Annotated in this window: 47 protein-coding genes and 1 pseudogene (1 of these 48 running past the window's edge); 26 read left to right on the plus strand and 22 right to left on the minus strand. The window is 41.9% G+C overall.

Going from position 1 to position 57,671, the window contains the following annotated elements; translation table 11 throughout:
- The 3 genes and pseudogenes from LKX84_RS17445 to trhA form a co-directional block, all read left to right on the plus strand.
- Positions 1-241: pseudogene (locus LKX84_RS17445) on the plus strand (hypothetical protein); the annotation flags it as partial.
- A gap of 14 nt (positions 242-255) precedes the next feature.
- Entirely contained in the window at positions 256-1,368 is a 1,113-nt protein-coding gene (locus LKX84_RS17450; RefSeq protein WP_228238953.1) for an amidohydrolase family protein, read from the plus strand.
- An 8-nt stretch (positions 1,369-1,376) separates the two neighbouring features.
- Positions 1,377-2,009, plus strand: a complete 633-nt coding sequence (gene trhA, locus LKX84_RS17455) for a PAQR family membrane homeostasis protein TrhA (RefSeq protein ID WP_228238954.1) — start codon at positions 1,377-1,379, stop codon at positions 2,007-2,009.
- On the opposite strand, the gene LKX84_RS17460 is transcribed toward trhA, so the two are convergent.
- Together LKX84_RS17460 and LKX84_RS17465 are read right to left on the minus strand one after the other, a co-directional pair.
- The gene (locus LKX84_RS17460) at positions 1,998-4,238 is read right to left on the minus strand and encodes an Ig-like domain-containing protein (protein WP_317206486.1); all 2,241 of its coding nucleotides are present in this window, start codon (positions 4,236-4,238) and stop codon (positions 1,998-2,000) included. The two genes, trhA and LKX84_RS17460, sit on opposite strands and share 12 nt — an antisense overlap.
- A gap of 94 nt (positions 4,239-4,332) precedes the next feature.
- Positions 4,333-5,019: a ZIP family metal transporter gene (locus tag LKX84_RS17465; protein WP_228238958.1), complete on the minus strand. Its 687-nt coding sequence runs from the start codon at positions 5,017-5,019 to the stop codon at positions 4,333-4,335.
- A 56-nt stretch (positions 5,020-5,075) separates the two neighbouring features.
- Here LKX84_RS17465 and LKX84_RS17470 point away from each other — a divergent pair, with 56 nt between their 5' ends.
- Positions 5,076-6,242, plus strand: a complete 1,167-nt coding sequence (locus LKX84_RS17470) for a class I SAM-dependent RNA methyltransferase (RefSeq protein WP_228238959.1) — start codon at positions 5,076-5,078, stop codon at positions 6,240-6,242.
- A 130-nt stretch (positions 6,243-6,372) separates the two neighbouring features.
- Here the strand turns inward: LKX84_RS17470 and LKX84_RS17475 are convergent, their stop codons facing one another.
- Genes LKX84_RS17475 through rlmD form a run of 4 tightly spaced genes read right to left on the minus strand, consistent with a single transcriptional unit; the run spans position 6,373 to position 9,404 of the window.
- Positions 6,373-6,714 carry a VOC family protein gene (locus tag LKX84_RS17475; protein WP_228238960.1) on the minus strand — a complete coding sequence of 114 codons (342 nt, stop codon included), beginning with the start codon at positions 6,712-6,714 and terminating at the stop codon, positions 6,373-6,375.
- A 1-nt stretch (position 6,715) separates the two neighbouring features.
- The gene (locus LKX84_RS17480; RefSeq protein ID WP_228238962.1) at positions 6,716-7,471 is read right to left on the minus strand and encodes a DUF6048 family protein; all 756 of its coding nucleotides are present in this window, start codon (positions 7,469-7,471) and stop codon (positions 6,716-6,718) included.
- Positions 7,452-7,964, minus strand: a complete 513-nt coding sequence (locus tag LKX84_RS17485) for a DUF6452 family protein (RefSeq protein ID WP_228238964.1) — start codon at positions 7,962-7,964, stop codon at positions 7,452-7,454. The genes LKX84_RS17480 and LKX84_RS17485 overlap by 20 nt, the downstream gene beginning before the upstream one ends.
- A gap of 21 nt (positions 7,965-7,985) precedes the next feature.
- The gene (gene rlmD / locus LKX84_RS17490; RefSeq protein ID WP_228238966.1) at positions 7,986-9,404 is read right to left on the minus strand and encodes a 23S rRNA (uracil(1939)-C(5))-methyltransferase RlmD; all 1,419 of its coding nucleotides are present in this window, start codon (positions 9,402-9,404) and stop codon (positions 7,986-7,988) included.
- A gap of 236 nt (positions 9,405-9,640) precedes the next feature.
- On the opposite strand from rlmD, the gene rocD reads away from it, so the two are divergent.
- Positions 9,641-10,885, plus strand: coding sequence for an ornithine--oxo-acid transaminase (gene rocD / locus LKX84_RS17495; RefSeq protein WP_228238968.1), 1,245 nt, complete (start codon positions 9,641-9,643; stop codon positions 10,883-10,885).
- A gap of 75 nt (positions 10,886-10,960) precedes the next feature.
- Here the strand turns inward: rocD and LKX84_RS17500 are convergent, their stop codons facing one another.
- From LKX84_RS17500 to LKX84_RS17515, 4 genes are all read right to left on the minus strand, one after another.
- Positions 10,961-11,476 (minus strand): porin family protein, encoded by a 516-nt coding sequence (locus tag LKX84_RS17500; protein WP_228238969.1) that lies wholly within the window; start codon positions 11,474-11,476, stop codon positions 10,961-10,963.
- Between the two features lie 145 nt (positions 11,477-11,621).
- On the minus strand, positions 11,622-12,674 hold the full coding sequence (locus LKX84_RS17505) for an LD-carboxypeptidase (protein ID WP_228238970.1): 1,053 nt from the start codon (positions 12,672-12,674) through the stop codon (positions 11,622-11,624).
- 77 nt (positions 12,675-12,751) lie between these two features.
- Positions 12,752-14,068: a carboxypeptidase-like regulatory domain-containing protein gene (locus tag LKX84_RS17510; RefSeq protein ID WP_228238972.1), complete on the minus strand. Its 1,317-nt coding sequence runs from the start codon at positions 14,066-14,068 to the stop codon at positions 12,752-12,754.
- Between the two features lie 98 nt (positions 14,069-14,166).
- Positions 14,167-16,614 carry a M14 family metallopeptidase gene (locus LKX84_RS17515; RefSeq protein WP_228238973.1) on the minus strand — a complete coding sequence of 816 codons (2,448 nt, stop codon included), beginning with the start codon at positions 16,612-16,614 and terminating at the stop codon, positions 14,167-14,169.
- A gap of 161 nt (positions 16,615-16,775) precedes the next feature.
- Here LKX84_RS17515 and bshC point away from each other — a divergent pair, with 161 nt between their 5' ends.
- Positions 16,776-18,377, plus strand: a complete 1,602-nt coding sequence (gene bshC / locus LKX84_RS17520; protein ID WP_228238974.1) for a bacillithiol biosynthesis cysteine-adding enzyme BshC — start codon at positions 16,776-16,778, stop codon at positions 18,375-18,377.
- Between the two features lie 222 nt (positions 18,378-18,599).
- Here the strand turns inward: bshC and LKX84_RS17525 are convergent, their stop codons facing one another.
- From LKX84_RS17525 to pgmB, 3 genes are all read right to left on the minus strand, one after another.
- Positions 18,600-20,255: a hypothetical protein gene (locus LKX84_RS17525; RefSeq protein ID WP_228238976.1), complete on the minus strand. Its 1,656-nt coding sequence runs from the start codon at positions 20,253-20,255 to the stop codon at positions 18,600-18,602.
- Positions 20,256-20,477: 222 nt separating this feature from the next.
- A complete protein-coding gene (locus tag LKX84_RS17530; protein WP_228238978.1) occupies positions 20,478-22,328 on the minus strand; it encodes a tetratricopeptide repeat protein in 1,851 nt (616 codons plus the stop codon).
- Positions 22,329-22,413: 85 nt separating this feature from the next.
- Positions 22,414-23,073 (minus strand): beta-phosphoglucomutase, encoded by a 660-nt coding sequence (pgmB, locus tag LKX84_RS17535; protein WP_228238979.1) that lies wholly within the window; start codon positions 23,071-23,073, stop codon positions 22,414-22,416.
- 203 nt (positions 23,074-23,276) lie between these two features.
- On the opposite strand from pgmB, the gene guaA reads away from it, so the two are divergent.
- Genes guaA through LKX84_RS17560 form a run of 5 tightly spaced genes read left to right on the plus strand, consistent with a single transcriptional unit; the run spans position 23,277 to position 28,959 of the window.
- Positions 23,277-24,809: a glutamine-hydrolyzing GMP synthase gene (gene guaA / locus LKX84_RS17540; RefSeq protein ID WP_228238981.1), complete on the plus strand. Its 1,533-nt coding sequence runs from the start codon at positions 23,277-23,279 to the stop codon at positions 24,807-24,809.
- Positions 24,806-26,947 (plus strand): LysM peptidoglycan-binding domain-containing protein, encoded by a 2,142-nt coding sequence (locus LKX84_RS17545; protein ID WP_228238983.1) that lies wholly within the window; start codon positions 24,806-24,808, stop codon positions 26,945-26,947. The genes guaA and LKX84_RS17545 overlap by 4 nt, the downstream gene beginning before the upstream one ends.
- Entirely contained in the window at positions 26,925-27,329 is a 405-nt protein-coding gene (locus LKX84_RS17550; protein ID WP_228238985.1) for an OsmC family protein, read from the plus strand. Before LKX84_RS17545 ends, LKX84_RS17550 begins: the two co-directional genes overlap by 23 nt.
- Positions 27,317-27,856 (plus strand): DUF922 domain-containing protein, encoded by a 540-nt coding sequence (locus LKX84_RS17555; RefSeq protein WP_228238987.1) that lies wholly within the window; start codon positions 27,317-27,319, stop codon positions 27,854-27,856. Before LKX84_RS17550 ends, LKX84_RS17555 begins: the two co-directional genes overlap by 13 nt.
- A 44-nt stretch (positions 27,857-27,900) precedes the next feature.
- Positions 27,901-28,959 carry a family 20 glycosylhydrolase gene (locus tag LKX84_RS17560; RefSeq protein WP_228238989.1) on the plus strand — a complete coding sequence of 353 codons (1,059 nt, stop codon included), beginning with the start codon at positions 27,901-27,903 and terminating at the stop codon, positions 28,957-28,959.
- A 12-nt stretch (positions 28,960-28,971) separates the two neighbouring features.
- Here the strand turns inward: LKX84_RS17560 and LKX84_RS17565 are convergent, their stop codons facing one another.
- Complete coding sequence (locus LKX84_RS17565) at positions 28,972-29,931, minus strand: sugar phosphate isomerase/epimerase family protein (RefSeq protein WP_228238990.1); 960 nt, start codon at positions 29,929-29,931, stop codon at positions 28,972-28,974.
- 29 nt (positions 29,932-29,960) lie between these two features.
- A complete protein-coding gene (locus LKX84_RS17570; protein WP_228238991.1) occupies positions 29,961-30,824 on the minus strand; it encodes a hydroxypyruvate isomerase family protein in 864 nt (287 codons plus the stop codon).
- 43 nt (positions 30,825-30,867) lie between these two features.
- Here LKX84_RS17570 and LKX84_RS17575 point away from each other — a divergent pair, with 43 nt between their 5' ends.
- The 4 genes from LKX84_RS17575 (at position 30,868) to LKX84_RS17590 (ending at position 35,366) form a co-directional block, all read left to right on the plus strand.
- Entirely contained in the window at positions 30,868-31,110 is a 243-nt protein-coding gene (locus tag LKX84_RS17575; protein WP_228238995.1) for a DUF3820 family protein, read from the plus strand.
- Positions 31,111-31,159: 49 nt separating this feature from the next.
- Positions 31,160-32,794, plus strand: coding sequence for a CTP synthase (locus tag LKX84_RS17580; RefSeq protein WP_228238997.1), 1,635 nt, complete (start codon positions 31,160-31,162; stop codon positions 32,792-32,794).
- Between the two features lie 65 nt (positions 32,795-32,859).
- Positions 32,860-34,740 carry a membrane protein insertase YidC gene (gene yidC, locus LKX84_RS17585; protein WP_228238999.1) on the plus strand — a complete coding sequence of 627 codons (1,881 nt, stop codon included), beginning with the start codon at positions 32,860-32,862 and terminating at the stop codon, positions 34,738-34,740.
- Positions 34,741-34,820: 80 nt separating this feature from the next.
- Positions 34,821-35,366, plus strand: coding sequence for a DUF6515 family protein (locus LKX84_RS17590; RefSeq protein WP_228239000.1), 546 nt, complete (start codon positions 34,821-34,823; stop codon positions 35,364-35,366).
- A 283-nt stretch (positions 35,367-35,649) separates the two neighbouring features.
- Here the strand turns inward: LKX84_RS17590 and LKX84_RS17595 are convergent, their stop codons facing one another.
- Positions 35,650-37,515 (minus strand): fasciclin domain-containing protein, encoded by a 1,866-nt coding sequence (locus LKX84_RS17595; RefSeq protein ID WP_228239005.1) that lies wholly within the window; start codon positions 37,513-37,515, stop codon positions 35,650-35,652.
- Between the two features lie 204 nt (positions 37,516-37,719).
- Between LKX84_RS17595 and mnmA the strand changes: the two genes are divergently transcribed.
- The 3 genes from mnmA (at position 37,720) to LKX84_RS17610 (ending at position 40,488) form a co-directional block, all read left to right on the plus strand.
- A complete protein-coding gene (gene mnmA, locus LKX84_RS17600; RefSeq protein ID WP_228239008.1) occupies positions 37,720-38,910 on the plus strand; it encodes a tRNA 2-thiouridine(34) synthase MnmA in 1,191 nt (396 codons plus the stop codon).
- A 116-nt stretch (positions 38,911-39,026) separates the two neighbouring features.
- Positions 39,027-39,968, plus strand: coding sequence for an NAD(P)H-dependent flavin oxidoreductase (locus LKX84_RS17605; RefSeq protein ID WP_228239010.1), 942 nt, complete (start codon positions 39,027-39,029; stop codon positions 39,966-39,968).
- 49 nt (positions 39,969-40,017) lie between these two features.
- Positions 40,018-40,488 carry a hypothetical protein gene (locus tag LKX84_RS17610; RefSeq protein WP_228239012.1) on the plus strand — a complete coding sequence of 157 codons (471 nt, stop codon included), beginning with the start codon at positions 40,018-40,020 and terminating at the stop codon, positions 40,486-40,488.
- Here the strand turns inward: LKX84_RS17610 and LKX84_RS17615 are convergent.
- From LKX84_RS17615 to LKX84_RS17640, 6 genes are read right to left on the minus strand one after another with little or no spacing between them, the layout of a single operon-like run.
- Positions 40,485-41,819 carry a DUF58 domain-containing protein gene (locus LKX84_RS17615; RefSeq protein ID WP_228239013.1) on the minus strand — a complete coding sequence of 445 codons (1,335 nt, stop codon included), beginning with the start codon at positions 41,817-41,819 and terminating at the stop codon, positions 40,485-40,487. The genes LKX84_RS17610 and LKX84_RS17615 overlap by 4 nt on opposite strands.
- Before the next feature lie 6 nt (positions 41,820-41,825).
- Positions 41,826-42,824 (minus strand): AAA family ATPase, encoded by a 999-nt coding sequence (locus LKX84_RS17620; RefSeq protein ID WP_228239014.1) that lies wholly within the window; start codon positions 42,822-42,824, stop codon positions 41,826-41,828.
- Between the two features lie 3 nt (positions 42,825-42,827).
- Positions 42,828-44,012 carry a DUF4350 domain-containing protein gene (locus LKX84_RS17625; RefSeq protein ID WP_228239015.1) on the minus strand — a complete coding sequence of 395 codons (1,185 nt, stop codon included), beginning with the start codon at positions 44,010-44,012 and terminating at the stop codon, positions 42,828-42,830.
- A gap of 29 nt (positions 44,013-44,041) precedes the next feature.
- Positions 44,042-44,761 (minus strand): hypothetical protein, encoded by a 720-nt coding sequence (locus LKX84_RS17630; RefSeq protein ID WP_228239016.1) that lies wholly within the window; start codon positions 44,759-44,761, stop codon positions 44,042-44,044.
- A complete protein-coding gene (locus LKX84_RS17635) occupies positions 44,758-45,699 on the minus strand; it encodes a hypothetical protein (protein ID WP_228239018.1) in 942 nt (313 codons plus the stop codon). Before LKX84_RS17635 ends, LKX84_RS17630 begins: the two co-directional genes overlap by 4 nt.
- A complete protein-coding gene (locus LKX84_RS17640; protein ID WP_228239020.1) occupies positions 45,680-46,651 on the minus strand; it encodes a stage II sporulation protein M in 972 nt (323 codons plus the stop codon). Before LKX84_RS17640 ends, LKX84_RS17635 begins: the two co-directional genes overlap by 20 nt.
- 35 nt (positions 46,652-46,686) lie before the next feature.
- Here LKX84_RS17640 and LKX84_RS17645 point away from each other — a divergent pair, with 35 nt between their 5' ends.
- From LKX84_RS17645 to LKX84_RS17680, 8 genes are all read left to right on the plus strand, one after another.
- Entirely contained in the window at positions 46,687-47,412 is a 726-nt protein-coding gene (locus tag LKX84_RS17645) for an RDD family protein (RefSeq protein WP_228239022.1), read from the plus strand.
- A 2-nt stretch (positions 47,413-47,414) separates the two neighbouring features.
- Entirely contained in the window at positions 47,415-48,026 is a 612-nt protein-coding gene (locus LKX84_RS17650; protein ID WP_228239024.1) for a trimeric intracellular cation channel family protein, read from the plus strand.
- 186 nt (positions 48,027-48,212) lie between these two features.
- On the plus strand, positions 48,213-49,361 hold the full coding sequence (locus tag LKX84_RS17655) for a hypothetical protein (RefSeq protein WP_228239026.1): 1,149 nt from the start codon (positions 48,213-48,215) through the stop codon (positions 49,359-49,361).
- A 122-nt stretch (positions 49,362-49,483) separates the two neighbouring features.
- The gene (locus LKX84_RS17660) at positions 49,484-52,096 is read left to right on the plus strand and encodes a TonB-dependent receptor (protein WP_228239027.1); all 2,613 of its coding nucleotides are present in this window, start codon (positions 49,484-49,486) and stop codon (positions 52,094-52,096) included.
- A 9-nt stretch (positions 52,097-52,105) separates the two neighbouring features.
- Positions 52,106-52,645, plus strand: a complete 540-nt coding sequence (locus LKX84_RS17665) for a DoxX family protein (RefSeq protein WP_228239028.1) — start codon at positions 52,106-52,108, stop codon at positions 52,643-52,645.
- A 323-nt stretch (positions 52,646-52,968) separates the two neighbouring features.
- Positions 52,969-53,541, plus strand: a complete 573-nt coding sequence (locus tag LKX84_RS17670) for an RNA polymerase sigma factor (RefSeq protein ID WP_228239029.1) — start codon at positions 52,969-52,971, stop codon at positions 53,539-53,541.
- Between the two features lie 210 nt (positions 53,542-53,751).
- On the plus strand, positions 53,752-54,897 hold the full coding sequence (locus tag LKX84_RS17675) for a FecR family protein (RefSeq protein ID WP_228239031.1): 1,146 nt from the start codon (positions 53,752-53,754) through the stop codon (positions 54,895-54,897).
- A gap of 161 nt (positions 54,898-55,058) precedes the next feature.
- Positions 55,059-57,671, plus strand: partial view of a TonB-dependent receptor gene (locus LKX84_RS17680; RefSeq protein WP_228239034.1) — the 5' portion only. It continues 702 nt past the right edge of the window; 2,613 of the gene's 3,315 nt are visible here — the first part of the coding sequence; the start codon lies at positions 55,059-55,061; its stop codon lies beyond the right edge, outside the window.

Here is a 57,671-nt window from a genome sequence, read left to right on the forward strand (position 1 = left end):
ATGCATTATCTTTAGCAAAAATCACCGGGAAATGCTTAAACTTCAACTCTTCATTTGCTTTCTTTTGACCAATGTATTAATGTTCTCCCAACAAAATCAGCTAAAAGCACTTGTAGGTGGAACTTTAATTGATGGATTTGGTTCAAATCCGATTAAAAACAGTGTAATCCTAATTGATGGTGAGCGAATTACAGCTGTAGGTACCGTGGAGACCCTTCCTGTTCTGATCATGCTGAAGTAATATCCACTGAAGGTATGAGTATACTTCCAGGATTATGGGATATGCATGTGCATACCATGATCAATGGGCATGCGGATTATGCCTATTGGGACAAGACATATCCTCCATTGCTCAAAGATGTAATCATGCCTGCATCGGCCTACCAATTATTAATGGCAGGTGTTACTAGTGCCCGAGATCTTGGTGCCCCTTTGGAAGAAAGTATCGCCGTACGCGATGCAATCAATTCTGGTAAAATTCCAGGATCAACTTTATATGTTTCCGGACCATTTATTCAACACGAACCGTACCCTGGTACCGAAGATTTTAGATGGGGCGTTTCCAATGCTGAAGATGGTAGAAAAAAAATTAGGAAATTGGCAAATGCAGGTGTGGATGTCATCAAGCTGATAGATCATGATCAAATGACCATGGATGAATTGCGGGCAGTGGTTGATGAAGCACATAAACATAATTTAAAGGTTGTAGCACATGGTCATCGACCCGAAGAAATTCGTAGAGGTTTAGAGGTAGGTGTCGATTGTTTTGAACATACTGGATTGTCGTCCGCTCCTAGCTATCCTGACGATATCATAAAAATGATAGTTGAACGTACGGCCCAAATGAACAAAGGACCACTTTTTTGGTGCCCAACCGTAGAAGGTCTTTATAATTATGAGTACGTAAGGGATAATCAAGAGGTGCTGGATGATACCTCGTGGCACCTAGGACTACCGGATAGTGTGATAACCGATATCAAGAATAGTTTTAAGCACCCAGATAGACTTCCATATTTTCAACTAACACCCTCTAGAAAGCCCACCCTTCAGACTAAAATGAAACAGTTGTTAGATGCAGGTGTTGTACTGATGATCGGGACTGATAGTGGGATTCCGATGAAGTTCCATAGCCAATCCACTTGGAACGAACTAGATGTTTGGGTGAACGAGTTTGGTATTGACCCTATGTACGCCATACGTGCTGCCACCTATTGGCCAGCCCTTTGGATGGGTGTAGCAGATGATGTTGGCACGGTTACTCCTGGAAAGTATGCGGATATTATAGCGGTAAAAGGTGATGTTATGCGGTACATCAGTTTACTGCAAGATGTAGATATGGTCATTAAACATGGTAAACGCTATAAATAACCAACTATTTGACGCCTAAAACCAATCCTACCCTTCTTGAGGAACGGTGGAATGCCTATTCCCATGCCCTTGGAATTGCATTGGCTTTATTAGGAAGCTTTTTGCTTTTTCAAAATGAAGCAGTCCAACCCTATCTAAAAGGAAGTCTTTTAGTATATTCGATTTCCTTGGTATTGTTGTTCTCAACATCCACAGTTTACCACTCTGTTCAAAATCCAAAAGTGAAAAGGAAGCTTAGGATACTCGATCATATCAGCATCTATTATTTGATAGCCGGAACGTATACCCCTGTTTGCTTGACCGTATTATTGCCATCAAAAGGTTGGTTGTTATTTTTTATGGTTTGGGGTATTGCTTTGTTCGGAACTATTCTTAAACTTTTTTTTACGGGTAAGCTGGAAGCTTTCTCCCTGGTCCTATATGGTGTAATGGGATGGTTGATCGTTATCGATCTGCCCTATTTATTGGAACATATGTCTACAAAAGGCTTGTTATATCTTTCCTTGGGAGGTGCATTTTATACCATTGGCATTCTGTTTTATGCCATAAAAAAAATACCATATAATCATCTTATATGGCATTTTTTTGTCTTGGGAGGTGCGATAAGCCATTGGTGGCTTATCTATAAATTAATCCAATAGAAAATTGGGTGCACGGTAATAATATCCCTGGGAAGTAGATTTAAACTTCGATTCCATTTTAGGTGAAATCGTATATGGGAACTTGTTATCCTTTATTACACCATTCAAAAAGCTATCAAAATCAAGGATGCCTTCAAATCCCTTTAACTCTACTTGTTGTACTTTAAATCCGCTATTCTCGTAAATGGGGTAAAAGCCCCAGGTTTGTATTTCTTCCGGAATTTGAGGTAATATTACTTGATCCATCTTCTGGCTATCAAATGCAATGTTCCATCTATATGAGATATTCAATCCGTTGATGATCTCTGGGGTATCGGAATCAATAAATATTTTGCCCATCGTATGACCAGAACCAGATTTGGTCAAGTTAATTTGGTTGTTCAAATAGGTGTAATCTATGGTCCAATCCACCGGGCTAAAACTTAATTCTGGTTCACCCGTCCTTTCCGTAAAGTAGTCATTTATCCTAACTGTGTATTTGTAATTTGAAAAAGCATTGTTAAAGAAGTAAGGGACACCATTTGGTGGAATATATCCATAACCATAATTATGAATCAAATGTGAAACATTGTTGTTGAAATCTTCCTGGCTCAGATAACCTTGAAGCTCAATGGTTGTGCTTTCAAACGCTTGCCCGTTCATGACAGGTTCATAAAATCTTTGTTCAACACCTTGGGTGGAAAACATATCTGCCGAAACGACCAGGTTGGAAAGTGAACTTGGATCCAAAAGGGCATAGGAATAATTGTTCAAGGTGTTATTGTATAGTGCTAGATAAATAGCAGATGACTTCAAGGAACTGTTGACATTGTATTTTTGGGTAACAGAAATTTCTTCTGTTGGCCCATTTTCAGCTTGATGGAAATAACCATAGTAATCAAAGCCTTGTCCTATTAGATTCAATTCATCATTAAAATCGAAATTTTCCGTCGGGATTATATAGGAATCCACTTGGCTGGAAAATCTGTAATAGGTACTTAAATTGATTTGCGGAAGCAATGATGGTGAAATATTCTGCACCGTCGTGAATTCACTAGAATTACCTAGGGACCCACTTATATACTCTCCAAAAGTCAGCATATATTCAAATTCACCTCCGATTTCATTTAAAGTATGTAGTCTTATGATTTCCGAATCACTATAAATTCTTTCAACATCCAACAATTGACCGTCCATTCCAGAGGCAAAGACAAACAATCTTGCCGTGTTGGTGCCATAAAAATTGGCGGGAATGGCAATGGTTATCAATCTTCTCAAAATTTCAATAGGGTATTCTTCCATGCTTTCATTTCCCAGGGCGTCCAAAGCTTTGATATAAACACTAATTGCCCCAGTGGCAAAAGCAGCAGGGTCTAATTCCCACTCATAGTTGGGTGCGCTTTCAATAAGGAGTTGAGAGGATTCCCCTAATAGAAACTCGACTGAGGTAATATCCGAGTATTCATCCGTAACATTAGGATTAAAAAGTGTTGGTTCATCAATGATTTGATTGGCCTCTAGTGATTCCAAAGCAATTGTCGGTCCTGTGTTATCGGCAATAAAGGTTACATCAAAGGTTGCTGTATTTTGAGCAAGATCAACGGCTTCGATTTTGAAAGCGTTATTACCATCATTCAAATCCAACGTGTTGATGTTGATTTCAAATACCCCATCGGTAATTTCTTGAAGTAGTTCATTGTTTAAAAATGTTTTAACCGATGTAAGACCTTCGTTGTCAGTCACCTCAAAGGTAACAGCATTTACGTCTCCATTAATGATACTTGAATTTAATAAGGAAACATTGACAATTGAAGGCAACTCATTGTCTATATGTATGATTTGCTCTGAAACCCCTTCGTTTCCAGAGGTGTCCGTGGCCACAATTTTTAAAATATAATCCTGAAACTTTCCAGTACTTGGAATTTTCGAGGAGTAACCAGATAGGTCAATCGTGAGTTGAAAAGGTGCACTGCTGTCCTCGCCTACTTTTTGATCATTGATAAATGCCTCCACTTTGGCAACTCCACCAGCATCCTGTGCACTGATATTAATGGTAATTTGATTGCTGAAAACTGGTGGCTCGCCAGTAGAATTGTTGGTTGATCCTGCTATTTGAACACCGACAGTTGGTGCAGTGACATCCGGTTCTGGTGTTGGATCTTCAGAATCTGAGGAGCAGGAAATAACAAAAAGAAAAAAAATAAGATTTGGAATGGTAAGTATTTTTTCATGCGCAAGGTTGAGTTTAATTTTTTAAATCTAACCCAAATTGTCAATACCACAAAAATAGTATCAAAAAATGTCGGAATATTCGACAAAGGGTGTGATAGGACAAAACTATTGCTTATACCAAATAGGCAATCCCAACTCCCAGAATAATGACCAACAATTTCCTCAAATTGAAGGCATGCCCTTGGGAGCTTTCAAATAGGATAATGGTAGAGATATGGAAGAACACCCCAATGGCCAAAGCGGTCAAAAATTGGCCATAATTGGCAATCCAAGGAGAGGTGGACAAGTAACTGCCTAGTGGGGTCATCAAGGAAAAGGCAGTAACAAACAATAAAATGGAACCCATCTTCATCTTGGAGTTGATGAAAAAGATACTTAAAATGATGGCAATCGGAATTTTATGGATCACGATACCGTATAAAATGGCATTATTACCGTGAATGGGAACGCCTTCGACAAGCGCGTGAATGGAGAGGCTCAAGAACAACAAAGTCGGAAATTTATTTTCCTTCAAATGGATGTGCATATGTCCATGTTCCGCTCCCTTGGAAAAGAATTCCAAAAAGATCTGTAATAAAATTCCACCCAAAATAAACAGGGCAACAGTCTTTGGATTGTTATCTTCATAAACTTCAGGCAATAGTTCAAAAAAGGTGAGGGACAATAAAAAGGCACCGCTAAAGGCCAATAGAAGCTTAATGTTCCCGGTGTTTTGTGGCTTGATGAACCAAACAAAGGCAAACCCGATCCAAACGGCCAACATGGGGATGATATAAACGAAAAGTGAAGGAAAATCCATAGGCAGACTTGATGGTGTAAAAATAGCCTATTTTTGCGGAAAGATGTATTGAAGGTATGGCGGGAAATTTTAAAATGATGGCGAAGACCCTGTATGGTTTCGAGCCTATTTTGGCAAAGGAACTTCGGGATTTGGGTGCCGGACAGGTGGTAGAGGGCGTAAGGAACGTAACCTTTGAAGGGGACACAGGCTTTATGTACAAGGCCAATTTGTGCTTACGAACCGCTTTAAAGGTGTATAAGCCCATAAAAACGTTTCAGGTTTTTAATGAAAAAGATCTCTATAACCATATCTATTCCTTGGATTGGCCCTCTCTCTTCGATGTTGAGAAAAACTTCGCCATTGATTCAATTGTAACTTCGGATGTGTTCAACAACTCCATGTTTGTGTCCTTGAAGGCGAAGGATGCCATTGTGGATAAATTCCGGGCGGTGGTGAGGCAACGTCCCAATGTAAGCACACAAGATCCCGATGTTAGAATCAATATCCATATCTTCAAAAATACGTGTACCGTTTCCTTGGATAGCTCTGGGAGTTCCCTGCATCAACGTGGGTATCGTATCCTGACCAATATTGCACCTATAAACGAAGTTTTGGCGGCAGGATTACTATTGATGAGTGGTTGGGACGGACAATCGGATTTTTTGGATCCCATGTGTGGTAGTGGTACTTTTTTGATCGAAGCGGCCATGATCGCTTGTAATATTCCGGCCAACATCAACAGGGAATCCTATGCCTTTATGCATTGGAAGGATTATGACCCTGAATTGCACCAAAAAATTGTGGATGCCAGTTTGAAGAAAACTAGGGAATTCCATCACAAGATCTTAGGGTACGACAAAGCTCCATCGGCAGTTAGAAAATCTCAGGAAAATGCTGAAAACGCCAATTTAGCTGAATACATCACAGTGGAACGTAAGGATTTCTTTTATACCGAAAAACCAGTTGATGGGCCGTTGCACATAGTGTTCAATCCTCCGTATGGGGAACGTTTGCCCATTGATGTGGAGGAATTTTACGCCAAAATAGGGGATACGTTAAAGCAGAGTTACCCTGGAACAAAAGCTTGGTTGATCACATCCAACCTAGAAGCGTTAAAACATGTTGGCCTTAGACCATCCCAAAAAATAAAGGCGTTCAATGGAAAATTGGAATCCAAATTTGTGCAGTATGAAATGTATGAAGGAAGCCGAAAAGCCAAACCTCATAACAATCCGAGTTGAGAATGTAACAATGGGTTAAAAAATTTGGATAAGTGAATTAATTGATTAGCTTTGGTAAGTTTTTAAAAGCAAAAACTAACTAACTCAATCTAATTGCAAAGAAAAAGAGCCTGATTGATCAGGCTCTTTTTTATTTGTCGGACCAAATGGCCAGTTCATTGCCCGAAGGGTCCGTAAAATGGAACCTTCTGCCTCCTGGGAACGAAAAGATTTCCTGAACAATGGTGCCACCTGATCGTACTACTTTTTCTTGGATTTCCTCTAAATTATCATGGTAAAGGACCACCAATGCCCCGTTGGTTATGGTTTCGTTAGATTGGGCAAAACCACCTTCAAGACCACTATTGGAAAAGGCAATATATTCAGGACCGTAATCGGTAAAAGTCCAACCAAATGTCAGGCCATAAAATTCTTTGATCTTACCAAGATCTTTGCCCTTAAATTCGATGTAGTTAATCTTGTTGTTTTCCATCTTATTGTGGATTTGGTTCTTTTTTCTTCTTCGATTTTTTGTAAAAAGGAATCAGATAGGTGATGGAATAATTGTAGTTCACTCCAAAATTGCTGCCATCAGTGACCTTGTTGAATCCAGGGATCCAGAGATTGGGAAAATTTTCATCTTCCTTGTTGGTGATCAAAAAACCAAGTCGGGCACTCATGCCCACATAAATATTGGCAAAAAGTTCCGCTTTGATTCCGACCACCAACTCCAGCCAAGAAGCCGTCAATCCTGTAAATTCACGTCCTGGCTCGGCCCCTGCCAAGAATTCTTGATTGTAATATTGATTGCTGTCAAAAATGGAGTAATCGTTTAGGGTTTGGCTAAAGCTTGCTACCGCATACCGTCCGCCAAGAATGATGGAATTGTTCATCCCGAACCAGTTCTCGTAGGTGTTCATATCCACACCAGCCTTTATGTAACTTCCTGTTGTTTCAAAATTATACAAAAGAGTCTGGGACAGGTTTTCGGATTGGGTTTTGGTTTCGTTCCCTATTTCGGCGGCCAAATACAATTTATGGGTAAGGCGATAGTCCCCGACCAACTCAAGCCCCGTATAATCTTCATCAACAAAAGAAAGGACCAGTTTGCTGATGTCCGCGCCCACTCGAAGGCCGTATTGCTCCTTGTACTCCACCGTATCCTTTTTCTGAAGGTCAATGGGTTCACTTTGCCCCAATAAATTAAGGGGCAAAAGGATTAAGGTGAGACTAATAATATATTTTGACATGTACATTATCGGAGTTTTCTACAGATTCTTGAACCACTTTAATATCCTGGATCCAGTTATTGGCGCTTGCAGGCAGTGAAACACTTAGGTTGTCAAAGTTCATCACAAAACCGCAGGCACTTGAAATAAAAGCTTCTCTTGTGGTATAGGTAAAAGTAAGGGTATCAATGTTTCCAGTTTCCTCACCGGTATCCGCATCGTCCGCAGAATTGGTGATAAAGGCAAAAGATGTGGTAGTGGCATCAGAACGGATCGGAATTCCTATGGAATCCAAATTGCTTGAACGGTCGGTGAAGGTATTCACGGCACTGTTCAGAATGACTTCCTTAATCCGTAATGAGGGTACATCTTTACTTGCCGTGGTATCGGCAATATCATAAAATCTGACAATCAGTAACGGAGTATCTCCGTTTACACAGATATCATCCTTTTCACAGGAGGAAACATAAATGACCATGGAGATGATAAGTAGGAAGGGGATTATTTTCTTCATTCCGGTTTACTGTCCTTTTAATTAAAGATTGGCCCGTTTTTCCAAAAGTACAACATTTTCAACGTGATGGGTCTGTGGAAACATATCAACGGGTTGTACTTTGGTGACTTCGTACAATTCCTTCATAAGAGCCAAATCCCTCGCTTGGGTTGCGCTATTGCAGCTTACATAAACAATTTTAGGTGGGGCCACTTGTAATAATTGCTCCACCACATTTTTGTGCATGCCATCCCGTGGGGGATCGGTGATGATCACAGCAGGTTGCCCATGTTGGGCAATGAATTGATCGTTGAAGACATTTTTCATATCCCCAACAAAAAATTCAACATTGGTAATATTGTTATGACTAGCATTGGCCTTGGCATCTTCAATGGCTTCGGGAACCGATTCCACCCCAATAACCTTTTTGGCCTTTTTTGAAACGAATTGTGCAATGGTCCCGGTTCCGGTATAAAGATCATAAACCAGTTCATCACCGGTAAGTCCTGCAAAATTCCGGGTCACTTTGTAAAGTTCATATGCCTGTTCCGAATTGGTCTGGTAGAACGATTTGGCGTTGATCTTGAATTGCAGCCCTTCCATTTCCTCAAAAATATGATCACGTCCTGAAAAGCAGATCACTTCTTGATCGTAAATGGTGTCATTTTGTTTGGAATTGATGACGTAGAGCAAAGAGGTGATTTCAGGAAAAGTTTGAGCCAAATGGTTCAAAAGCAGCTCCCGCTGTTCTTTTTTATCTTCAAAAAATTGAACGAGCAACATGATTTCCCCTGTGGAAGCGGTGCGTATCATCATGGTGCGCAAAAGCCCCTCTTGTTTTCGGGGATCAAAAAAGGATAATCCATTTTTGATGGCAAATAGTTTGGTTTCCAATCTAATGGCGTTGGAGGGGTCTTGTTGTAAGTGACATTTTTTTATGTCCAGAATCTTGTCCCACATCCCTGGAATATGAAATCCCAAAGCCCTGCGATCTTCAATGTCCTTCTCGGAATTGATTTCTGATTCCGTTAACCACCGACTGCTGGAAAAGGAGAATTCCATTTTGTTCCTGTAGAAATATTGCTTCTTGGAACCTAAAATGGGGCTGATTTCTGGAAGTTCCAGATGGCCGATGCGTTTTAGATTGTTCTCCACTTCATTTTGTTTGAAATGAAGTTGGTGTTCATAGGCCATGTTTTGCCATTTACAACCTCCGCAAACGCCAAAATGCTGGCACTCGGGCTGGGTCCTTTTATCGGAAAGGATATGGAAACGTGTGGCAACACCTTCAAAATAGGCGCTTCTCTTTTTGGTGGTCATTACATCCACCACATCGCCAGGAACGGCATTGGACAAAAAGACCACCCTGCCATCCGGCGCCTTACCTACTGATTTTCCCTTGGCCCCGGCATCAACTACCGTTACGTTTTCAAAAGTTTGTCGCTTGTTCTTACTACGCATGGCGCAAAAGTAACTTCTTTTTGGTATTTGGAGGCTCCAAGCTTCTTAAATCGAACCTAAACTTTACAGCTAAATTGCAGTAGAATCAAGCATGACAAGGCCTTGCTATTGAACAATAATTTGTAATTTGCGGGCACTTCTAGGGATGATTTCTCTCCCACGCTGCTTTTTCGAGTCCTCGAAAGAATAAAGGTATTGTAGGAATGGTTGTTTTATGAATTTTAAAAATTATTGAAATGGCTGTTTTAGAGCATTTAACATCGCAGCAAGCGATTGATCTGGAAAACAAGTACGGTGCCCATAATTATCACCCATTGCCCGTTGTATTGAGTAGGGGTGAAGGTGTTTATGTTTGGGATGTGGAAGGTAAGAGGTATTACGATTTTTTATCTGCCTACTCAGCTGTAAACCAAGGGCATTGCCATCCCAAGATTGTGGGAGCAATGGTGCAACAGGCCCAAACCCTTACCTTGACTTCAAGGGCTTTTTACAACGATATGTTGGGGAAATACGAACAATATGCCACGGCAACTTTTGGGTTCGATAAATTGTTGCCCATGAATACAGGGGCCGAAGCTGTAGAGACCGCTTTGAAGATTTGTAGACGATGGGCATACCAAAAGAAGGGAATTCCTGAGAACCAGGCTCAAGTGATTGTGTGCGAGAATAATTTTCACGGAAGAACCACCACCATCATTTCCTTTTCCAATGATCCAGTGGCAAGGACAAATTATGGACCTTTTACCGAAGGATTTATCAAAATTGCATATGATAATCTGGATGCCTTGGAACAAACTTTGCAAAGCAACCCCAATGTTGCCGGTTTCTTGGTGGAACCCATCCAAGGGGAAGCAGGAGTGTACGTTCCTAGTGAAGGGTATTTGGCAAAAGCGAAGGCACTTTGTGAAAAATACAATGTGCTGTTCATTGCCGATGAAGTACAGACGGGTATTGCAAGAACAGGAAAAATGCTTGCAGTGGACCACGAAAATGTACAACCCGATATCCTGATTCTAGGCAAGGCCCTTTCAGGAGGCGTTTATCCCGTTTCGGCGGTTTTGGCCAATAATGAGATCATGGAGGTGATTACCCCAGGAAGTCATGGCAGTACCTTTGGAGGAAATCCAGTGGCCGCGGCTGTGGCCATTGCAGCTTTGGAAGTCATCAAAGAGGAACAGTTGGCCGAAAATGCCATGGAGTTGGGTGAAGTGTTCCGCGAAGAACTGAACAAGTTTATCCCCACTTGCGATTTAGTTTCTCAGGTTAGGGGCAAGGGATTGTTGAATGCCATTGTGATCAATGATACCGAGGACAGTTCTACGGCTTGGGATATTTGTATGGCACTGAAGGAGAATGGCCTTTTGGCCAAGCCTACCCACGGGAACATCATTCGGTTTGCGCCTCCTTTGGTGATGAACCATGAACAGTTATTGGACTGTGTGGATATTATCATCAAAACGTTGAAAGCGTTTTCCAAATAGACCATTTGGATTTTCAATAAAACAAAAAGGGGCAGTTTTTTAACTGCCCCTTTAATTTTGGAATTAGTGTATGGATTATAAGAATTTATAACCAACTCCAATAGTTAGGTAGTTTCCCCTAACCTTTACATCTTCACTACCGGTGTAAGAGTTATTTATCTGAAAGGTATACCTAGCTTCCAGAAAAAAGTCCTCATCAATATCATAACCGATACCTCCAGCAATATCCAATTCTACATTGCTAAAGTCCTCCACGGATTCTTCAAGGGAAAAAACCACTTGTGGTCCTACTTGAAAATTTAATTTTTCTGCAATGGCAATTTTTCCGAGAATCGGTAGCATTATGGCACTGGATCCATCTACGGTTGCATAAAGTAGCTCTGGTTGAACATTAAAATTGTCTGAAACTGTAAAATCCGCCACAGCACCAAAGTAGAATCCTGATTCAGATGCGGAAACGGTCAAGCCATCTGCCTTTATACTTCCTCTCGCATTAAGGTAACCCGCTGTTGCTCCAAATCTAACTTCTTGGGCATTAGATGAGTACGTGAATGCAATTACTGAAATTGCAACGAAAAATAGTTTTTTCATGTTTTGATAAAATTTATGTTACGGTGTAAATATAGAGATATATTTGAATGTCCAATGTGCCTTCTGAGGGGGGAGATAAAATTTAAAAAAGGTGTCTGGAAAGCATAAAATTGATTTCAATTGCTCTTAAATAGATCTACTTTTTTTAATGTACAGCTGCTTCCAAAAGTTCCAAGGACAACTCTGTAGCATTGAAAGATGCACGGGTGCCAACGGGAAGGGTAAAATTATTGGGAACATGACCAAAGCTCATACCATATGCCGCTGGCATGCCCAATGGGGCAATACGGTCCATGATGACTTCCTTCAGGGTGAAATTATCTTCCTTTTTTTCGCGGTGGCACCCTTTACAAACACCAAATAGGATCCCTTTCGCTTTTTTAAGGGTGGGACCTTCGATTAACTGGGTTAACATACGGTCAATACGGTAGGGAGCTTCTTCCACATCTTCCAAAAAAACGAGCTTGTCCGTAAAATCGATTTCATGGGGAGTGCCGATCAAAGCGTTGACCAAGGTTAGGCTACCGCCTGCCAATTCTCCTTCACAGTAACCATTTGTGATGGTATACCGCTCATATTCAGAATTCTTCAAGAACTCGGGATCGGTCAGTTTTGCGTTTTTAATCTTTTGTGAATCTTTACCTTTCATCAACACTTTTTTGAAGTATTTCTGACTGAAGGTATCGTCAAGTGTGCTGCCCACTGGTCCGTGAAAGCACACAAGGCCGGTTTCCTTGTAAATGGCCTGTATCAATGCGGTGATATCACTGAATCCGATTAAAACCTTCGGATTGTTCCTGATATTTTCATAATCCAGTTTGTCCAAAATTCGGGTACATCCATAACCGCCACGGGCGCATAAAATTCCATCTATATCAGGATTGACGAACATTTCATTTACATCCTTTGCCCGCTCCTCATCCGTGTTACTGAAATAGCCGTGGTTGCCGATCAACCTATCGGTATGAAAAGTTTTAAAGCCCATTTCCTTTAAAGTGGCCAAAGCCCTTTCCAAAACCTCGGGTTTAATGGCATACCCGGGAGCTACCAATCCAATGGTATCCCCTTTTTTGAGTTTTTTGGGTTTTATTTTAGGTAATGCAAAGGGTGTTGGATTATTTCCCCAACTAGGATTAGGCAGTAATGTAGCGGCTCCCAAAACGGTTGCGGATTTAAGAAAAATTCTTCTTTTGGACATGGAATAATTACGGGATTGAAATTTTACCTGGGCTTTGAGTCTAGGTAAATATCCATAAAAATTATGGATTGCCCCAATCAGTCGCTGTTCCGTTCCGTTCTACGAAGTTGGCGTTGTATTTTCTTGATGGCAGACTCAATGGATTTTTCTGGTTCAATGATGTTGTATTCTCCCCAAAAATCAGGTTCGGAAAAGCCTGTGGCCTCATCACTCATGATGATGGATTTTTTGATGCGTTCCCTATTTCGGGGCAACTCGCCGGTCATGTTATCTTCCCAATCGGTAATGGCCATTTCGGCATTCATACTGTAAATGGAATTGAACCATTTGTCCTCCCAATCTACCTTGAACTCCATGGTAACACTGCTATATCCATAATACCATTTCCCATTTTTCTCACGATAATCTACCCTATAGGAGACCTGGGTGGGCCAAACATCCACTCCAGCCGGCTTTCTGCGAACAAAAAGTTCTGCTGCTTTTTTGCGGTCAGTAATGTTGAGGGAAAAATTGGCATTGGTCAAAATCTTGTTTTCCACATCAATGAACAATTCTCCTTGGTATAATGGTTCTACTACACCTTCAAGTTGGTTGAATTTGATTACATAAACAAGCTTGTCATTGATACGAGTGGAACGGTCGAACCAAAACCTATAGCTGGACATCATTTCTGGCGAAAAGATGTATTCAGGATATTTCATGATATCCACATAAAGAGTGTTGTATGGCCCCCCCTGAAGTTTTAAGGCAACGGTGTCCAACTTGCTGTAATCGGTACTTTTTCGTGATTTGTAAAGTTCCACGGCGTCGTCCCGATTGGAATCATAAGGGGTTTTGTAAATATTGACTACCGCTTCGGAAAGGGATACGTTTTTTCTTCGCTTCTTGATGGTTTCTCGATAAAAGGCCGTCATCAAGGTTGAATTTTCAAAATAATTATCATCACGTCTCGCCATGGTTTCCCTGACGAGGGCCGTAGCATCCTTAGGTGCATTGATATTGATCTCCGACAATTGCGTTACCGATATTTCCAAGGAAATCTTGTTCCTTTCTTCGGATAATTGCGAAAGGGGCACCGTTTTGGTTTTATAGCCCAAAAAGGAGACAATCAGGTTCTGACTGGTGACATCTTTTGGAACCTTCAACAAAAAATTCCCTTCGGTGTTGGAAATGGTGCTGATATTGGTTCCTTCCACAGCTAGGGTTGCAAAAACCAAAGGTTTATTGGTGGCTTCATCAACCACTTCCCCGCTGTATTGATTATAGTCATTTGTTTCTTCCTGAAAACCAAAAGCATGGGAAGGGCCTATAAGTAAAACGACCATCACTGTGGAAAGCAGTAATGTCGATATTTTTCCCAAAAAGGGAACCGTTTTGTTTAGTTGTGCATCCATAATCTTTACCCAAAATCCTATTAAAGATACAAAATTTTGGATTTCGAAAAGTATACAACCTAACGTGTTAAGTTGTTAAAAATCAACTTAAAGTCTTTTTATTCCACCATGAAAAGGGCATTGGCGAAAAACAGTTTCCCGTTTTCCCAAAAACCTCTGAACAATGGGTTGTCCACCATGTAGATCACTTGGCCACGGCCAAAGCCTTCTGTTCCGTAAACCAAAGTTCCTGAAACTTGTTTTTGGGCCTCACTGCCTGCAAATCCAGAGAACGGTTTGGCATCTTTTTCCAAGTACACAGCGCTTCCGCCTTTCAAATAATCAAAACTGGCACTGCCCAATTTTAAGGTGAAATAGTCTTTGCCATACCCATAGGCCAACGGATTGGTATTGTCCACTTTGGCTTTGAAAATAGCCCCGGTAATGGCACTTTTTATGCTTTCACGCTCCCAATCTTCATAGGGTTTGGGGTCGGTTTTACCGGAATCTTTTTCCATTTCTTTTTTCTGGATGCCGAAACCTTTTTCGCCATCAATGGCATCAATGGCTCCACCCATGGCTATGATCTTACCTCCTTGGCGAACCCAATCTTTCAAATCGGCAAGTTCACTTTCATTAAAGTAATTGCCATAACGGCCATCGGGAAGAATCAAGATATTGTATTCGCCAAGATCTACTCTTTTGGCATAATCCCCATCTAACACAGTGATCGGATAGTGGAGTTGTTGTTCAAAAAAGTGCCAGATTTCTCCAAAACGCAAGGTTGAGGTAGGTTCTCCGGACAAGACTGCAATTTTAGGTTTGGTAATCATTTGTACGTAGGAGGAACCGAAATCTTTTCCGGAATCCACAAAGCCTGTAGTAACGGGAGTCAGGTTCTTTTGGAATTTTTCAGCAGTAGTTTGAAGGATTTTAGCAAAATCCGTTCTGTTTTCGTTGTCCGATTTGGTAATGATCAAAGTACCTCTCTCAAAAGATTTGCCATCCATTTTAAAAGGAAGGTTGGCCTTGCGTACGCGAACTCCTTCCTTGATCAAGGCTGCCAAAAACTTGGCATCTTCAACGCTGTTCCAATCTGCTAGGTAAGCATAGGTATTTTTATCTGCGGTAGTAGAAATTGCACTTTCTGTTGCATTTTGTGGCGAAACCAAAGTTGGTGAAGCAAGGGCTTCCAAACCATAGGCATAAGGCAATGACCAAGCAGTGATGTCATAGGTCAATGAATCCGAAAGTTTGGCATTGGGCTCGAACAAAACCGTCACCAAAGTTCCCTTGGGCTGATTGGTGGAAATCACCAAGCCATTACCGTTCACGGACATGCTTCCGCTTTTTCCGGTTGCATATTCGTGGCCTTTGTATGATCCACTGGTCAAGTCACCGTATTGGATCTGGTGTTTTTCCAAAAGGGTTTTCAAGGATTTCAACTTGTCTTCATTCCCTTTAAGAACATAACTCTTGTATTTGAAATTTTGGTTTTTGTAGAATTTTTTGAACTCTTCATTAAGCTTAGCCGCGTTTTTTGATGATACCTCCACCGTGGAAATTCCTGTAGTGTAGTGGTGATCAATCCTATCCTTCAAGGTCAAGGTGTCACCATTTCCGGTGATGATGCCCAAACCGGCCCTTCCGCCACCACCTTGCTCATAGGTCATCCCGATGGCACCGTTGTAAATAGGGTAGGTGTCACCATAGCTTGGGTATAAAAGGTCAAAAACTTCTTTGGTGAAATAGAACCAACCATTGGCATCAAAATACTTGGCATGGTTGCGACCCAATGTCACCTGAAAATCACGTTGGAAATCGGTGATCAATTCGTGATAGGGCTCCGTTGCAGGAGCAAAATAATAAGGATTGTTGACTCCTTGTTCGTGGAAATCCACATGCACGTGGGGCATCCATTGATTGTACATTTTTAACCGTTGCTGACTTTCCACCTGTGTCAACCAGGCCCAATCGCGGTTAAGGTCGAACATATAGTGATTGCTACGGCCTCCCCACCATCCTTCATTGTGCTCCTTGCTGTTAGGGTCTACTTGGTTGGGAGTATTCTTGTATTGGTTGTACCAGTTGCTATATCGGTCCCTACCATCAGGGTTAATACAGGGATCCATGATCACCACGGTATTTTCCAGATAAGAGCTTTTGCTCGTCAATAATTCATAAATCGTCTTCATGGAAGCTTCGGTGCTCACACTTTCGTTTCCGTGCACGTTATAGCTCAACCAAACAATAGCCTTTTCCGAAGTTCCTTCTCCCTTGGTTTCTTTTAAATGCTCCAATCGGATGTCTTCCAAATTGGAAATATTTTGCGCAGAACTTACATAAGCCACAATCAAAGGTCTACGCTCGTTGGTCTGGCCATAGACGGTAAGTTTAACACGATCAGGAGCAGCTTTTGCCAAATATTCGTAATAATCCACCACTTCATAATGACGGGTGAATTCAGAGCCCAGTTCGTAACCCAAAAATTCGGATGGGGATTTTAACTGTTGTGCGGTAAGGGTAAGAGATAATAGGAGAATGAGGGAAAATAAAAATCGGGTCATGTTTGGTTTCATTAGTTGGATTTCAAATCTACTAATAAAATGTTGGTGGCACCCAAATTTTATGAGTCCACTCGACCAAATTTGTAAAAAATGCAATTAACGTATTTTTAGGACGACTAAAAAAGAAGTGAGTTATCTTTGAACACCTCATTACAGTTTGAATGGACGTAGATTGTATACCTTTTAAGGAAACCGGTTATTTTTCCAAACTTATTTGCGATTACCTAGATCAACATGAAGAATTGAAACCGTTCTTCAACAGGTATCCGACTTTGGAAAACTTTGAGGCTCAGATACAAGAAAAGCAAACCAATTTCCCAAAGGAACATAGAAGGGTTCTGGTCAATGCACTGAATAACCAATATGAGGGAGTTGCCATTTCAGAGGCTACTGCTCACCATATTTCAAAACTGGGTGAGGATACCACTTTTACAGTGGTAACAGGTCATCAATTGAACCTGTTCACCGGTCCCTTATATTTTCTCTACAAGATTGTGTCTACTATCAATTTGGCCCAAAAACTGAAGGAACGTTACCCAAAGCATCATTTTGTAGCTGTGTATTGGATGGCCACCGAGGACCATGATTTTGACGAAATCAACTACTTCAATCTGCATGGGAAAAAAATCCACTGGAACAAAAAAGCGAAGGGTGCCGTGGGACGTTTGTCCACCGAAGGATTGGACCAGGTATTTGAAACATTTGCCAGCGAAGTAGGACAATTTGGACAAGCGGAGTCTCTGAAGAAGCTGTTCCAACAGGCTTATTTGGAACATGATACCCTTACTGAAGCTACAAGATATTTGGCCAATGCGCTTTTTGGGGAGCAAGGATTGGTGATTGTGGATGGTGATGATACCCAACTCAAAAAATTACTGGTACCCTTTGTCAAAAAGGATATTTTCGAAAAGGTGCCTTTTGTAAAAGTATCGGAAAGTATTGAGCAACTGAGCAAAGTCTCTTCAGATTACATTATTCAAGTCAACCCTCGGGAAATCAATTATTTTTACCTGAAGGATGATGTTCGCGAGCGGATTGTAGAGAAGAACGGAAAGTACCACGTGATCAATACCCATATCGATTTTACTCCAGAAGCTTTAATCGAAGAACTGGAAAACCATCCTGAACGTTTTTCACCTAACGTAGTAGCAAGGCCGTTGTACCAAGAAGTGATCTTACCCAACCTCTGTTATATTGGTGGGGGAGGCGAGTTGGCCTATTGGCTGGAACTCAAATCTTATTTTGAGGCACTCGGGGTCACTTTTCCCATGCTGATGCTCCGCAACTCGGTTTTGGTCATTACCGAAAAGCAGTCCGAAAAAGTAGAGAAAATGGGTCTTCAAGTTTCACATCTCTTTCTGAAACAAACTTCATTGATCAACAAGAAAATCCGGGATATTTCCAATATCGACATTGACTTTTCTCCCCAGAAAAAGTTATTGGAAGAGCAGTTCAAGCATTTGTATGCATTGGCCCAACAGACCGATGAAAGCTTTTTGGGAGCGGTAAAAGCCCAAGAAGTGAAACAGAAAAAAGGTTTGGATGCCCTTGAAAAGCGCTTGTTGAAGGCCCAAAAAAGAAAATTGAAGGACCATGTAGTCCGTTTGACCGAGCTTCAGAACGAGTTGTTCCCCAACAAATCCCTACAGGAGCGCCAATGGAACTTTTCCGAACTCTATTTGGAGATGGGAGACAGCTTTATTTCCTTATTACTGGAAACACTGGACCCCTTCAGTGAGGAATTCATTGTTTTAAAACATTAGGTAATTCCTTTAAAAACAGATTCTTATATTTTTTTTTCAAAATAATCTGAAAATTTTTTGGAAAACGAGGTAGGGTATTTTGCTACTTGGTTGTTCCATTATTGAAAATTGCTATGAAAAAGTAAATATTTTGAGTTGGTTAACTCATATGTTTAGGTTGGTTTTGATTTTATTTAAAAGCCCCGGAGTGGTTCCCGGGGCTTTTTTTATAGTGATCTTCACCTAATTACATGAGTTGGGTATATCCCTTGTTTCAGTGGAAGTTTCAATGATTCTATCAATGGTAGTAGTACCACGAACCGTTACTTCAATAAAATTGGCTTGTACATCGGTTACCACACCGGTAAAGCTGTTAAAGGCAAATTGGGTAAGTATTTCTTGTCCTGTCAGCTCACTATTGTCTTCTCGGTATTTACCTGAAATTCTAAAACGCTGTGCAAAGGGAACTTTTATGTTCACATATTGTTGGTAAACATCGGCCACGGCAATCGCAGTTCCCGGTGGCACTCCTATTTCCCTGGAAACGGATACCTGCACCGATTTTTGGGTACTGAGACTTCCAGATTTGGTATTGGTTGAAGTCAGGGATTTGGAATATTCATAGCTTCCGGTAATAGATCCGGAAGTTTTACCGCCCGTTCCAAAGAATTTAGTCTCGGCTTCATGAGCAATGGTCACGGAAACACTAACTGTATTAGTTGAGGATACAGACATACTTTCTTCCCATCCGGCTACTTGTGTGGTGGTGATGGTGTTGCTTTCACCTATCGTTTGTGTTAATGAACCACTGCTGCAATTACGCAGGGTGCTGTTATAGGCACTGCTGGTTGCTGAAGAAGGCATGATCGGATTCATAAATTTGGAATCTACGGCCAAAATATCCCAATCTATATCAAAAAGCATGATCCTAAAGTATAGGGGTTCATCTGGATCGGGATTATCTGCAACCGCAAAGCCTTGTCCGGATAAAATCAGTGGATTATCTGCCCCGTTGGGTACGATTTTGAAAAGTCCGGGAGCTTCTTTTACTATTTTAAACCAATAGTTAGGATAATCCAACACGTTGGTGTTACCTCCATTTTGTGTAATATTCGCTTTACTTTGGATTCGGAGCTGAGTACCATACATGTACAAATAATGTAGGTCACTGTTGTTATGTACCCCAATGGAATAGTATTCTTCGTTTCCAGGAATCTTTTTAAAATAATAAGTGGAAAAATCTTCCAATGAAAATGTGGCATTGGCAGAATAATCCAATTCTTGTCTATATCGGACATCTGTTGCCAGGTTTGTAGTGTTGGTATAAAGTTGGGAACTGGGCACCCCAATAACTTCATTGTCCATATTCACTACCTGCATAAAATACTTGAGGTCTTCCCTTAAAGTAACTTCAGCGAACAGGTCATCTAAACTATCGGCGGTAATCTCTTTTTCATTGGGACTGGATGCGAAGGAAAGTTTCGCGAAGTTTTGAGTTGCCAGGACTGCGTCATTTTCATCCAAAACCGTTACCGAAATTGGAATACCTTCTTTAAGTTCTTGTTTGATGGATTCTTCCAAATCCTCATTTTTAAAAGATAAGTTGGCCAGATTGTTCAGTTCGTCAAAAAGAACGACTTGGTCCTCTATGTTTGAGGTGGACTCTATTGAAATAATGACTTTGTAAGGTACATATCCTTTTTTTGCAATATCCCTACCGCTGATACTGATACCGATTTCCCCTTCATCAGTTTCAAATTCATTTGTGGAAATGGGGCTAGGTAGTACCTCTATCCCTTTTTTTGTAGGTTCTGCCGATTCATCCTTACTACAGGCCATAAATAAAACGACCAGTAAGGTGAGGGCCATTTTACTGTAATTATTAAATGTTGTTTTCATGATTCTGTGTTTTGTGGTTAAACTTTTTAATGCGTTTTGTGCGACTCGCCCGGTAACGGTCTGCAGCCCTTAGCCGAGCAAGACCACAAAACGGTTTTGTCAAAATCATTGACAGGACAAACATAAAATGCTGATTTTGAGGAGGGAAATATTGACGGTGGACAAAAGGTGGACACCCCAGTTTTAGTAAAGGGACATCAGGTGGACAGAAGAAAGGGGTTTTTATAGACTTAGCACCAAGTCTTGAAGGGAATCTTCAGTGGTGATGTTCAATTTTTTGCGCAATCTATAACGCGCTTTTTTGATGCCTTCCTGCGAAATATTCAGAATATTGGCAATTTCCTTGGAGGACAAATTCATCTTTAAAAGGGCAAGTAGGCGTAATTCGTTGGCCGTGATGTCTGGGAACTTGGCCTTTACATTGCTGTTGAAATCTTTGTGGACCTCTTCAAAATAGCGGGAAAAGTTTTTCCAGTTGTTGTCATCCTGAAGGTCAAAATCAATGGTTCGGATAAGTTGTTGGTACCCATTTTTGGAGGCATCGGCTTGCTTCAATTCTTCGGCCTTTTGTTTCAGGTCTTCCAAAACTTCGTTCTTTTTGGCCAAATGAAGGGCATGAGTGGTCAGTTCCTTCTTTTTGAAAGCCAATTCGGAATCTACCTTTTCTTTCTCCAATTTGTTGCGTTTCAATTTTTGACGGATGCCATAAAAACCAAAGCCGAACACCAAAATCGATAATCCAAGCCCGACCCCTAAAAGTAGTTTTTGAAGATTGCTCACTTTGGCTTCTTGCTCCAACAAAACGATCTGCTGTTCTTTCTTTTCAGTTTCGTACTGGGTCTTCAATTCATCAATTTGTTTTGCTTTTTGAAGGTTGAAAACACTATCGCTCACTTTTTGATAATTTCTTTGGTCGGACAGGGCATTGGCATAATCGCCAACTTCTTCATAGGCTTTGGAACGGCCAAAGTACCCGTCCCCTAAAATGTCCAAAGCTTTTATCGAATCGGCCAAGGCTATGGCCCTGGTATGATTGATAATCGAATTTTTATAATCACCATTTTTGAAATAAGCAGTACCTATATCATTATGACTGATGATAAGATTGTTGATGGAGCCAATCTTTTTGGTAACTGCATTGCCCTTCAGTAAGTAATCGATTGCCTTATCATATTGCTCCATGTCCTGCAAGATCAACCCCAAATTGGTCAAGTTGGCCGCGATATAATCATCGCGGTTCATGCGATAGCTGATCTCCAAGCTTTCCTCATAATTTTTTTTGGAGCTTTCATAATCATTCAGGTACCAATACACATTGCCAATTTCAATATAGATGGTAGCGATCCATTGCTCATCCTTTAATTCCTTGAAAATGTTGAGGGAAGTTTTGAGGGGTTCCAAAGAAAGGTCGTAATTGCCCCGAAGCATTTCCACCCTTCCTATATCGGCCAAGGCTATAGCTTTCCTTTTGGGGTTGGGCGGCGTAATGGTGTCCAAGATCCTTGAGGCTTTCAGAACCTCTTCCATTGCCAGGTTAAAGTCGCCGGTATCCATGTAAATAGTGGATTTTCGCTGAAGGTTATCCACTATCTGCAAACTGTTTTGTAGCGCTTGGGCAATTTTTATGCCCTCATCCGCCAGATCCAACGCTTTTTTAAAATTGCCTTGAAGAGTTTCCAAGGTTGCATATTCGTTGAGGGTAGTCCACAGTTCTTTCTTTTCCTCTGCTTTTTTAAGTATGTTGATGGATTTTTCAAAATAATACCGTGAAGAATCCACATTAGGCAAAAATCGAAAGTGATAAGCCTTATTGAGGTAAGCCACCCCTTCGCCCTTTGAAAATTGTATTTTACGGGAAAGGTTTAAGGATTGATCGTTATAGGAAAATGCTTTTTGTGGATCTTTGTGCCTAAGATGGGTAAAAAGCTTTTGTAAAGTTCCAATTTTGGAAGTGTCCACAGTTTGTTGCGCAAAAACTTCCAACAGACTATCCCGTTTCTTATCTTCTTGGGCAATAGTTTTGGCGTGAGTTATAAAGAGAAAGCAAAGAAAATACAGGATTTTGGTCTTCATGAGGTTGAATTACCCCCTAAAATAGCAATTTGTCCCAACTTTTTGAAAAAGAAGGGATTATAACGGCATGGAAAAACTCGAAAATTTAGAAAAAATCCGAAAAGAAGGACCTTACCTCAAAATAGGTGGCTTCCTTCATCGTGTTGAACCGCACCTCGGCATGGCCCACCCTTTCTTCGGGACCAATCCCCACACTGTGGAATCCACCGGCAATGGCGGCATCAATGCCTTTTTCGGCATCTTCGAATACCACACAGTTGCTAGGTTGCAGTTTCAATTTTTCGGAAGCATACAAAAAGATGTCCGGAGCAGGTTTGCTCTTGGCCACACTATTTCCGTCCCCGATCACATCAAAAAAATGGGTGGCGTTCAGTTGTTGCAACACCTTTATGGCATTTTTGCTGGCGCTTCCCAAGGCTACCAAAAATCCTTCCTGACGTAAATGGGTCAACAGTTCTTTGGCTCCCGGGAGGTAATCGTTTGGGGTCATGGTATCCAAACTGGCCACGTAGATGTCATTTTTCTTGGTGGCAAGTTCAACCACGGCATCATCTGTTAGGGTAACATGGTTGTAGTCCATGATCACTTTGATAGAATCCATACGCGAAATCCCGCGGAGTTGTTCATTGAGCTCGCGGTCAAAGTGCCAGCCCATTTCGTCCGAGAGTTTTTTCCAAGCTTCAAAGTGGAGTTCAGCCGTATCGGTGATTACTCCGTCCAAATCAAAAATGAATCCCTTGATCATGGTTTGGTTTATTTTGGTCTGCAAAGAAATGACGAAAACAATTAAGAAAAAAACTACATTAGGGTATGTGTATGCCAATGTTCGATAAGGTGCACAAAACAACCGTCCAAATAAAAGGGCAAACCCGTTGAAGATTGAAAAAGTTGTCATAAATATCCATTAAAAGATACTTTTCCAACTAAACCAAATTGCTATTTTTGCCCATGCATAACAACGTACTTATTCTAGACTTCGGTTCCCAGTACACCCAATTGATCGCGAGACGCGTGAGGGAACTCAACATTTATTCCGAGATAAAACCTTTTAACAAACTGCCCAAGGACCTGTCCGATTACAAGGCCGTGATACTTTCGGGGTCACCTTCATCGGTACGGTCGGAGCAGGCACCTCAACCCGATCTTTCAGAAATAAAGGGTAAAATGCCTTTGTTGGGTATTTGTTACGGGGCACAGTACCTGTCCCACTTTCATGGTGGAAATGTGGCGCCGTCCGCAACTCGGGAGTATGGTAGGGCCAATTTATCCTTCGTGAAAAATGATGAGGCATTTTTAAATGGACTGGACCAAGGAAGTCAAGTTTGGATGAGCCACAGTGATACCATCAAGGAACTACCTGAAGGTGGAATTCGTTTGGCGAGTACCCACGATGTGGAAAATGCAGCCTTCAAAATTGATGGCGAAACAACATACGGTATTCAATTTCACCCAGAAGTTTACCATACCACAGATGGCAAAAAGTTGCTTGAAAACTTTTTGGTGAACATTGCGGGATTGAAACAGGATTGGACTCCCGATGCTTTTGTGGAAACGACTGTTGAAGAGCTTAAAAAAGAAATCGGGGATGAAAAAGTGATCCTTGGTTTGTCTGGTGGAGTAGATTCCAGTGTGGCGGCCATGTTGTTGAACAAGGCCATTGGCGACCATCTATATTGCATCTTTGTAAACAACGGTCTTTTACGCAAGAATGAGTTTGAAAGCGTATTGGACCAATACAAGCATATGGGTCTCAATGTGAAGGGAGTGGACGCTTCGGCACGTTTTTTGGATGCCTTGAAGGGCGAATCCGACCCAGAAGGTAAAAGAAAGATCATCGGAAGGGTCTTTATTGAAGTTTTTGATGACGAGTCCCACAAAGTGGAAAATGCAAAATGGTTGGCACAAGGGACCATTTATCCGGATAGGATCGAATCGGTTTCAGCAAGTGGTGGTCCATCCGCGGTGATCAAAAGTCACCACAATGTTGGTGGTTTGCCCGATTATATGAAGTTGAAAGTGGTGGAGCCCCTAAAAATGTTGTTCAAGGATGAGGTGAGGAGAGTAGGTGCCAGCATGGGCATGTCAGAGGATATTTTAGGAAGACACCCATTTCCAGGACCTGGTTTGGGAATCCGTATCTTAGGTGATATTACTGCCGAGAAAGTGGCCATTTTGCAAGAAGTGGATGCCATTTTTATTGAAGGTTTAAAAAAATGGGGACTTTATGATAAGGTTTGGCAGGCCGGAGCCATGCTTTTGCCCGTAGATAGTGTAGGGGTCATGGGAGATGAGCGTACCTATGAGAAATGTGTGGCGCTAAGGGCCGTGGAAAGTACCGATGGTATGACCGCTGATTGGGTAAATTTACCTTATGGGTTCCTTCAAAAGGTCTCAAATGATATAATAAACAAGGTTAAGGGCGTTAATAGAGTAGTGTACGACATTAGCTCAAAACCACCTGCAACTATAGAATGGGAATGAAAAAAACACTTTTTAGACTGGTTTTGGCGGTTCTTTTTATGGCCGCATTGCCAGCCACAGCGCAAAACTATGCCACTCATGCCGTAAAGGAAGGGGAGACGCTTCAGAGTATCGCACAAAAATATCGGGTTACCCCATATTCCATCCTTCAGGCTAATAAAGAGATCAAGACTGCCGCCGATGTAAAGGTGAACACGATCCTCGTGATTCCTATCAATGGTAATGCCACGATCGAGAAAAAGGAAGAAAAACCGGTCCAGGAAGAAATCAAGCCTATAGGATTTACAAGGCATAGGGTCCGCAAAAAAGAAACCCTTTTCGGGATTACCCAAAAATATAAGATTACTGAGGAGCAACTCAAAAGATACAACAGGGAACTGTATTCTTCTTCCCTTCAAAAAGGAATGGTGCTACAAATACCAAAATTCCCGGAGGTTGACCCCAATGAAGAAAAAGACCTGGATTTTGTTACCTATGTGGTACAACCGAAGGAAACCCGTTGGAGCATTGCCAATAAATATGGGATTACCATAGATAGCCTTCTTCTGTTGAATCCGGAGTTGCTAAAAAACACCGATTATTTGGCTGCTGGCCAAGAATTGAAATTGCCACGACCAAAGGGTGACAGCCTTAAAGATCAGAAGGTGGATCTGTTTTCGTCCTACACCGTCCCTCCTAAAATGACCTTGTACAGTTTGGGCAGGGAATATGGGATTCCATCGGACTCCATTGTGAAGTTGAACCCTGAGATCATGAAAGAAGGAGGACTTAAAGAAGGAATGGTCATCCGCTTGCCTAAAAAGCAAAGTGATGCAGGTGTGGTAAACACTGAAAACTATATTTTTTACGAAGTAAAACCCAAGCAGAATATTTTCAGGATTACCCAAAACCTGAAAATTTCCAGGGATGAACTGTACCGCCTCAACCCAGATCTGGAAAACGGTCTAAAGGCGGGAATGGTACTGAAACTTCCCAAAGAGAAGGCTGCTGGATTGGAAGTGAAAAATGCCCTGGTCTTGGACCGTGTAAACCTTGTGGACAGCATCGATGTGGCCAACAGACCCAAATTGGTGTTCATGTTGCCTTTCCGATTGGATAGGGTCAACATCAGCGATGTGGAAAAAACAGAAGGGCAGATCAAGACACGCAGGGATATGAACCTAAGTCTAGGCTTTTATTCCGGGGCATTGATGGCTTTGGATTCCATCAAAAAAATGGGTGTTTCGGTTGATGTACAAACCTATGATACCGAACTGAGCCAGACCAAGGTGAAAGAAATTTTGTTTAGGGACAACCTTTCCGGGGTAGGTGCTATAATTGGCCCAATCTCTGCTGCCGCCTTGGACGAAGTGGCCGTGCACGCAGCCACAAAAAATATTCCGGTTATTGCGCCAATTTCTTCCGAAAGCAAATTGAGCCATGGTAACGTTTTCTTTTCGGTGCCGAGAGATGCCGTTATGCGTGACAAGATGCTTTCTTATATGAAGAAGATCTATAAGAATGAGAATGTGATCATCATTGCAGATTCTACCCATCGAGTGGCCAATGATTCCATCTTGGGTAAATTTCCAGCGGCACAAATGGCCAAATTGATTGACAATAAATCGCTGCATTTGGATCAATTTTTGGTGAAACTTTCCGAAACGAAGGAAAACTGGGTGTTTTTGGAAACGGACCAAGCCAATATGGTTTCCAGTGTCACCTCCATTCTCAACTCTGCTAATGCCGGAGACATAAAAATACGCATGTTCACTACCAGTTATAATGGCGCTTTTGAAGACGAAGCCATATCTAAAACGCATTTGTCCAAATTGCGGTTTACCTATCCTTCCTTTTATAGGGAAGTGGGAGAGGATACCTTCACCAAAGCCTATGCAAAACGGTTTAATGGCAATCAGCCAGACCGTTATGCCATCCGTGGTTTTGATGTGACCTTTGATGTTTTGTTGAAACTGGCGCACAGAAACAACCTTTTTGAAACCTCAAAAATTATCGGGTTGACCGAATACACGGGCAACAGTTTTGATTATTTCAACGATTGGACGTCAGGATATTTCAACAGGGCTTGTTATATTATGCAGTACGAAGATTTACAAATCAAAGAAGTAAAACAGGATGACCTCAAAAGTAACCTATAACGGAAATCTTCGGACAACAAATGTGCATGTCCGATCCGGAAATGAATATATCACGGATGCCCCACTGGACAATAACGGTAAGGGAGAGGCCTTTTCCCCAACTGATACTGTGGCAACAGGTTTGGCCAATTGCATGATGACCATGATGGGGATTAAGGCCCGTGATCTTGGGGTAAACCTAACAGGTTTAACGGCCGAAGTGACCAAACACATGGCTGCCGATCCCAGACGTATTTCCAAGATAGAAGTAAAGCTGGAGATGCCTGCCGATGTTTCCGAAAAGAACCGCAAGATTTTGGTGCATACGGCAAGGACATGCCCGGTACACTTCAGCCTTCACCCTGATATTGAAAGAATAATCGATTTCCATTGGGTAAAATAATTTCCATAGGATGTTTGTTTTTCCTCAGCTTTTTGGGATTTGCACAAGAAATTGAGGAAGGCATTCCATGGGAAGAGCATAGACGGTTGAGTTGGTCAGACTTCAAAGGTAAAATTCCACCCGCAGCGGTCCCTGCTGCTACAACGGCCAGCGGTATCAGTTATACTTATTCTGCCAATTTATTGCACCATGAAGTGAAACTGGATTTTGAGGTGAATGCCTTTTTTTATCCCAATGAATCGTGGTACAAGCCGGAACAATGTACGGACAATACGTTGCGCCATGAACAGCTCCATTTTGACATTGCCGAACTTTTTGCCCGTAAAATGCGCAATAGGTTGCACCGTACCTCTTTTTCCGATGATGTGAAGGAAGAGGTGCGAAAAATCTATAAGGATATTCTAAGTGCTTTAAAGGATTACCAAGATCAATATGATTGGGAAACCAATTTTTCCAGAAACCTGGAAAAGCAGATGGAATGGAACCAAAAAATTGAAGAAGCATTACAGCAGGAATGGGAGGAATAACATATAGGAGTTTCCAGTAATTTAAACTAATTAAAACCAATAGTATGAAGAAGATGTATTTTGTTTGGTTACTCTGTATGGCTTCCATCCTACATGCACAAAATGATAGCCTGCCTTTGCGGGGTCTATCCATTGCCGCTCCCCAAAAAGAAAACGTGGCCCGTTTTGTAAAATTTATCAATGAGGAATTGGGCCCAAGAAAAGTGAACACCTTGGTGCTAAGGGTAGAGTACAACTTTCAGTACATATCACATCCAGAGCTTGTTTCGGATAATCCACTTTCCCAAAAAGATGTGGATGCCATTGTGAATGCTTGTCAGAGCAATAATATTAAGATCATTCCACAAATCAATCTGTTGGGGCACCAATCATGGGCCGGTAGTCTTGGCAAATTGTTGACGGTGTACCCAGAATTTGATGAAACCCCTAATGTTGCCATTCCAGAAAAATATGAATGGCCCAATGACGATGGACTGTACTGCAAAAGCTATTGTCCGTTGCATCCTGAAGTGCACAAAGTGGTTTTTGATTTGGTGGATGAGATCATTGCCGCGTTTAAGGCAGATGACTTCCATGCGGGCATGGATGAGGTTTTTTATATCGGAATGCAAGAATGCCCAAGGTGCAACGGAAAGGACAAGGCCGAGCTGTTTGCAGGCGAGGTGACCAAGATCAGGAACCATTTGGCACAGTCAGGAAAACGCCTTTGGATCTGGGGTGATCGATTGATCGATGGTAAGACCACGGGTTTGGGCATGTGGGAGGCCAGTATGAACACTACCTACAGGGCCATAGACCTTATTCCCAAGGATGTGATGATCTGTGATTGGCATTATGAACGCCCTGATCCCACGGCGGCCTATTTTGCCATGAACGGCTTTGATGTGGCCACCTGTTCTTGGCGTAAACCTGAAGTGGCCCTTGAACAGCAGCAAATGTTAGTGGAATTTAGAAAAAATGCCACCGCGGAAATGAAACCCCGATACAGGGGAATGCTACATACCTCTTGGACCAGCGCTTCCCATTTTTTGGATATGTTCTATGAGGAAAATCCGAAAGAGGAAAATGATGCCACTACTTTTAAGGCATTATTTACTAGATAAGAACCATCCAATTCAAATCGTCCTCAAATAGTCAATACTTTTCTTTAAGGCCAACCTAGGATTATCTACAAGGTCCTGTTCTACAAAAAAGTGTTGTACCCCTGACTTTTGGGCTTGCTCCACAATGGCTTTTATATCCATTGCCCCATTGCCAACAGTGGTCATTTGTGGCCAAAGTTCGATCCATTGATCTGCAGAGCCGCCATCTCCTTTAAAATAGGTAATCTTCTTCATATCCTTTAAATGGAGGGCCACGTAGCGGTTGGGATAGTTTTTGAGATATTCCACAGGATCTGCACCCCCGGCAGTGGTCCAATAAATGTCCATTTCAAAAAAGACGAGGTCAGGATCCGTGTTATCCAAAATGATCTGAAGTGGAATTTGGCCATCCATTTCATGAATACCATATCCGTGGTTGTGGTATAAAAATTTAAAACCTTCTTTTTTGGCGTTCTCCCCAATTGTATTGAATCGGTCTGCCATGCGTTTGTAGTCGTCCAAAGTTTGTCTCAATTCATCAGGAATGGCGGACATGCCCAAATAATCCATTCCCAAGGTTCGGACCGCTTCCCCAACGGCTGGCATATTGTTTTCCAAGGTTACAATGTCAATATGTCCAGATGAAGCCTTTAAATCATATTCATCCAACAGACCTTTGAATTCCTTGGCCGTTTTTCCAAAAAAACCACTTCCGCTAAAACCAATACTTGGGATGATCTGTTTCCAACGTTCCTGGGCCGCTGTTGAACTAAAAGGGTAAGGACCGTAAATTTCCACTTCTTTATAGCCCATTTGGTGCAACATGGCCAGACTGCCAGCAAGGTCTTGTTCCAGCAATTTGGGTAGGGAGAACAGCTGAATACCAATGCTAGTTAAACTTTTGGTGCTAGATGGGGAACAGGCACCAAGTCCCATAAACATGGTGGCGCTGGAAGCCAATGCTGTATTTTGGATGAAATGACGTCTTTTCATTTTGGTGTTGGTTTAGTTATCATGAACCTTTACACGTCACATCGCATAAAGCCATCTTTTAGCGCAGCAATGGGGTCTTCCCAAGTGGTAATGTATTCCTGTGCCACATACCCTTTGAACCCTGTTGCCATAATGGCCTTGATAATGGCTGGATAATACAACTCTTGGGTTTCATCTATTTCATGGCGCCCGGGTACCCCCGCGGTGTGATAGTGGCCAAAATAAGGGTGGTAATTTTGAATGCTTCGAATGATGTCACCCTCTTGGATCTGCATGTGATAAATATCGAAGAGCAGTTTAAAGTTGTCACTTCCCAAATGTTTGCAAAGTTCCACTCCCCATATGCTTTTATCACACATATAATCAGGGTGGTTTACTTGGTTGAAAAGTTCCATCTGGATGACTACCCCGTGTTTTTCGGCCAATGGCATGATCTGGGATAGCCCGTCCACACAATTTTGAAGGCCTACATAATCGTTCATGCCATTCCGGTTACCACTGAAACAAATCAGGTTGGTATATCCTGCCTCTGCCACCTTCGGGATCATTTCCGTGTAATTCTTGATAAGCTGCTCGTGGTACTTGGGATTGTTCCATCCTTCGGTAAGACTGATCTCCGCCCCGTTGCACATGGAGCAATGGATGTCATATTTCTTCAACAAGGGCCAATCCTTCGGTCCGATCAGATCAATGGCCTTTATGCCCAGTTCATTCAGGGTCTTTAAAAAATCTTCCAGGGGGATATTGTCAAAACACCATTGGCAAACACTGTGGTTTACGTTGTTCTTCAATTTAAATTCCTTGGGTTGTCCTGCTTCGGGAACCATCGCAGAAGTGGAAGCCAATCCAGCAGAGCCAATGGCCGCAGTGGCTATAAAGTTTCTTCGTCTCATTATATGCTTTTCTTATTCGAAAGATAGTACTTTAGGCCTACAAATGGAAATCAGACCCGATACAAAAGAACTTTTGGAACTCGCCCATTATCGCATGCCTTATGGTAAGTACAAGGGCCGATATTTGGTGGATTTGCCCTTGCCCTATTTGGTTTGGTTCCAACAAAAAGGATACCCTGATGGCAAGTTGGGGAAGTTCTTGAACATCATGTTGACCATTAAGGATAACAACCTGGAACCCATCATCAGAAAACTTCAAAAAGAATTTCCTCGCGATTCCTCCTGATTTCTGCGCGGCAATTTGTAACTTTACGCCCCGTAATAGAAAGATCAATATGTCACAGACCAAGTACATTTTCGTTACGGGAGGCGTTACTTCTTCCTTGGGAAAAGGAATCATCGCCGCATCCTTGGCCAAACTGCTACAGGCCAGGGGATACCGGACCACCATACAAAAATTAGATCCCTACATCAACGTGGATCCAGGAACATTGAATCCGTATGAACACGGTGAATGCTATGTAACTGATGATGGTGCCGAAACCGATTTGGACCTTGGTCACTACGAACGTTTTTTGAACGTACGGACCTCACAGGCCAACAATGTAACTACTGGCCGTATTTACCAAAGCGTTATTGAAAAGGAACGTAGAGGAGAGTTTTTAGGGAAAACCGTGCAGGTGGTGCCCCATATTACCAACGAAATCAAGGAGCGCATCCAGATTTTGGGTAAAAGTGGTGATTACGATATTGTGATTACTGAAATTGGCGGGACTGTAGGTGACATTGAGTCCTTGCCTTATATTGAAGCCGTTCGTCAGTTGCTATGGGAATTGGGCGAACACAATGGAATTGTGATTCACCTTACCTTGGTACCTTTCTTGGCCGCTGCCGGCGAGTTGAAGACAAAGCCCACCCAGCACTCCGTAAAAACCTTGATGGAGAGCGGAATAAAGGCCGATATTTTGGTATGTAGGACCGAGCATCAAATTTCCGATGATATTAAATCGAAGTTGGCCCTTTTCTGTAATGTGAGGAAAGAGGCTGTGATCCAATCCATTGATGCATCCACCATTTATGACGTGCCTGTTTTGATGCAGGAAGAAGGCCTGGATACGGTAACCCTTGAAAGATTGGCGTTGCCCAATACCAAAGAGCCAGATCTTTCCCAATGGAAGGAATTTTTGAAAAGACACAAAAACCCAAAAAATAAAGTCACCATCGGGTTGATAGGTAAGTATGTGGAGTTGCCCGATTCCTATAAATCCATTCAAGAAGCCTTTATTCACGCCGGAGCTACCAACGAGGTTGAGGTGGAAGTGCGTTCCATCCACTCGGAACATCTTACGGTGACCAACGTGGAGAAAAAATTGATGGGATTGGACGGAATTTTGGTCGCTCCAGGTTTTGGCGAACGTGGTATTGAAGGAAAGGTAAAAGCCGTTCAATATGCCCGTGAGAACAACGTGCCATTTTTGGGTATTTGTTTAGGTATGCAAATGGCCGTAATCGAATTCGCCCGTAATATTTTGGGCTTGGTAGGTGCCAATTCTACCGAAATGGATAAGAATACACCTTACCCTGTCATCAGTTTGATGGAAGAACAAAAGAACGTGACAGACAAAGGTGGAACTATGCGTTTAGGTGCTTGGGACTGTCACTTAAAGCCAGGTAGCCTAGCGGAAAAAGTGTATGGTGCCCCGGATATTTCGGAACGACACAGACACCGTTACGAATTCAACAACGAATATAAAAAGCAAATGGAAGATGCCGGGTTGGTAGCTTCAGGTCTCAACCCTAAAACAGGACTAGTGGAAGTGGTGGAAATACCCACACATCCTTGGTTCATAGGAGTGCAGTACCATCCGGAATACAAGAGTACCGTGGCAAACCCACATCCTTTGTTTGTGGGCTTTGTTAAGGCGGTTTTGGCACAGAAACTGAAACAAAAGAATGCCAGTTTGGCATAAACTGCGGTTTTGGACATATATTTGCCACCTGATTTACCGATAAAGATTTCTACTAAATAATTTCCATGGAAGAAAAGAAGCTGGATATCAATTCCATTATTGGATTTGTATTGATTTTTGGGATACTCATTTTCATGTTTTACCAAAATCAACCCACCCCAGAAGAGTTGGCGGCCGAAAAAGCGAAGCAGGAGCAAGTTGAGGCTGAAGCAAAGAAAGTTGAAGAAGAGGCCCAAAAGCCAGCCGTAAAGGAAGCCCAAACCATAAATCTTAAAGATTCAACGGCCGTGGCCGCTTATAAAAGTGGGGTAGGGGCATTTGGTTTTAGTGCAGTTTCCGATGGAACTACCAAATTGGAAAACGAGGTGTTGTATTTGGAGGTATCCAACAAAGGTGGACAGATCGTGGAGGCCACCATGAAAAATTATGTCACCTATGATTCGGTTCCCGTTTATTTGGTAAAGGATGGCAATGCCAATTTCGCCCTGAATTTTACCACTTCTGACAATCGGGTGTTGAATACGGCCGATCTATATTTTGAACCATCACTTTCCAAAAGTGGGGACAACCAAGTACTTTCCATGAAGGCCAAAGTAGCGGATAACCAGTTCTTGGAATATCGCTACGAAATGAAACCGAACGAATACCTTGTTGATTTTACGGTACGTTCCCAAGGATTGAACGGTGTGCTCAACAGCAGCAAACCGGTTACTTTGGAATGGGAGATGAAAGGTATTCGCCACAGCAAAAGTGTCAAATATGAAAACCGTTATACCCGTTTAACTTATAACCATGCTGATGGTGATATCAGCAAGCTTTCCGAAAGCAGTGATTTAGATGAGGAAACTGAGGAAGATGTAAAATGGATGTCCTATCGCCAACACTTCTTTAGTTCCATATTGGCTACCGATGACCATTTTGAAACAGCAGAACTGAGTTCCAAAAACTTGGTAGAAGAAGAAAGCAAGGATATTCTTTTCACTAAGGAATACAGTACAAAAGCGCCCTTGAAGTTACAAGGTGGGGAATTGTCCCAGAACATGCACTGGTATTACGGTCCTACCGATGTGAAAATATTGGATGATTACAAGGATTTGGGTCTAGTGGAGTCCATCCCTTTCGGATGGGGCATTTTTGGTTGGATTAATCGATTTGTTTTTACGCCTTTATATGGATTTTTGAGCTCGTTCCTTCCTTTCGGGATTGCGATTATCGTGATGACCATTTTAGTGCGTTTAGCCTTGTCTCCCGTAACCTATAAGTCGTACCTCTCGCAAGCCAAGATGAAGGTGTTGAAACCAGAGATTACCGAGATCAACGAGAAGTACAAGGACAATGCCATGAAAAAGCAACAAGAGACCATGAAACTCTACAATAAGGCGGGTGTTAGCCCCATGAGTGGATGTGTTCCGGCCCTATTGCAGTTGCCCATATTTTATGCGCTGTTCATGTTCTTTCCAACCTCTTTTGCCCTAAGACAAAAATCGTTCTTGTGGGCGCAAGATCTTTCGTCCTATGATGCAATTATTGAATGGACAACCAATATTCCATTTATTTCAAGTTTTTATGGCAATCATGTGAGTTTGTTTCCCATCTTGGCATCCGTTGCCATCTTTTTCTACATGCAGATGACCACTGGTGAAACCATGCAGATGCAACAGCAACCGGGAATGCCCAACATGAAGTTCATCATGTACCTTTCGCCCATTATGATGTTGTTCTTCTTCAACAACTATGCGAGTGGTTTGAGTTTGTATTATTTCATTTCCAACTTGATTACCATATTGATCATGTTGGTGATTAAAAACTACATCTTGGATCAGGATAAGATCCATGCGCAGATACAGGAGAACAAGAGCAAGCCTAAAAAAGAGAACAAGTTCCAGCGTAAAATGCGCGAAATGATGGAACAGGCCGAACAACAGAAAAATTCAGGGCGAAGATAATTTCATCGTAATTTGGATTGACGGATTAAACCTTTTTGGACAACAAGTGTCCAAGGGGCAATAACCATTAATTCAACAGTATGAAAAATCTAAAACTGATATTGTTTTTGTTTACCTTATTTTTTGTGGGCACTACCGAGTATGCCGAGGCCCAAGTAACGAGAGGACAGGAAAGGAGAATGGTCCGTAGAAAGGTCCGCCGCCACAACCGAAGGGTGGTCCGCAGGACGTTAAGACAATTACCTGCCAATACCAGACCTATTGTTTACCGAAAAATTTCCTATTACCCAGTTGGTGGCATGTACTACATTCAACGCAAAGGAATTTATGTAAGAACTTTTCCTCCAAGGGGATTTCGTTTGGCGGTGGTGCCAACAACCGCTGTGATCATCACAGTCCGTGGCACTCGCTACCATTATGCAGACGGTGTTTTTTATGAACCTCTTGATGGCGAATATGCCGTTGCTGCCCCGCCTATCGGTGCTGTGGTAAAGGAACTTCCGGAAGATGCCGAAGAAATCGATTTTGACGGGGTAACCATGCACGAACTCAACCAGGCTGTTTACAAAGAAGTGGAAAACGGATACGAGATTATTGAAGTGCTGGAAGATGAAATAGAACCATAACGTTTTCGGACAGTTGGATCAGGACATAAAAAAACTCCCCCAAGAACTTTGGGGGAGTTTCCATTTTAGGTTTAGTTTGGAAAGATTTGGGACTTCAAAGATGCGGCAACATCGCGGCGAAAAAAATTAATAGTTGTCAAACCACTGGTTTTTGTAGTGAAAATTACCTCCTATTGATGTGTCATCGATGAACGGTATTTTTATGACGTTTAAAGCCCTCAACTTAATAAATGATGAGGGCTTTTTTATTCATGACTGATACCGATTTGGGTAAACCAATGTTTTAGTTAGTGGTATCAGGGATCAATACGGTATCCACTACATGGATTACCCCGTTAATTGCCTGGACATCTACAGCAATAATACCAATTCCTGTGTTTCCGGCTCCATCCGTAATATCGGCAATATTATCACCGGTACCAGGCAGACTAAAGGTAAGTGCATCACCTTCCAAAGTGTTGGCTGTGGCTCCATTGCTAAGATCACCGGAGCGTACATTGGCCCCTGCAATAACATGGTGCTGTAAGATTGGGATCAGATCCGCTTCTCCAGGAATACTTGGTAATGCTTCAAATGCAGCATTGGTTGGAGCGAATACGGTAAACGGATCGCTTCCTGAACCGTTCTGAGCGGATAATACACTTACAAAATCAACACTTGGGGTCAGTTCTGTCAATGCCTGTACTAAAGTTGAAAAATTTGGGTCAGCTATAGCAAAGGTTACCACAGTTGGTAAGTCAATAATAGCATCAACCACATGGATAACGCCATTGGAAGCGACTATGTCCGCCAAAACTACATTGCTTGAGCCATTCAAGGTAACCCCATCGTCAGTATTGATGTAGAGACTTAGATTTTCATTGGCGGCAAATTCTGCGGCGGTGCTCACATAGGAATTGGACAGTCCGGCTGAAAATGTAGCTGCTCCTACAATCACGTGATTGGATAGAATGGCATTCAAATCATTGCCATTCGGATTTGTAAAGGCTGTAAATGCAGCATTGTTTGGTGCAAAAACTGTGAAATCTTCTTCTTCGTTGGACAACAGATCGGTAAACAGAGTATTCCCGCCATTGGTCAACGCACCTACCAAAGAGGAGAGGTTTGGGTTGGCAACAGCATGATCTACAATGTTCGGAATGTCAATTACCGCATCTACCACATGAACAATTCCATTCAACGCTTTTACATCCGGTACCAGAACGGTGGATACGCCATTAAATGTAACATCCCCTGATGCATCGAAATAAAGGCTAACATTTTCATCTCCAACTCCAGTGGCCAAGGTCTTGGCATAACCGGAGCTAAGAGCTGCCAAATCTGAGGAAGTAACTGTACCACTGATCACGTGGTTCAAAAGTACATTGGTCAATACATCCGTTGGAATATCGGCTATTTGTGCTCCATTCAAGAAAGTAGCAAAAGCTTCATCAGTAGGGGCCAAAACAGTGAAAGGGCCATCACCACGTAAAATGGTTGGCAAATCCCCGTCCGCTGCTTGTAGCGCAGCTACCAAACTTTCCAAGTTCTCATTACCCAATGCCAAATCAGTGATCGGCACCAAAATAATATCGGACAATTCGTCCAAAATGGCTTGTGGAAGCAGCACTTTGTCAATCAAATGAACCACGCCATTGGAGGCCATTACGTTTGCCGTGGTAACTTGGGCATCCACATCGGTTGCATCACTCAGATAAACCCCACCTTGGGTTGAAACTTCAAGAGTAGATCCTTGAAGCGTGGTAATGGTTTGACCATCACTCAAATCCGTTGACAATACAGCCGCTCCCGGAACAACATGGTAAGTTAATATGACGGCCAACAGATCCTGTAATTGTTGGGTGCTGAAATCATCAAGGGAATCAAAACCATCCAATTGTGCCAAAAGATCCGCAAAGGCATCGTTTGTAGGTGCAAAAACCGTAAAAGGTCCTTCACCACTCAAGGCGGTGATCAGATCGTTATTGGCACTTTCATCGGCTTTTTGAAGCGCGCTTACCAAAGTGCTCAGGTCTGACGTGGCCTGCGCCGTAGCCACAATATCAAGCTGTGCTTCGGGCGGATTCGGTTCGTCGTCATCGGAGCAGGAAACCATGCTCAGTGTAAATAGGACAAAGGTTAATCTTGCAATTTTTTCTAGAGTTTTCATGTGCTTGTGAAATATTTTGTTTAACTGTTTAAAAATATGCTTAAACAAAATAAATGCAATACTGTTTAACATTTATGTAAAAAAGTTTAACAAAATTTTTTCTCATTCCAGAAGGGTCAACATTTTCGACAGCCTTTTTAGGAGAAGGCAGAGGCTATTTTTTATTCCATGCATTTCGTATTTTTGTACCCTTAAAGCATTGTGATGAAAAAGGTTGTTGTAGGACTTTCGGGAGGAGTGGATTCCAGTGTGGCCGCATACCTGCTCAAAGAGCAGGGATATGAGGTGATTGGTCTTTTCATGAAGAATTGGCATGACGATTCCGTAACCATTTCTGAGGAATGTCCGTGGTTAGAGGATAGTAACGATGCCCTTATCGTGGCCGAGAAATTGGGTATTCCTTTCCAAACGGTGGATTTGAGTGCTGAGTACAAGGAGCGTATCGTGGATTATATGTTCAACGAATATGAAAGAGGGCGCACCCCCAATCCTGATGTGCTCTGCAATCGCGAGATCAAGTTTGATGTCTTTTTAAAGATTGCCCTACAATTAGGTGCCGATTATGTGGCAACGGGTCACTATTGCCGAAAAGGAACGATCCAAAATGAAGATGGCACCGAAACGTATCAATTGTTGGCAGGCAAGGATCCCAATAAGGATCAATCCTATTTTCTATGTCAATTGTCTCAAGAGCAATTATCCAAAACGTTGTTTCCCATTGGCGAATTGCTAAAACCTGAAGTTCGAAAGATCGCAGCAGAAAACAATTTGATCACAGCCGATAAAAAGGATTCCCAAGGATTATGCTTTGTGGGTAAGGTGCATCTACCTGACTTTTTGCAGCAAAAACTGAAACCTAAAAAAGGGGTCATTGTAGAAGTACCCAGTGATGCTTCCCAATTTGCCATAGCTGTTCCTGAGTTTCACAATGAAAAGGAGAAATTGGCCTTTCAAGCGGAAAAACCCATTTTTTCTATGGAAGATGGCAAGGTAGTGGGAGAACACCAAGGGGCCCATTATTTTACCATCGGGCAACGTAAGGGTCTGAACGTTGGGGGTACCAAAGAACCTTTGTTCGTTATTGAAACCGATGTGGACAAGAACATCATTTATACAGGACAGGGCAAGACCCATCCGGGATTGTTCCGGAATACCCTTTTTGTGAAAGAAGATGAGGAGCATTGGGTACGTCCCGATCTGGCCTTAAAAGAAGATGAAACCATGGAAGTGATGGCTCGTATCCGTTACCGTCAACCATTGCAAAAAGCCACCCTCTATAAAGTAGGGAACGGACTGTATGTTGATTTCCAAGAAAAGCAATCCGCCATTACCGAAGGTCAGTTTGTTGCCTGGTATGTGGGCGAGGAATTGGTGGGTTCAGGAGTGATTTCTTAATCTTTCAAAAAGCTTGCACCTCGTCATCCTGAATTTATTTCAAAATCCTTTAGAATATTATTTTTATTTTGATGGGAAACTGAAACAAGTTCAGTTTGACAATTATTCAATATTTCATGCAAAACAAAATCACCCAACTTTTCGGAATACAATATCCTATCATTCAAGCTGGTATGGTCTGGGCCAGTGGTTGGCGATTGGCCTCGGCCGTTTCCAATGCTGGTGGACTTGGCATTTTAGGCGCTGGGAGTATGTATCCAGAAGTGTTGCAGGAGCATATCGAAAAATGTAAAAAAGCCACTGACAAACCTTTTGGGGTGAATGTTCCCATGCTATATCCTGACATTGATAAGTTGATGAAGATTATTGTGGACCAAGGGGTGAAAATCGTCTTCACTTCCGCAGGAAATCCAAAAACCTGGACGTCCTATCTACAGGAAAAAGGGATTACCGTGGTTCATGTGGTCAGCAGTGTCAAATTCGCCCTAAAAGCTCAAGAAGCTGGGGTAGATGCTATCGTTGCGGAAGGTTTTGAAGCGGGAGGCCACAACGGAAGGGACGAGACCACCACCATGGTACTGATTCCTTCAGTAAAGGAAAAAATAAACATTCCCTTAATAGCTGCTGGAGGGATTGCCACAGGTAGGGCCATGTTGGCAGCTATGGTATTGGGTGCCGATGGGGTTCAAGTGGGGAGCCGATTTGTGGCTAGTCCCGAGGCATCATCCCATGACCTGTTCAAAAAATGGGTGGTGGATGCCCAAGAAGGGGATACCCAACTCACCCTAAAAGAGTTGGCCCCTGTGCGTTTGCTCAAAAACAAGTTCTACCAAGATGTGCAAGCCGCTTATGCCAAGGGAGCATCCGTAGAGGATTTAAAAAGCTTGTTGGGAAGGGCTCGGGCCAAGCGTGGCATGTTCGAAGGTGATATGGAAGAAGGGGAACTGGAAATTGGCCAAGTTTCCGGGTTGATTCACGATATTAAACCTGCGGCCCAAATCGTGGCCGACCTAATGGCCGAATTCAACCAGGCAAAATCGGAAATTCAAGACTACTAGTATTTTACGGGAAAAGTTTCGGAAACTTTTAATACTTTTAGCGGGAGCAATGAGAACACTTATCCCCACACTAGTATTTTTTGTGCTCGCTTCCTATTGCCATGGGCAAGTGGAACGGGACAAAGCACTCCATTTTTTGGGAGGAAACCTTTTTGGACTGGCTGGAGCCGGAATCGCCAAACAAGCATCTGATGGTAATCGTATCTGGACTTTTGTAGGTTCCGTGGCCGGAAGTACCCTGATCGGGTTGGCCAAGGAAACAGTCGATGCTGGTCAACGTGACAATGGCTGGGACAATGATGATTTGGCCGCTACGATTTTAGGAGGTGTTACCGTTGGGGTAACCATTGATCTTTTCGCCAAAAAAGATGACAACAAACGGTTACGGGGTAGATATTCCAGCTTAGGACGAAAGAAGAATAAAAGAAACGACTTTTCATTAGAGCCCCAATTTGTGGTGTTGGATGGAAAGTTGCCCAGTTTGAATACCCTAGGTCTTTCTTCCTTGGATTTGGACTAAATAAGTCCCCTCGCCTTTATTTCCAAGTATTTGTTGATGGTATTGATGGTGAGTTCTTCAGGTTTTGTCAATATGGTTTGTATGCCGTGTTTCCGTAATTCATTTACAATCAATTTCTTTTCATAAATAAATTTTTCAGCAATGGTCTGTTCAAAAAGTTCATGGACAGTATTGGCTTTTTTACTGGCAAATTCATTCAGTTCGGTATTCTCAAAGAAAATCACTACCAAAAGGTGTTGTTTGGCAATAGCCGTCAAATAGGGAAGTTGGCGATGAAGCGCATCCAATGTTTCAAAGTTGGTATAGAGTAACAGGAGGCTTCGCTGGTTCAAGTTTCGCTTTACATCAACATACAATCTGCTGAAATCACTTTCAATAAAATTAGTCTCTAGATTGTACAACGTTTCCAAAATTAGGTTCATTTGGGAACTACGACGCTCGGCAACCACCCTGTTGTCAATTTTGTCACTAAAGGAGAACATGCCGGCCTTATCCTGTTTTTTCAAGGCAATATTGCTGATAACCAAAGTGGCGTTGATGGCATAGTCCAATAAACTTAGTTGGTTGAAGGGCATTTTCATTACCCGACCCTTGTCGATGACTGAATAGATGGGCTGGGATTTTTCATCTTGATATTGGTTCACCATCAATTGGTTTCGTTTTGCCGTGGCCTTCCAGTTAATATTACGAATGTCATCACCCAACACATAATCCTTGATCTGCTCAAACTCCATGGTATGCCCGATCCGACGGATTTTTTTAAGGCCATATTCATTCAAACGGTTAGTGAAAGCGATTAAATCATATTTCTGTAATTGCAGGAACGACGGGTAAACCGGTACCTCCTGAGCATGGTCGAATAAATATTTTTTTGCTAAAAATCCGATAGGTGAACTTGCAAAAACATTTAAACTCCCAAATGAATATACACCACGTTCGGTTGGTCTAAGATGGTATTGGTATACTTTGGCCTGGCCTTTTTCCAATTTACTTTCCAAGCCAAAATCCCGCTTTTGAAACTGGAACGGTATCTCATCAATGATTTTTAATGTAACAGGAAAGAGATAGGTATTCCCTAACTGGAGTTGGATCAGGTTTTCATCTCCATTGGAAAGTTTTTCGGTCACAATGCGGTGGCCTTCTATTTTTCCTTTCGAGGCAAAAAGCAAGAGCAGGTCTACCAAAAGCAATAAACAGAAAAGAAAGAAAAGAATCTTAAAGGCCCCAAAAAGGTCTGGTACCATGTAGGATACCACAAAACCTGCCACCATGGTCGTTAAGACCATGAAGAATCGTTTTTGGAAATATATGGGCCTAAAGATTTTTTTCATAGGGGTTTATCGGGGTATTTCGATGCTTTCCACAATTTGTTTTACCACTTGTTCCGCTGTAAGTCCTTCCATTTCGCGTTCAGGTGTAAGCAATATTCGGTGTGCCAGAACTGGGGCAGCCACCTTTTTAATATCCTCAGGGGTTACAAAATCTCGTCCGTTTATGGCTGCAAGTGCTTTGGATGCCTCCAAGATGGAAATGGAAGCTCTGGGCGAAGCTCCCAGGTACAGATTGGCATTGGAGCGTGTATTGTCCACAATGGATGCAATGTACTTGAGTAGGTTCTTCTCCACAATAATGACCCTAATGGTGTTTTGATATTCTGCTATCTCCGCCGCAGTAAGTAAGGTGCTGACCAAGTCTTCCTCTACTTTGGTCTTCTGCGCATGTTTGCTTTCCAAAATTTGGATTTCTTCTTCCAGACTTGGGTAATTGACATTGATCTTGAAAAGGAAACGATCTAGCTGGGCCTCCGGTAAACGATAGGTGCCTTCCTGTTCAATGGGGTTTTGAGTGGCAAAAACCAAAAAAGGAGGTTGCATGCCATACTCCACACCGTCCATTGTAATCTGCCTTTCTGCCATAGCCTCGAACAATGCCGCTTGGGTTTTGGCGGGAGCACGGTTGATCTCGTCTATCAAAATAATGTTGGAGAAAAGCGGTCCTTTCTTAAACTCGAATTCGGATGTTTTTACATTAAAAATAGAAGTTCCCAAAATATCACTGGGCATTAGATCCGGCGTAAACTGAATTCGACTGAAATCCACGTTCATGGTCTTGGCCAATAATTTTGCCGTCACCGTTTTTGCCACTCCCGGGACTCCTTCTATCAACGAATGTCCATCGGCCAAAATGGAGATGATCAACAACTCGATCATGTTCTGTTGTCCTATGATGACTTTACCCAATTCAGCCTTTATCTGGGCAACTGCCTCTTGAAGTTTGGTCAAGTCCACTCGGGAACTAAACTGTAGTGCGTCGTCTTGTGTTTCTTGTTCTTCCATAGATCACTTCTTAAATGCGGTTATTTTTTTGTTGAGTTCTATACTTTCCTGCTCGGTATGGGAGCTTTTTTTCTTCAAACGAATCATGTAATCGATTAAATTTTTGGTCTGTTCCAGGTCTTTTCCAGATTTTGCGGCCAAAATTTGAATGGCGCGTTCGTTCATTTGGGTTGTATCCACATGGTATTGGTTTCGGACATCTGCCAAAAAGTAATTGATTTTTTTATGGATCAAATCGGTATAGTCCTTGTTTTGATGGTACAATGAACCTACCGCCCTGGCAAATTCCACCGAGGAATTTTGTAAAGGTTCCATTACCGGGATGATTCGCTGCTCCCGTTTACCTTTGAACAACACAAATAAAAGAATGCCCAATACCGTGAGATAATAGGCCCATTTTAAGGTTGGCTGGTTGAGTACAAAACGCATGGGCGAATTGATGATCAAACGACCTGATTTTTTGTAATTGTCCCAGTACAATAGTTTGCGTTCCATTAAATAGGAAAAGGATTGGGTCACATAATCTGCATTTCCTCTTAGCATGTAATAATTGGAATAGGCCTGTGGTGTGGAGCTGAGAATGAACTGCCCCTTGCCAAAATCGGTTCTGATGAAATTTGGTTGTGTCACCGTTTCCTCGGGCTCATCATCCAAGTAGGTGTTTCGTGTATAGGTTATATGTCCCAAAATGGTTGTTTTGGTCGAATCCACGCTAGAAAAATGGGAATTGAACACACCACGTGAAAGCTCATAAGTGCGGTTTGCAAAACTATCGTGGGTAAAATCCAATATTGCGGTGCCTTCCTGAAGGGAATAATCGGAGTTGATACCAATGTTTAGTGTATCCATCAACTGCCATCCAAATCCAGTGGCAGCAATGAACACCGTATTCCCTTGATCCACAAAATCCAAAAGTTGATTGGTTTCTTGCTCATCCAAGTCAACATATTCATTTATGAATATATAATTGGCAGATTGAATTGAATCCCGTTCTGAAAGGACATCATACACACTTTCCTGAACGGTTTCAATGGTACTTTCCGGAAAAATGGCCTGTAGTTCATTATATAATACATAGCACCCGAACGGTATTTTGTCCACGGCAGTGTAGGATGGGTGCCAATTGATGGGTTTGGGACGCACAATTTCTGTAATGATGATACCCAATACCACCACTATGAAAACCATGATGACTATTTTCGATCTACGGTCCATACTCAGCGTGTGATCAAATTTTTAAGTTTATTGAAACGGATATCTGTTTTTTGATACCCAACTTCATCCAAAGGTTGTTCGCCATACCAAATATGTTCATAGAGGTATGAAGCCTTTTTGAACTCCGACTGAAGAAGTTTTTCCTTTATTTCCCGTTCATAGTCCGAATTGGTCTTTTCAAAATGCCAGGCAATCAGGTTCTGTTGCGATAGGAGTTTTAAAATTTTCAAAAACTGATATCGAACCGCCAATCGATAATCATTGCTTTTTAGGGCCTCGTTCATCAAAGCATCCAAATCGATGGATTCTATATGTTGTTCTGAAAGGTCAATATCAAGAATGGATTTGGCCTTTTTGGTAAAGATGGCATTGAATTGTTCGTTGATGAACATGCGTACCAAAAGGTAAATTACCAAAGCACCCATTAAAGCATAAATAATGTACTCCAATATCAAAAGGGTCTGTGGCGAGATGTCGAACCCAAAGGTATTGTTCAACAAGTTCAAAAACCAACGAATCGCCCTACTGAGCAGGTTGGCCGATTCCCCTGTTTTAACTTCATAATCAAATTCCTCACCTGCATATTTTTGGTTGAGGCTATCCGATATCTTTCGTTCGGTTAGAACAGAAGATTTATCCGAAGGAAGTATAATGGTATCTTTTTGGGCAAATCCCACCCCTACCCATAAAAGGAAAATCAATATGTATAACCGTTTGATCACTGTTCTGTTTGGCCTATCTGTTCTATTTTACTTCTGGTATTGATATTATAAGTTTTTTCATAGAGCGCATAGAACAGAATTCCATTCACAAACTGAGAGAGGCATTGGGCATATATCATTAAAATGAGCAGCAGACATGTGCCAAGGGTATAAATTACAGTTGCCACCACAGAAGTGCCCACCTGAATATTGTTCTCAACCACATGAAAGGTGTAAATGCCAACAAGTATTATTGGAACCATCAAAATGATGAAGAATAGCAGGCCATTGAGCAATCCTAAAATAAAATTGACCCCTACGGATCTCCAAAAATTATTGATGACCAAATTCCAGCCTTCACCAAACCCTTCAATGGTTCCTTTATTTTGACTGAGCATACTGAAAAATGAAACCCCGATCCAAGCGGTCATCCCAAATTGGACAATATATTGGGCAATCATACCCAGCAAGGGAATAAAAGCCATAATAACTGCCACTATGAAAAATCCTATGTAAATGGGAATCAACATCAAGATAAAAAGTAGCGTGTTGCCCAAATTACTTTTGGTATGTAGCCAAACTTCCTTTTTATCAAAATCCATTCCTTTATGTTCATCATACTTCACTAAATAAGAAGAGCTCAAACTGTAATTGAATCCCGACACCACCAAAAAAATGATGGCGAATAAGGCAAACCCTATAATCAAATAGGTGACATACGCTTCCGTATTTCCAGGGTTTGCACTAACACCATATTGGTTGTATCCGTCTGTGATCATTCCTACGAAACCCGATACCAAAAAATAACTGGTGATCAAAAGGCCGATCAAAAAAACACCATTGTAACTCAAGAAAACGTTGGTGAACTTTTTCAAATTCTGGCGTAAAAAATCAAAGTAAACGGAAAGGATATCTCCGAAGTCTCTATTGATTCGGAGTTCAATGTATTTGTCCTTCATGTAATTTTCGGTTTAGTAGTATGGGGTATAGGATATAATAAAATACAATCAAGGTCAAGGAGCCGCCAATGATCAAAAATGCCAACCAGTCGGGCATTTGGGCATAGCGAGTAATGAATCCTTCAATAAAGCCCGCAATAATGAAAAAGGGGATGGTGCTTACCACCACCTTCAATCCATCCTTGGCACCTCTCATGAACGAAACTCTCCTGGAATAGGTTTTAGGGAACAAAATGCTATTGCCCATGATCAGTCCCGCACATCCGGCAATGATGATCACAGAAATCTCAATCGTGCCATGGAGCCAAATTTGTCGGTTGGCTTCAAAAAATACGCCTTTCGTATAAAAAAAAGTGATGAAGGCACCTAACATGATTCCATTGCTGAACAATATATATGCGGTACCAATACTGGTGATCACCCCAAATGCAAATGCCAAGAACCCCACACGGATGTTATTAATCGTAATGCCCAAAAAAGTACCTATTTCACTACCACTTTTATAAATAGCAGTGGGCTCTCCCATGGCAATGTTGTTCAGGGTTTCGTTCACGTAAGCATCACCTAAGATCAATCTAACAAAAGTGGAGTCATTTAAAGCTGAGAGCGAACCTATGGCTGTGGCCACCGCAAAGATCAGGAAAGCAATGAGCAAGGTCTTGTGGTATTGCCTAAAGAACAATGGAAACTCCTTGCCCCAAAATTCCAAAATCCGGTTACCTGATTCTTTTTTGTTCTTGTAAATTTTCTGATGCGCCTGCGAGGCCAGGGAGTTCAGGTACAATAAAGTCTTGCTTTCAGCGTAATAGGTTTGCGCGTAGGCCAGATCATTGGTTAGCTGGATGTATCCGTCTACCAAGGTATCGGGATTGGAATGTGAACGTGATGCAATTGCTTTTTCAAAAGCAATCCATTTTTCCTTATTTTGTTTCACAAAGGCAGCTTCGCGCATACGTGGAATTTCCTAAAATCTAAAAATACGGTTATATGGGTAACCTCCAAATCAATACAACGCAAAATGTCAACCTAGATTATAAAATCGTTGGCGTCGGTGAGCGAATTGTTGCTTTTTTAATTGATGGCCTTATTTTGTACATGTATGCCTATTTGGTGAGTTTGATCAGCAATGCCATCGGGTTTATTTATGAGGATACATGGACCCAAAGAGGATTGGCTGCTCTAATTTTTTTGCCGGCCATGTTCTATTCTTTGCTGATGCATAGTTTGTTCAATGGACAAACTGTAGGAAAGATGTTGATGAAAATGCGGGTGGTCCGTTTGGATGGTACTCCTGTACATTGGAGTAACTTGCTGGTGCGATGGATGCTTAGATTAGTGGACATTTGGATTTTTTTAGGCTCCATTGGGATTCTGAGCATTTTGTTTTCCGAAAAAAGACAACGTGTTGGAGACGCGGCCGCAGGTACCGTAGTAATCAGCACCAAGAAAAAAACCAAGGTATCCCATACTATTTTGGAGGAAGTAGAGCAGGAGTATGTGCCCCAGTTCACTAACGTTACCTTGCTTACTGACAAGGATGTGCGGTTGATCAAGGAAACCTATCATATTGCCAAAAAGAGTGGGGATTTTAAAACCTTGACTACATTGAGGTTGAAGGTGGACAGCATCTTGAAAACCAATTCTACGCTCTATGATGTGCCTTATTTGGATACTGTGCTGAAAGACTACAATTTTTACACCCAAAAAATGTAATCATGCTCTACCAGACCATTGATATTTTGGGTACGGTGGCCTTTGCCATTTCTGGCGTATTGGTGGCCATGGAAAAACGCCTGGACCTTTTTGGAGTGTTGATCATTGCCTTTGTCACTTCTATTGGCGGGGGTACATTACGCGATTTGCTTATTGGAAACACACCAGTAGCTTGGATGCGGGATCTAACCTATGTGAGCACCATCTTTATTACCGTGGTATTTGCCATTATCTTTGTGAATCAATTAAAATACCTTAGAAAATCCCTCTTTTTGTTCGATACCATCGGGATAGGTCTATATACAATGTTGGGGGTTGAAAAAGGACTGGAAGCGGAACTTCTGCCTATCATGTGTATCTTTTTAGGAACCATGACCGCATGTTTTGGAGGTGTCATCCGAGACATCCTCTGTAATGAAATCCCAGTGATTTTTAGAAAAGAGATTTATGCCACTGCTTGCATCGTTGGCGGGGCCAGTTATTTTCTGTTCATTTCCCTATCACTTAAGGAAAGTTATGCCTATATCGCGGCCATAGTAGTGGTTATTTCCTTACGACTTTTGGCTGTTCGTTTTGGTATCAGCTTACCCAATATTTACAAGCAGAAGACTTAGTAAAATCCTATCTAACTTTTAGGTAAGCGTGGTTAATAGTTGTTTAATTCCATTAACCGTTCGTTAAGCATTCTTACTTTTCCATTAGTCATTTGTCATTGGCTATAATTCTACTTTGGCTCTAATTCAGGTACAAGGGTCCTTTTTGCATTGGATCGTTGAAGAGCAAACCAATCAACTAAACAAATGATGAAAACAACACGATCACTGACTATTTTATGTTTTATCCTGACCTCATTTATTGGGTCGCAATTTGCCCAGGCACAAGGGTGTGTGGCCATCAGACATTTTTCTTCCTGTGTGGGGACCACTTTGGAGAATAACCTTTTAGGTGCTGGGGATATCCAAGTAGGATCCAATTATCGCTATTTCAAATCGTTCAGACATTTCAGGGGAACAGAGGAAGAACCGGACCGCGTAGCCAATGAGACAGAAGTCATCAACCATTCCCATTCATGGGATTTCTTCCTTACCTACGGTATTACGGATCGGTTGTATGCCAGCATTACCATTCCCACGGTTATCAACACTCGTTCGTCTCTTTATGAGCATGGAAGAACAGAAAGAAATACTACTTTTTCAAGAGGTCTGGCCGATATCAGGGTAGGAATGGGCTACTGGGTCTTTGATCCTGTAGAGCACCAAAATGGAAACTTGGCATTGGGCCTAGGTCTAAAGTTGCCGACTGGAAATTATAATGCTTCCGATATTTTCTACAACGTTGGTCCAGAAGGAAGTCCACAGGTTAGACCGGTTGATCAAAGTATCCAACCTGGTGACGGTGGATTCGGTATCACTTTGGATTTTCAGTTTTACCAAAAAATTGCCGAAAAGTTTTTCGCTTACGGAGGTGGATTTTACTTGATCAATCCTAGGGAGACCAACGGTACCAGAACTTTTCGGGAAACATTGAGCCCAATTTTGCAAAACGAGGCCATAATGGCCGTTCCTGATCAATTTTCTTTGCGTGCTGGCGTAAGTCATGCATTTGGAGCCAATTTTTCCGGTTCCTTGGGAGCCCGATATGAAGGCGTTCCTGTAAAAGATCTGATCGGAGGTAACGAAGGGTTTAGAAGGCCAGGCAACGTTTTGTCCATTGATCCGGGAATTGCATTCATGAAGAATAACCTCTCCCTAAACCTAAATGTGCCGTTTGCGGTAAGAAGGGATCGCCCGCAAAGTGTAACGGATAAAGAGACGGAGCAATTGACCGGAGAGCCCAGAAATGGGGATGCCGCCTTCGCGGATTATTTGATCAATGTTGGAGTTTCCTATCGCTTTGCCAATAAGAAAGTAAAAGTGGCTCCAGAACTAATGAATGAATTCAAGAACTAGAACCACATGGTAGGAGGAAGTTCGAACAGGATTTGATCTTCCTCCGATCCAACTCCAAATTTTGTAAACAGACCAATTTCATGAATCCCTTTTTCAAAATCCGAATTACGACCTTCTTTTTTATGACTTTTATTTTCGCTGGATATGTGGGTCATGCACAGATAAATCTTAGCGGAAAAGTAGTGGATGCAGCAGATGGACAGCCCTTATTGGGCGCCCAGATTGTAGTGTCTCCCAGTGGAAAAGGAACGTTGACCGATGATTATGGAAGTTTTCAATTGTTGGTTGATGGAGATGATAAATCATTGATTGTTAAATATTTGGGATACGAGGAATTGTTGTTGCCCGTTTCCGGAACTACTTCGGATTTGGGAACACTTCAGCTCACCAGATCCAATACCACTTTGGATGAGGTGGTGGTCAGTGCCTCGGCAAAAAATTTCAAGTCGGATTTTGTGGGAAGTAATTTTAGGATCAATCCGGTTACCCTTCAAAATATAAATCCCTTGAGTACCGAAGAAGTTTTGCGGACTATTCCCGGGGTAAACATTGTTGGGGATATGGGTTTGTCCAACCGTCCGAACATCAGTATCAGGGGATCATGGGGAAGACGTTCCAAAAAAGTATTGCTTATGGAGGATGGTACCCCATCAGCACCGGCCCCATACATTGCCCCTGGAGCCTATTACAATCCGGTAAGCGATCGTATCACATCCATTGAAGTGTATAAGGGAGCCGATCTTTTAAAGTACGGACCCAACAACATGTATGGTGCTGTGAATTATATTACAGCACTTCCTCCACAAAAACCGACTTTACGATTAAAGTTGACGGGTGGACAGCGCAACTATACATCAGGGCTTTTTTCTTACGGAGGCACATGGAACCAGATTGGTGGGTTGGTTGAAGGTGTCTATAAAAAGTTTGATGGATTTACCGATAATTCCTCCGTGGAGATTTTAAACTTGAATGCCAAGATTTTTGCCCAGCTATCCGAAGACCAATCTTTATATTTTAAGGTTAGTGGACAATTTGAGGACAACCAGGCATCCTTAAGCTCACAAACGCCTTTCACATTTGAAACGGATTACACCCAAAATCCTTTGGATGCCGATCAATTTACGATGAGGCGATATGGGGTGGACATTATCCATAAATACATACCGAATCAAAACCTAAGTTTTACCACCAAAGTATATGCTTCCGATTTTGAAAGGGATTGGTGGCGACAAGTGACGGCCAAAGTGAAGGCTTCCGAAGTTCAGGATTATGTAGGCGAAGACATTTTTCAAGACCGATATGGATATTTGGCAGGGAAAACTTTTGGCGATGAAGATTATGTCATTGTAGGAAGGGTTTTGAACGGTCGGGAAAGCACAACGGACAGTCGATGGATTTACCGAGTGAGTGGGATTAAGGAAACCATCAAGGCCAAATGGGAAGCCTTTAATGCACCAAGTGAATTTGAAGCCAGTGTTAATTTACATCGGGAAACCTTTAAAGATGTCTTGTTGGAGGCGGATAGTTCCCGTTGGGCCCGCAATGGAAGAACCACCACAGATCTGTGGTACCGACTTTGGTCTGCAAATGGTTATATCAGAAATGAATTCCATTTTGGAAACCTTTCCGTTATTCCAATTCTCAGGTATGAACATGTGGATATGTACCGACAAAATTTGCTGGCCTTGGCCCAAGATCCAGATTTGCAGAGTATTTCCGAGGGAAGGGAACCCAATGTATACAACCAATTTTTACCAGGGTTGACCCTTAGTCAATCGTATGCCAATGGCGAATTCTTCGGAAGTGTTTATGAAGGTATGATCGCGCCTTCCAAGGTATTTGGATTTTTAGTGGAACAGAATGGTATTGTAACCAATCCATTGGCTGGACAAAGCATCAATATTGATCCTGAACTGAGTTGGAACAAAGAAGTGGGATGGAGAGGAAGCCTGCTTAAAAATTGCATCCAAGGGCAGTTGACCTATTTTCATAATGCCAGCCGAAACTTTTATGCGGGGGGGCGTAATGAGGTGTTCAGCGAGTTGGGTAAGATCAATGTACAAGGTGTTGAAATGGCGATCAACGCGGAATTGTTCAAAAAGAATGATCATCAACTCCATTTTTTGGCCAACGTAACCTATTTACATTCCAAAGTAATGGAAGGTCGCTTGGAGGATAAAGATTTGTTCTCACAAGTCATCCACAGTACAGCTACACAAGTTGAATACATCAACAAAGTAAATGCAAACAGAAATGCATTTGAAATTTATGTGGATGAAGGGGCAGGTGAGACACTGTTAACTGATGCAACTATCGATGCCGCTGACTTTGCCAATATTACCAAAAGCGTCATCACCTTTGGTGATAACGGACTAAGCGACACACAGGCGCCTTACACTCCAAAAATAAACATGAACCTTGGATTGAACTATGACTGGAAGGGATTTTCAAGCGGATTCAATATGCAACACGTGGGCAAACAGTATACCGAGTTTCACAATTTTGTAAATGAATCTGCCGATGGAGCCATCGGGGAACTGCCATCCTATACCACCGTGGATGCCTTTGTTAATTATGATTTTAATATTGGTGACAAGATAGATGCCACTGTTTTTGTCAATGGAAAAAATATAACGGATGACGTTTACCGTGCCTCAAGGTTGAACCGGGCCACTTCTGGCATTTTTGCCGGCGGTTTTCGTCAGATCATATTCGGAATCAATATGAAAATTTAATCTACACTAATGGACACTACTAAACTAAAAACCAATCACAAATGGATTTCCATCGCCATAGGTTTCGTGTACCTATGGTTCGGAGCCTTGAAATTTGTTCCCAATCTTAGTCCTGCAGAGGGTCTGGCCAAAAACACCATTCATCAACTGACCTTTGGATTACTCCCTGATGAGGTTTCCATCATTCTGTTGGCCATTTGGGAAGTAGGCCTTGGCATTTTACTGATCAGTCAACTCTACAGGAGAATTGCGGTTATTGTCGCTATAGTACACATGGTCCTCACCTTTACGCCATTTCTTTTCTTTCCTGACGAGGTGTTCGGTACTGGTCCGTTTGCCTTGACACTGGTTGGACAATACATCGTAAAAAATGTCATAGTACTAGCAGCCTTGCTTTCCATTTATGAAAGAAAGAAGGTAAAAGTGGCACAGTTTCAAGTTAAAAAACCTGAAGAAAACGTCGTTTACAGCGCTGGTATCAACCTGCAAACACCTCTTCAAAAAACTTGGTCATCCGCAGTCAAGAGGGATCGTTTGCCAATTGATTGAACATTATTCATAATTGGGTAAAATTCAAAGCGCATTCCCTATTGAAGCGGAATTGGATAATGGTAATTTCATCTTTATCTATCCTTTCATTTTTTGATTTTCCACAAATACCATAAACATCCTTCAAAAACACCTTGTTGTTGGGTTTGGTGAATCATGGTTAGGTCGTTTTGAGGATGTTGAATACCTAAAATACATTGATTTTCAAATAAAAAACGTTTTCGCATAAGTTTGAATTATTAATAATATGTAGGAATATTATTATCAAATTGTTATTATTTAAATAAAATAATTAGATTTATGTCAACTTCAACCAAATACCAATGCCAGAAAACGATCAAGAACTGCTCTTGCGGTTACAAAACGATGATGAAGTTGCCTATAAATGGATATATTCCAAGTATGCGGAAAAGCTGTTCCTGTATGCGATGAATATCTTGAAACATCAGGAAATCTGTGAGGACATTATTCAAAATGTTTTTATCCAACTCTGGGAGAAAAGAAAGGAAAACAATATTACCCATTTAAAACCTTATCTCTATCAATCGGTAAAGTTTCAGGTATTCAAATCATTCCGAAACCAGCATTTTAAACAGGAAGACCTCACCCGATTGAATTTAGTGGACGCGTCTTTGAATGCTTCCCGCCAAATCGAGTTTGATGAATTGGAGTCCTTGATCAACAGCCTGGTCGATAAGCTCACCCCCAAATGCAGGGAAATTTTTATTATGAGCCGGTTCGAGGAAAAATCCAACAAACAGATTGCCGAAGAGTTGGGTATGTCCATACAAACTGTCAAGAACCAAGTAAGCAAGGCCATCAAAAAATTGAGGGAACAAATGACACAGGAACAGATTGTTATTTACCCTATCATTATCTTCATGCTTACCCTATAGCGGACACCTCTTACATTGATTTTTTTTCTTCAAATAGGTTAATTCATACTGCGTGTTTTCAGGATAATCTACTTGTCAATTTGCGATTGACATGGTTTTGTTGGTGTAAAATTATCAAATCATCAAAAAAAAGTTAAAATAGAGTAGTACTCTTTAAGCTGTTTTGGTACTTAGGTATAAGAGGGGATAATCACCCGTAACGGCGAAAGCATGAAATACCTAAACAAAAAACAGGCCCAATCCTTATTTGAAAAGTATCTGAAGGGAGAATGCTCACCAGAGGAAGAAAGGCTTTTGGAAACCTTTTTGGACTCCTACCAAGACGATTCCAAAATATGGACCGATTGGGGTTTTGATGCCTCGAAGAAGCAAGAGATTTGGGATAAAATAAAGCAACAGACCCTTAATGAGAAGAAATACACTATTGGTAGGGTGTACCATCAGGATTGGATAAAATATGCCGCTGTGGTGGTTGGAATAACCTTGACTTCCTTACTCTATTTCAAAAATGTAACGGTTCAAGACCATCTTTTACCTATTGATGAAGAAATGGTGGTATTACAAACAGGTGAAGGCAAAAACAATCTGAGTGAGAACGCGGCCGGTGATATTCTGGATAAGGATGGTAAGGTCATCGCTTCCCAAGAAGGGGGAGTGCTCAGCTACAAAAAGAATTCCTCCTCAAAAGAATTGGTTTACAATGAGATAAATGTCCCTATGGGAAAAACATTTCAGCTGGTACTTTCTGATGGTACCCAAGTGCATCTGAACGCAGGCACGAGTCTGAAATTTCCGGTGGGCTTTGTTCCGGGAAATTTCCGTGAAGTGTTTTTGGAAGGGGAGGCCTATTTTGAGGTGACAAGGGACGAAGAAAATCCTTTCGTGGTAAAATCCAATGATATGGAAGTAAAAGTTCTAGGTACCCACTTTAACGTGAGTTCATACAATGGGTCTGAGCAACATACCGTATTGGTAGAGGGAAGTGTTTCGGTAAGCCACCAAGGTGGGACCGCGGAAATAGCAAAACCATTGGTCATAAAACCTGGACAGAAAGCTTCCTTGGTGCCCGAGGGCCTAAATGTGGAGGAAGTTGATGTAGGGGACTATATAGCTTGGATTCAGGATATACTCATTTTCAATGATGAATCCTTTCCGGAAATCATAAAAAAAATAGAACGTAGGTATAATGTGGAGATACAGAACAATTATGCCGAACTGACCTCTGCACGTTTCAATGGTAAGTTCAATGAGGAGTCCATCATAGACCTTATGAACACCTTTAAGGAAAGTGCCAATTTTGATTATCAGATCAACGACGGAAAAATTATTATAAACAAAAAGGAAAGCGGCCTATGATAAAATGTACATAAACAAAAATCGGGAAGTGCGGCAACACTTCCCGACAAGGATTGATTCTAAATAGAAATGTTACTAACTAATCAAAACCATTCAAAATTATGCAAAAAATAGATTGGTTTCCCTCGGTATTGGGAAATATTCTAAACAAGAACCGGACTATGAAGCTCTCATTCGTTCTTTTGGTATTCGCTCTTTTAAATGTAAATGCAAATTCATTCTCACAAAATACCAAAATAGATTTAGATATTGAAAATGAGACTGTACAAAGCGTACTTGAAAAAATTGAGTCCAAAAGCAGCTACAAATTTTTCTATAAAAGTGGAGAGATAAACGAAGATCGGAAGATCTCGTTAAAAGTGAGGAACAAGAAAGTTGCGGATATCCTCGAAATGATCTTTAATGGGGAACCCGTGAACTATTCCATGGTCAAGAACCAGATTGTCCTGAAAAGGACATCGGGAAAACCCAAAAGTAAGGACGCCGAGGAAAACAAGGAAAAGAGGAACATTCCTTTGGCCATACCTGTGCAATATACCGTAAATGGAACCATTACCGATAACCAAGGTGTCCCCATTCCCGGCGCCAATGTTGTAGAAAAAGGGACCACCAATGGAGTGGCCGCAGATTTCGATGGCAACTACTCCCTTCAGGTTTCCGGCCCCGAATCCATTTTGGTTTTCAGTTCCATAGGATTTGCCGGCCAGGAAATAACCGTGGGCCAATCCACCACAATAGATGTTGTCATGTTGGAAGACTCTCAGTCTCTGGATGAGGTTGTCGTAGTGGGTTATGGTACACAAAAGCGTAAGGACATAACAGGTTCCGTCGCTTCGGTTGATACCGAAGATATTGCAGATATTCCCATGACATCCATTGAGGGTGGTATGGTCGGTCGGATTCCTGGATTGGATGTGGTGGCATCCGGTACAGGTCCTGGGGCATCTGCCCAATTACAGTTAAGGGGACAACGTTCCTTTACGGCGACCAATGATCCGTTGATCATTTTGGATGGATCTCCATACTATGGAACATTGAACGATATCAACCCGTATGATATTGAAAGTGTGGATGTTTTAAAGGATGCCTCGTCCACTGCCATTTATGGTGCAAGGGGGGCAAATGGCGTTATCATTATCACTACAAAAAGAGGTGCCACAGGAGCCCCAAAGTTCATTTTTGAAAGTTATGCGGGGCCTATTATGGCCTATGGAACCATTCCCTATGCCAATGGACCGCAATATGCTGAAATTGCCAGGGAGGCATATAGGGCCATCGGGGGCTATCCCGAAGGAGGAACAAGCGACGAATACGATGATATCATATTCGATGAGATAGAAATTGAGAGTCTTAGGCAAGGTGGTAAAGGACTAAATTACCAGGATATGCTTTACCAGCATGGTCTTCAACAGAAACACCAACTCACGGTAAGTGGAGGGTCGGATAAGGTGAAATATAATTTTTCCGGGAATTATTTTAAACAAGAAGGTATAATTCCAGGGGAGATTTTTGATCGTTACAGCATCCGGACAAACTTGGATTTTACGTTTTCCCCTATTTTTAGTGGAGGAGCTTCCATACTGTTGAATCATTCATACAACAAGAGAAAATCAAGCGCAGCCTTGTTCCAGGCGTTTCAGTCAAGCCCTTTGGGAAAACTGTACGATGATGATGGCACTCCCAGATTTACAGCGACCGCTGACGGTCTTTTGCTGAACCCCTTGGCAGATTTCATATATGATTCATACAGATGGGACAATAAAAGTTGGGGAGCAGTTCTGAACGTTTTTGCAGAGGCCAAAGTCACCCCTGATTTGACCTATAGGTTGAACCTGGGAACCAATTTTAATTTGAGGACCATAAAGGAATCAGCTGGTTATTATTCTTTGGCAAGAAACCTAGGAACGCCAACTGCGGATATTAACAATTCAGTGGATAACCTGTTGTTGTATGAAAGTGTGCTGACCTATAACAAACTATTTAATGAAAAGCATCAACTGACCTTAACTGCAATTCAGGGATTCCAATCCACAAGGGTGGAGACCAGTGGTGCAGGGGTCAGTGATCTTCCTTATGAAGAATCCAGATATCACAATCTGGGAAGCGCCACATTGGTGAATTCGGTAAGTTCCAACCTAATAGAAACCGACCTGTTGTCTTACGCGGGAAGGGTGTTTTATGGATATGACAGTAAATACCTTTTAACCTTGTCCATCAGGGCGGATGGTGCCTCCCAGTTCTCACCTAAACATAAATGGGGTTACTTCCCTTCTGCTGCCTTTGCCTATAGACTCTCGAGTGAGAAATTTATGGAAGGAACCCAAAATTGGTTGGATGACCTAAAATTGAGATTGAGCTATGGGGTTACCGGTAACCAGGGAATTAGCCCATACCAAACCCAGGGTGGCGTTACAAGGAGTGCCTATTCTTGGAACGAAGAGCCAGGTTTTGGATACTATCCAACGGAATTGGAGAACAGGGACCTTAAATGGGAAACCACTGCGGTTTACAATTTCGGTCTGGATTTCAGGCTGTTCAAGGGAAGATTGTCAGGTACGGTCGATATATATAATACGAATACCTATGACCTCCTTATGTATCGAAAACTGCCTATCACTTCTGGTTACGATCAAGTATTGCAGAATGTAGGGAAGACCAAGAACAAAGGTTTGGAGCTTTCCTTGAATTCTGTGAACATAGCCAAGGAAGACTTTAATTGGCAGACCAACCTTACCTTCTTTAAGAACAACACGGAGATTGAAGAACTGTACAAC

It is taken from the genome of Allomuricauda sp. M10 (assembly GCF_020782875.1).
Lineage (GTDB): Bacteria > Bacteroidota > Bacteroidia > Flavobacteriales > Flavobacteriaceae > Flagellimonas.

What these genes read in the sequence shown, in the direction of transcription:
- LKX84_RS17510 (WP_228238972.1), bottom strand. Translation starts at nt 14,068, where the DNA reads ATGGATGCACAACTAAACAAAACGGTTCCCTTTTTGGGAAAAATATCG.
- LKX84_RS17450 (WP_228238953.1), top strand. Translation starts at nt 256, where the DNA reads ATGAGTATACTTCCAGGATTATGGGATATGCATGTGCATACCATGATC.
- LKX84_RS17565 (WP_228238990.1), bottom strand. Translation starts at nt 29,931, where the DNA reads ATGAAAAGACGTCATTTCATCCAAAATACAGCATTGGCTTCCAGCGCC.
- LKX84_RS17515 (WP_228238973.1), bottom strand. Translation starts at nt 16,614, where the DNA reads ATGACCCGATTTTTATTTTCCCTCATTCTCCTATTATCTCTTACCCTT.
- LKX84_RS17610 (WP_228239012.1), top strand. Translation starts at nt 40,018, where the DNA reads ATGAGAACACTTATCCCCACACTAGTATTTTTTGTGCTCGCTTCCTAT.
- rocD (WP_228238968.1), top strand. Translation starts at nt 9,641, where the DNA reads ATGGCTGTTTTAGAGCATTTAACATCGCAGCAAGCGATTGATCTGGAA.
- bshC (WP_228238974.1), top strand. Translation starts at nt 16,776, where the DNA reads ATGGACGTAGATTGTATACCTTTTAAGGAAACCGGTTATTTTTCCAAA.
- LKX84_RS17505 (WP_228238970.1), bottom strand. Translation starts at nt 12,674, where the DNA reads ATGTCCAAAAGAAGAATTTTTCTTAAATCCGCAACCGTTTTGGGAGCC.
- LKX84_RS17645 (WP_228239022.1), top strand. Translation starts at nt 46,687, where the DNA reads ATGGGTAACCTCCAAATCAATACAACGCAAAATGTCAACCTAGATTAT.
- LKX84_RS17655 (WP_228239026.1), top strand. Translation starts at nt 48,213, where the DNA reads ATGATGAAAACAACACGATCACTGACTATTTTATGTTTTATCCTGACC.
- LKX84_RS17615 (WP_228239013.1), bottom strand. Translation starts at nt 41,819, where the DNA reads ATGAAAAAAATCTTTAGGCCCATATATTTCCAAAAACGATTCTTCATG.
- pgmB (WP_228238979.1), bottom strand. Translation starts at nt 23,073, where the DNA reads ATGATCAAGGGATTCATTTTTGATTTGGACGGAGTAATCACCGATACG.
- rlmD (WP_228238966.1), bottom strand. Translation starts at nt 9,404, where the DNA reads ATGCGTAGTAAGAACAAGCGACAAACTTTTGAAAACGTAACGGTAGTT.
- LKX84_RS17605 (WP_228239010.1), top strand. Translation starts at nt 39,027, where the DNA reads ATGCAAAACAAAATCACCCAACTTTTCGGAATACAATATCCTATCATT.
- LKX84_RS17595 (WP_228239005.1), bottom strand. Translation starts at nt 37,515, where the DNA reads ATGAAAACTCTAGAAAAAATTGCAAGATTAACCTTTGTCCTATTTACA.
- LKX84_RS17545 (WP_228238983.1), top strand. Translation starts at nt 24,806, where the DNA reads ATGAAAAAAACACTTTTTAGACTGGTTTTGGCGGTTCTTTTTATGGCC.
- LKX84_RS17485 (WP_228238964.1), bottom strand. Translation starts at nt 7,964, where the DNA reads ATGAAGAAAATAATCCCCTTCCTACTTATCATCTCCATGGTCATTTAT.
- LKX84_RS17575 (WP_228238995.1), top strand. Translation starts at nt 30,868, where the DNA reads ATGGAAATCAGACCCGATACAAAAGAACTTTTGGAACTCGCCCATTAT.
- LKX84_RS17660 (WP_228239027.1), top strand. Translation starts at nt 49,484, where the DNA reads ATGACTTTTATTTTCGCTGGATATGTGGGTCATGCACAGATAAATCTT.
- LKX84_RS17480 (WP_228238962.1), bottom strand. Translation starts at nt 7,471, where the DNA reads ATGTCAAAATATATTATTAGTCTCACCTTAATCCTTTTGCCCCTTAAT.
- LKX84_RS17560 (WP_228238989.1), top strand. Translation starts at nt 27,901, where the DNA reads ATGAAGAAGATGTATTTTGTTTGGTTACTCTGTATGGCTTCCATCCTA.
- LKX84_RS17475 (WP_228238960.1), bottom strand. Translation starts at nt 6,714, where the DNA reads ATGGAAAACAACAAGATTAACTACATCGAATTTAAGGGCAAAGATCTT.
- LKX84_RS17530 (WP_228238978.1), bottom strand. Translation starts at nt 22,328, where the DNA reads ATGAAGACCAAAATCCTGTATTTTCTTTGCTTTCTCTTTATAACTCAC.
- guaA (WP_228238981.1), top strand. Translation starts at nt 23,277, where the DNA reads ATGCATAACAACGTACTTATTCTAGACTTCGGTTCCCAGTACACCCAA.
- LKX84_RS17465 (WP_228238958.1), bottom strand. Translation starts at nt 5,019, where the DNA reads ATGGATTTTCCTTCACTTTTCGTTTATATCATCCCCATGTTGGCCGTT.
- LKX84_RS17525 (WP_228238976.1), bottom strand. Translation starts at nt 20,255, where the DNA reads ATGAAAACAACATTTAATAATTACAGTAAAATGGCCCTCACCTTACTG.
- LKX84_RS17665 (WP_228239028.1), top strand. Translation starts at nt 52,106, where the DNA reads ATGGACACTACTAAACTAAAAACCAATCACAAATGGATTTCCATCGCC.
- LKX84_RS17675 (WP_228239031.1), top strand. Translation starts at nt 53,752, where the DNA reads ATGAAATACCTAAACAAAAAACAGGCCCAATCCTTATTTGAAAAGTAT.
- LKX84_RS17580 (WP_228238997.1), top strand. Translation starts at nt 31,160, where the DNA reads ATGTCACAGACCAAGTACATTTTCGTTACGGGAGGCGTTACTTCTTCC.
- yidC (WP_228238999.1), top strand. Translation starts at nt 32,860, where the DNA reads ATGGAAGAAAAGAAGCTGGATATCAATTCCATTATTGGATTTGTATTG.
- LKX84_RS17500 (WP_228238969.1), bottom strand. Translation starts at nt 11,476, where the DNA reads ATGAAAAAACTATTTTTCGTTGCAATTTCAGTAATTGCATTCACGTAC.
- mnmA (WP_228239008.1), top strand. Translation starts at nt 37,720, where the DNA reads ATGAAAAAGGTTGTTGTAGGACTTTCGGGAGGAGTGGATTCCAGTGTG.
- LKX84_RS17470 (WP_228238959.1), top strand. Translation starts at nt 5,076, where the DNA reads ATGGCGGGAAATTTTAAAATGATGGCGAAGACCCTGTATGGTTTCGAG.
- LKX84_RS17625 (WP_228239015.1), bottom strand. Translation starts at nt 44,012, where the DNA reads ATGGTTTTCATAGTGGTGGTATTGGGTATCATCATTACAGAAATTGTG.
- LKX84_RS17620 (WP_228239014.1), bottom strand. Translation starts at nt 42,824, where the DNA reads ATGGAAGAACAAGAAACACAAGACGACGCACTACAGTTTAGTTCCCGA.
- LKX84_RS17635 (WP_228239018.1), bottom strand. Translation starts at nt 45,699, where the DNA reads ATGAAGGACAAATACATTGAACTCCGAATCAATAGAGACTTCGGAGAT.
- LKX84_RS17650 (WP_228239024.1), top strand. Translation starts at nt 47,415, where the DNA reads ATGCTCTACCAGACCATTGATATTTTGGGTACGGTGGCCTTTGCCATT.
- LKX84_RS17550 (WP_228238985.1), top strand. Translation starts at nt 26,925, where the DNA reads ATGACCTCAAAAGTAACCTATAACGGAAATCTTCGGACAACAAATGTG.
- LKX84_RS17590 (WP_228239000.1), top strand. Translation starts at nt 34,821, where the DNA reads ATGAAAAATCTAAAACTGATATTGTTTTTGTTTACCTTATTTTTTGTG.
- LKX84_RS17570 (WP_228238991.1), bottom strand. Translation starts at nt 30,824, where the DNA reads ATGAGACGAAGAAACTTTATAGCCACTGCGGCCATTGGCTCTGCTGGA.
- LKX84_RS17670 (WP_228239029.1), top strand. Translation starts at nt 52,969, where the DNA reads ATGCCAGAAAACGATCAAGAACTGCTCTTGCGGTTACAAAACGATGAT.
- LKX84_RS17640 (WP_228239020.1), bottom strand. Translation starts at nt 46,651, where the DNA reads ATGCGCGAAGCTGCCTTTGTGAAACAAAATAAGGAAAAATGGATTGCT.